Source organism: Candidatus Spyradosoma sp. SGI.093 (genome assembly GCF_050314555.1).
Lineage (GTDB): Bacteria > Verrucomicrobiota > Verrucomicrobiia > Opitutales > UBA953 > Spyradosoma.
Genome location: NZ_JBNPNH010000004.1, coordinates 57,672 through 115,342, shown reverse-complemented (window position 1 = coordinate 115,342; position 57,671 = coordinate 57,672). Strand labels below are relative to the sequence as shown.

The 57,671-nt window shown below is 63.6% G+C and carries 35 protein-coding genes (2 of these 35 cut by a window edge); 20 read left to right on the top strand and 15 right to left on the bottom strand.

Features of this window, described 5'->3' with window-relative positions:
* The 18 genes from ACQREB_RS05680 to ACQREB_RS05595 form a co-directional block, all read left to right on the top strand.
* Nucleotides 1-12,512, top strand: the 3' portion of a protein-coding gene (locus ACQREB_RS05680) for an autotransporter-associated beta strand repeat-containing protein (RefSeq protein WP_427766368.1). It extends 292 nt beyond the left edge of the window; 12,512 of the gene's 12,804 nt are visible here — the last part of the coding sequence; its start codon lies off the left edge, out of view; it ends in the stop codon at nt 12,510-12,512.
* 109 nt (nt 12,513-12,621) lie between these two features.
* Entirely contained in the window at nt 12,622-13,599 is a 978-nt protein-coding gene (ribF, locus tag ACQREB_RS05675) for a riboflavin biosynthesis protein RibF (RefSeq protein WP_427766365.1), read from the top strand.
* A 125-nt stretch (nt 13,600-13,724) separates the two neighbouring features.
* Entirely contained in the window at nt 13,725-14,471 is a 747-nt protein-coding gene (fabG, locus tag ACQREB_RS05670; RefSeq protein WP_427766364.1) for a 3-oxoacyl-[acyl-carrier-protein] reductase, read from the top strand.
* Between the two features lie 86 nt (nt 14,472-14,557).
* Nucleotides 14,558-14,815: an acyl carrier protein gene (gene acpP, locus ACQREB_RS05665; RefSeq protein ID WP_427766361.1), complete on the top strand. Its 258-nt coding sequence runs from the start codon at nt 14,558-14,560 to the stop codon at nt 14,813-14,815.
* A gap of 51 nt (nt 14,816-14,866) precedes the next feature.
* Nucleotides 14,867-16,117 carry a beta-ketoacyl-ACP synthase II gene (gene fabF / locus ACQREB_RS05660; RefSeq protein ID WP_427766358.1) on the top strand — a complete coding sequence of 417 codons (1,251 nt, stop codon included), beginning with the start codon at nt 14,867-14,869 and terminating at the stop codon, nt 16,115-16,117.
* 182 nt (nt 16,118-16,299) lie between these two features.
* Entirely contained in the window at nt 16,300-17,280 is a 981-nt protein-coding gene (gene nadA, locus ACQREB_RS05655) for a quinolinate synthase NadA (RefSeq protein ID WP_427766356.1), read from the top strand.
* A gap of 177 nt (nt 17,281-17,457) precedes the next feature.
* The gene (locus ACQREB_RS05650) at nt 17,458-18,321 is read left to right on the top strand and encodes an LpxI family protein (protein ID WP_427766354.1); all 864 of its coding nucleotides are present in this window, start codon (nt 17,458-17,460) and stop codon (nt 18,319-18,321) included.
* 87 nt (nt 18,322-18,408) lie between these two features.
* On the top strand, nt 18,409-19,287 hold the full coding sequence (gene lgt, locus ACQREB_RS05645; RefSeq protein ID WP_427766351.1) for a prolipoprotein diacylglyceryl transferase: 879 nt from the start codon (nt 18,409-18,411) through the stop codon (nt 19,285-19,287).
* A gap of 39 nt (nt 19,288-19,326) precedes the next feature.
* Nucleotides 19,327-20,394 (top strand): P-loop NTPase, encoded by a 1,068-nt coding sequence (locus ACQREB_RS05640; RefSeq protein ID WP_427766348.1) that lies wholly within the window; start codon nt 19,327-19,329, stop codon nt 20,392-20,394.
* 387 nt (nt 20,395-20,781) lie between these two features.
* Nucleotides 20,782-22,971 carry a glutamine synthetase III gene (locus ACQREB_RS05635; protein WP_427766344.1) on the top strand — a complete coding sequence of 730 codons (2,190 nt, stop codon included), beginning with the start codon at nt 20,782-20,784 and terminating at the stop codon, nt 22,969-22,971.
* A gap of 152 nt (nt 22,972-23,123) precedes the next feature.
* On the top strand, nt 23,124-23,567 hold the full coding sequence (gene tsaE, locus ACQREB_RS05630) for a tRNA (adenosine(37)-N6)-threonylcarbamoyltransferase complex ATPase subunit type 1 TsaE (protein ID WP_427766341.1): 444 nt from the start codon (nt 23,124-23,126) through the stop codon (nt 23,565-23,567).
* Between the two features lie 754 nt (nt 23,568-24,321).
* Nucleotides 24,322-28,365 (top strand): beta strand repeat-containing protein, encoded by a 4,044-nt coding sequence (locus ACQREB_RS05625; RefSeq protein ID WP_427766338.1) that lies wholly within the window; start codon nt 24,322-24,324, stop codon nt 28,363-28,365.
* A gap of 784 nt (nt 28,366-29,149) precedes the next feature.
* Nucleotides 29,150-30,388, top strand: a complete 1,239-nt coding sequence (gene nusA, locus ACQREB_RS05620; protein WP_427766335.1) for a transcription termination factor NusA — start codon at nt 29,150-29,152, stop codon at nt 30,386-30,388.
* A gap of 80 nt (nt 30,389-30,468) precedes the next feature.
* Nucleotides 30,469-33,078 (top strand): translation initiation factor IF-2, encoded by a 2,610-nt coding sequence (infB, locus tag ACQREB_RS05615; RefSeq protein ID WP_427766332.1) that lies wholly within the window; start codon nt 30,469-30,471, stop codon nt 33,076-33,078.
* Between the two features lie 82 nt (nt 33,079-33,160).
* The gene (gene mtaB, locus ACQREB_RS05610; RefSeq protein WP_427766329.1) at nt 33,161-34,495 is read left to right on the top strand and encodes a tRNA (N(6)-L-threonylcarbamoyladenosine(37)-C(2))-methylthiotransferase MtaB; all 1,335 of its coding nucleotides are present in this window, start codon (nt 33,161-33,163) and stop codon (nt 34,493-34,495) included.
* A 109-nt stretch (nt 34,496-34,604) separates the two neighbouring features.
* Nucleotides 34,605-34,931 carry a co-chaperone GroES gene (locus ACQREB_RS05605; protein WP_427766326.1) on the top strand — a complete coding sequence of 109 codons (327 nt, stop codon included), beginning with the start codon at nt 34,605-34,607 and terminating at the stop codon, nt 34,929-34,931.
* 32 nt (nt 34,932-34,963) lie between these two features.
* Nucleotides 34,964-36,595: a chaperonin GroEL gene (gene groL, locus ACQREB_RS05600; protein ID WP_427766323.1), complete on the top strand. Its 1,632-nt coding sequence runs from the start codon at nt 34,964-34,966 to the stop codon at nt 36,593-36,595.
* A 113-nt stretch (nt 36,596-36,708) separates the two neighbouring features.
* Complete coding sequence (locus tag ACQREB_RS05595; RefSeq protein ID WP_427766320.1) at nt 36,709-38,595, top strand: DUF3413 domain-containing protein; 1,887 nt, start codon at nt 36,709-36,711, stop codon at nt 38,593-38,595.
* 9 nt (nt 38,596-38,604) lie between these two features.
* On the opposite strand, the gene ACQREB_RS05590 is transcribed toward ACQREB_RS05595, so the two are convergent.
* Nucleotides 38,605-39,459, bottom strand: a complete 855-nt coding sequence (locus ACQREB_RS05590) for a polysaccharide deacetylase family protein (RefSeq protein ID WP_427766317.1) — start codon at nt 39,457-39,459, stop codon at nt 38,605-38,607.
* A gap of 124 nt (nt 39,460-39,583) precedes the next feature.
* Here ACQREB_RS05590 and ACQREB_RS05585 point away from each other — a divergent pair, with 124 nt between their 5' ends.
* Nucleotides 39,584-40,657 carry a glycosyltransferase family 4 protein gene (locus ACQREB_RS05585; protein ID WP_427766314.1) on the top strand — a complete coding sequence of 358 codons (1,074 nt, stop codon included), beginning with the start codon at nt 39,584-39,586 and terminating at the stop codon, nt 40,655-40,657.
* A gap of 34 nt (nt 40,658-40,691) precedes the next feature.
* A complete protein-coding gene (locus tag ACQREB_RS05580) occupies nt 40,692-42,863 on the top strand; it encodes a lipopolysaccharide kinase InaA family protein (protein WP_427766311.1) in 2,172 nt (723 codons plus the stop codon).
* On the opposite strand, the gene ACQREB_RS05575 is transcribed toward ACQREB_RS05580, so the two are convergent.
* The 14 genes from ACQREB_RS05575 to ACQREB_RS05510 all read right to left on the bottom strand — a co-directional run.
* Nucleotides 42,761-43,759 (bottom strand): hypothetical protein, encoded by a 999-nt coding sequence (locus tag ACQREB_RS05575; RefSeq protein WP_427766308.1) that lies wholly within the window; start codon nt 43,757-43,759, stop codon nt 42,761-42,763. The two genes, ACQREB_RS05580 and ACQREB_RS05575, sit on opposite strands and share 103 nt — an antisense overlap.
* Nucleotides 43,760-43,762: 3 nt before the next feature.
* On the bottom strand, nt 43,763-45,193 hold the full coding sequence (locus ACQREB_RS05570) for an MBOAT family O-acyltransferase (RefSeq protein WP_427766305.1): 1,431 nt from the start codon (nt 45,191-45,193) through the stop codon (nt 43,763-43,765).
* Between the two features lie 12 nt (nt 45,194-45,205).
* Nucleotides 45,206-46,003 carry a glycosyltransferase family 2 protein gene (locus tag ACQREB_RS05565; RefSeq protein ID WP_427766302.1) on the bottom strand — a complete coding sequence of 266 codons (798 nt, stop codon included), beginning with the start codon at nt 46,001-46,003 and terminating at the stop codon, nt 45,206-45,208.
* On the bottom strand, nt 46,000-46,791 hold the full coding sequence (locus ACQREB_RS05560) for a glycosyltransferase family 2 protein (RefSeq protein WP_427766299.1): 792 nt from the start codon (nt 46,789-46,791) through the stop codon (nt 46,000-46,002). The genes ACQREB_RS05565 and ACQREB_RS05560 overlap by 4 nt, the downstream gene beginning before the upstream one ends.
* Nucleotides 46,788-47,531 carry an acyltransferase gene (locus tag ACQREB_RS05555; protein ID WP_427766297.1) on the bottom strand — a complete coding sequence of 248 codons (744 nt, stop codon included), beginning with the start codon at nt 47,529-47,531 and terminating at the stop codon, nt 46,788-46,790. The genes ACQREB_RS05560 and ACQREB_RS05555 overlap by 4 nt, the downstream gene beginning before the upstream one ends.
* A complete protein-coding gene (locus tag ACQREB_RS05550) occupies nt 47,528-48,673 on the bottom strand; it encodes an adenylyltransferase/cytidyltransferase family protein (protein ID WP_427766294.1) in 1,146 nt (381 codons plus the stop codon). The genes ACQREB_RS05555 and ACQREB_RS05550 overlap by 4 nt, the downstream gene beginning before the upstream one ends.
* Nucleotides 48,674-48,692: 19 nt before the next feature.
* Nucleotides 48,693-49,397 (bottom strand): lipopolysaccharide core heptose(II) kinase RfaY, encoded by a 705-nt coding sequence (locus ACQREB_RS05545; protein ID WP_427766291.1) that lies wholly within the window; start codon nt 49,395-49,397, stop codon nt 48,693-48,695.
* Complete coding sequence (locus ACQREB_RS05540; RefSeq protein ID WP_427766288.1) at nt 49,394-51,364, bottom strand: LTA synthase family protein; 1,971 nt, start codon at nt 51,362-51,364, stop codon at nt 49,394-49,396. The genes ACQREB_RS05545 and ACQREB_RS05540 overlap by 4 nt, the downstream gene beginning before the upstream one ends.
* Nucleotides 51,361-52,161 (bottom strand): glycosyltransferase family 2 protein, encoded by an 801-nt coding sequence (locus ACQREB_RS05535; RefSeq protein WP_427766286.1) that lies wholly within the window; start codon nt 52,159-52,161, stop codon nt 51,361-51,363. The genes ACQREB_RS05540 and ACQREB_RS05535 overlap by 4 nt, the downstream gene beginning before the upstream one ends.
* Nucleotides 52,162-52,500: 339 nt before the next feature.
* Nucleotides 52,501-54,492, bottom strand: coding sequence for an ATP-dependent zinc metalloprotease FtsH (gene ftsH / locus ACQREB_RS05530; protein WP_427766283.1), 1,992 nt, complete (start codon nt 54,490-54,492; stop codon nt 52,501-52,503).
* 16 nt (nt 54,493-54,508) lie between these two features.
* Nucleotides 54,509-55,849 (bottom strand): tRNA lysidine(34) synthetase TilS, encoded by a 1,341-nt coding sequence (gene tilS, locus ACQREB_RS05525; protein ID WP_427766281.1) that lies wholly within the window; start codon nt 55,847-55,849, stop codon nt 54,509-54,511.
* 19 nt (nt 55,850-55,868) lie between these two features.
* On the bottom strand, nt 55,869-56,744 hold the full coding sequence (locus ACQREB_RS05520) for an alpha/beta fold hydrolase (RefSeq protein ID WP_427766278.1): 876 nt from the start codon (nt 56,742-56,744) through the stop codon (nt 55,869-55,871).
* Nucleotides 56,741-57,151: a SufE family protein gene (locus tag ACQREB_RS05515; protein WP_427766275.1), complete on the bottom strand. Its 411-nt coding sequence runs from the start codon at nt 57,149-57,151 to the stop codon at nt 56,741-56,743. The genes ACQREB_RS05520 and ACQREB_RS05515 overlap by 4 nt, the downstream gene beginning before the upstream one ends.
* Nucleotides 57,152-57,230: 79 nt before the next feature.
* Nucleotides 57,231-57,671, bottom strand: partial view of an O-acetylhomoserine aminocarboxypropyltransferase/cysteine synthase family protein gene (locus ACQREB_RS05510; RefSeq protein WP_427766273.1) — the final stretch only. The gene runs 822 nt beyond the window's last position; 441 of the gene's 1,263 nt are visible here — the last part of the coding sequence; its start codon lies off the right edge, out of view — the gene reads right to left on this strand; it ends in the stop codon at nt 57,231-57,233.

The following is a 57,671-nucleotide window of genomic DNA, read 5'->3' as shown; positions in this document are numbered from 1 at the left end:
TCTCCGGGGACGGAGATTTCTCCGTCAACGCGAACAACAATCCCGCCAAGGGGGAAGACTTCATCTTCACGGGCGATCTGACCGCGTTCACGGGAAATTTTTCGCGTCCCGTCGCGGGCTTCGCCGCGAATGACGTCAACGCCTACAACACCTTAACCGGCATTCTCCAGTTCGGCGGCGCGGTTTCGAACAACGCCGCCGGCGCGGGAACGGCTTACGCCGCTTCGGCGACCGCGGGCGCGGACGGCGTCGTGCACAACGTTTCCGGCTCGGGCAAAATCGTTTCGACCTCCGTCGTGCGCTACAACTACACGGGCAGCGCGAACGTGGGCGTTTCCGCTCTCGGTGTCGACAACTCGGAAATCAGCGCGCGCTACGTCGATTTCCGCGGCGGCGCGAGCTACGTGGTTTCCTCCGCTCTCGTCGGCAACAATTCCCTGATCGAAAACAACACGCTGTCGGTTTCCGCGGGAACGACGACGTTCATCGGCAGCATCGAAAACTTCGGGACGATCACCGTCGCTTCCGGCGCGACTGCGGACTTTTCGGGCGCGTCCTTCGGCTTCGAAAGCGTCGGCACGGATTCCGCCTCCACTTCGTTCGTCGGCGACGGCACGGTGACGCTCGGCGCGGGAACGATCTTCAGCTTCGAATCGCTTTCCAGCGCGAACGGGCTGAAGCTGCTCGGCGGCGTTTCGGACTTCGGCGACGTTTCGAGCCTCGATCTGAGCAATATCCGCGTCGGAGGAACCGAGCTGACGCGCGGGAGCGCCGCCTTCCGCGTCGTCAACGACACGCTCGTGCTCGACTTCGATTCGCAGCTCGCCTATCTCTCTTGGGCGGGCGGGGACGGCGTCTGGGAAATCCGCGGCGGCAATTGGATCAACCGCGAAACGCAGGAACCGGCGAACTATCTTTTCGGCGACTACGTGACGTTCTCTTCCGCCGGCGCGGAAATCACGCTCGTCGGAAACCTCGGCGCGGGGCAGATCGTCGTCGCCGAGAACACGACCTTCACGACGCGCGAAGGCGAAACCGTGAGGCTCGACGCGAAGAATGACGGCTGGCTCACGATCGACGAAGGCAAGACGCTCACGATCGGCGAAGGCGTGACCGTCGATTTCGGCGCGCGCACCTCGCTTTACGACTCCGGGACGACCAAACTCGCGGGAACGGGCACGGTGAAGATCGACGCGTCCGCCTCGGCGGGGCACGGCGTTTCCGCGCACGTCGGCTCGGGCTTCAACGGCACGCTCGACTGGACGGGCAACTTCAACTGGGGCGCCTACACGCTCGGCGACGGCGCGACCATCCGGCTTTCCACCGCGGCGGACCGCGAATCCTCGCTCTGGAACGGCAGCGCGGGAACGACCGGCGTCATCAAACAGAAAATCGAGCTCGCCACGAATTACGTCGTCAATCTGGGCGGCGCGTCGCTGACGATCAAGGGCGACGTCGCCGGCGCCGGGAAAACCCTTTCGATCATCAACGGCGGAACGGCGAAAGTGCTGACGCTCGACGGCGAAGCGGCTTTGGGATCCCTGCGGCAGACCGGCGGTACCTTGAACGTGAATTCCAAGGTGACGACGGGACAGTTCGTCGGCACTTCCGGCGGCGCCACCGCGGGAACGCTCAACATCGTGAGCGGCGCCGTGTTCACGGTCACCGGCTCCAGCAATTCTACAGGCGGGAACGAAGGTTCCTTCCAGGTCGCGCACTGGGGCGCGACGGAGACCGTGAACGTGAACGGCGTGCTGAATCTGCAGAACTGCTACATCACCAACAAGGACGGCACCACGGATCTCCTCGTCGGGAGCGGCGGCGAAGCGAATTTCAATAAGGGACTGAACGCCGCGGACTCCGGCGACAACGACGGCGCCGTCCGCGTCGCGCTCAACGGCGGGCGCATCAACGTCGGCGAAGGCGGCATTTCCGACACCGCGGTGATGACGCTGGCGCTGAACGGCGGCACGATCGGCTCGCTCGTCGACGAATGGACGAGCTCGCGCGATTTCGGGCTCAACGGCGACGTGACGTTCGACACGACCAAGATGGATTTCAACGCCGACGGCAGGGCGACGGCGACGGACGCGGGCTCGACGGTCACGCTTTCCGGAACGATTTCCTCTTCGCTGAACGGTCTCACGAAGACCGGCGCGGGAACGCTGAAGCTCACGGGCACGCAGTCGATGAAGTCGCTCTCGGTCAAGGGCGGCGCGCTCGAGCTTTCGGGAACGGCGCTTCTGAGCGGGACCCTCTCCGTCGAAAACGCGGATCTGAGCGTCTCGGGCACGTTCTCCGTGACCGAAGGCGTCACGCAGACGGGCGGGAACGTCGCGTTCTCGACCGCGCTGAACACGAAGACGCTTTACGTCTCGGGCGGCGCGTTCTCCAACTCGGCGGCGACGACGCTCTCGGATTCGCTCTCGGTTTCGGGCGCGGGAGCGCGCGCGGACTTCGCGGGAACGCTGAGCGCGCCGACGATTCACGTCTCTTCCGGCGCGGAGATTTCGATCGCGTCGCTCGCGCAGCGCACGTCCGCGTACACGATCGACGTGAACGACGCGACGCTCGTCTTCGGCGAAGACGCGACGGCGTCGCTGACGTCGCCGTTCAAGATTTCCCTCGACGGCGAAAACGGGAAGATCTCCAATCTGAATCTCACCGCCGCGGGCGCGGGAACGACGCTCGACGCGCGCGCGGGAACGCTCGACGGGCTGACGCTCGCGGGCACCTCCACGCTCGTGCTCTACGCGGAAGCGGGCGAAAACCCCGTGGAGGGCGAATCCCTCAACGGCGACGCCGCGAACGTCACGCTCTCCGGCGGCTTCTCCATCACCTCCGCCACGGGGCTCGATCTTTCCAATCTCGTCTTCGAAGAGGCGGGGCAGAGCTACGCGATCTTCAGACTTGACGGGCTTGACGGCGGTATCGTGACCAACATGCTCAACACTGCCGGTGCTGGAAATATCGGCGGCAGCTTCTCGCTCGCCGACGACGTGATTTACTTCACGGCGGACGAATCCATGCAGTTCGCGCTCGCGTGGGACGCGACGGCTACCGACAAGAGCTGGAGCAACGGCCGCTTCCAGGGACGGACGATCGAGAATCTCGACAGACGCGAAGTGCTCTTCGGCAGAATCGCCTCGTCCGCCGGCAACACGGCGGCGGTCAGCATCGGCACCGGCGCGACGGCGAAGCGCCTCACCGTGCGCGCGGGAACGAATCAGACTTACGTCGTCTCGCTCGCGCCGGAACTCACGACTTCGGACTTCGCGGTCGAAACGCTGCGCGTCGCGCGCGGCACGCTCCAGTTGGAGACGAAGCTGAGCGTCGGCTCCGTCGTCGTGGACGGCGGCGCGCTGCTCGCGAACGCCGCGGGCGCGCTGACGCTCTCCGGCCTGGAAAAAACGATCGACGTGAACGCGGGAAGACTGGCGCTGAACCACGCCGACGCGACGAACGCGGAGAAGATCGAGCTTTCCGGCGGCGCGCGCCTCGAATTCGTGGACGGTGCGCTTTCGAGCCTGATCCAGAACGGTCTCGTGCTCTCCGGCACCTCCGCGGACGCGCGCGCTGAAATCGTCTGGCTCGACGGTGCGACGGATTCAATCGCGGACAAGATTTCGAGCAACGAGGCGCCCTACGTCGATTTCGTCGTCACGAGCGGCACGGTCTCTTTGGGCGTGAGCACGCTTTCGTCCGCCAATGCGGACGTCCGCAAGCTCGGCGCGGGAACGCTTTATCTCGACCGGGCGGGCGCCTTCACCAACGGCAAGATGCGCGTCGAGGAAGGCGTGCTCCAGCTCGGCTCCGCGGACCAGGTGAGCCGCATTTTCTCGGGCGAGCTTTCGGTCGCCTCGGGCGCGGAACTTTATCTTTACGGCGGGAACGCCTTCGGCGCCGGCGACGGTTACGACGTGGTGAGCGTTTCTCTGGAAGACGGCGCGACGATGACGCTGCGCGGCTTTAACGCCGACGTGCAGACGCTGAACAAGGTTCAGCTTTCGCTCGGCGACGGGGCGAAGATCACCTCCGCCTCCGGCACCACCAACACGAACGGCCTCAAGCTCGGCGCGGGAACGACGATTTCCGTCGAAGACGGCGCGGCGGCTTCGATCAGCGTGCTCGTGCAGCTCGCGACGGACATGGACGTCACGGTCGGCGAGGGCGCGACGCTGACGATTTCCAAGGGCGTGCGCAATGAAATCGGGACTTCCGTCTCCGCCGGCATCGTGAAGCAGGGTGCGGGAACGCTGACGCTTTCCGGCGTCGCGACGGGAGGCGCCGTTTATTCCGGCGCGACGGACATCCGGGAAGGCACGCTGAAGCTCGCCGCCGCGACGATGGGCGCGGGCGCGGTGACGGTCGCCGACGGCGCGACCTTCGAAGTCGCGACCACGACGACGCTCGCGGGCGGCGTCACGGGCGACGGCTCGCTCGTCGTCTCCTCGGGAACGGCGACGTTCACGGGCGCGGTCGATATCGGCGACGCGACGGTCGCCTCGGGCGCGAAGCTCCACGTCGGCGACGGCATCGAATTTTCCGGCGACCTGGCGCTTTCCGGCGAGTTCGGCGGACACGGCTCCTTCAAGGACGGCGACGTCGTGCTCGGCGAAGGCGCGAAGCTTTACGCGGGAACGGCAGAAACCTTTGCCTTCAGCGCGAGCTCGCTTTCCGGCGAAACGGTGTTCGCGAAGACGGGCGCGGGCAGAGTGAATCTCGGTCTGGGCGTTTCCGTCGAAGGCTTCACGCTGACGCTCTCGGAAGGCGAACTCGCTTCGGCGGACAGTCAGAACGTCGAGGAACTCGTCTTCGACGGCGGCACGCTCATCGAGGTCGACCCCGGAGCCCCCGCGGCGTGGACGACGAACAAGATCACGGTCGGCGCGAAAGGCGGCGTCGTGGACGACGCGGTCAAGCTGAACACGACGCTCGGCGCCGCGGATCTCGCGCTCGCCGGCGATCTGGAGATCGGCGCGCGCGGCGAACTTTTCGTCGAAGAAACGCTGAACCTTTCTTCGACGGGCGGCGTCCTCACGATCGGCATGAGCACGGGCGCGGACACCGTCGAGGCGGGCGGCTCGCTCGAAGCGAAGACGCTGAACGTGGCGAAATCCGTGACCTCCATCAGAACGGGCGACACGATGGGGCTCGACATGCCTCCTCCCGGCGGCGGGGACATGATGGTGCCGGTCTACAGCGAAATCATCGCCGACAAGATCACCTTCTCGGGCGCGACGGCGATCACGGGCGCGGGCGGCGCGATCCGCGTCGGCTCTGAAATCAATTTCGAAAGCGGCGCGAACGTGACCTTCGACGGCACGCTCTTCACGATCGACTCCGAATACGACGACTACGACGTCGCCGCCGCCGCCGGCGCGAACCTTTCCGCGACCGTGAACGTCGAAGGCAAAAACACGACGGCGACGGTCGGCAAGCTCGTCGGCGACGTCGAAAAGACCGGCGCGGGCAAATTGGCGGTCAGAGAGTTCTCCTTCGAAACGTCCAAGAATCTTTCCGTGACCGAGGGCTCCCTGAACCTTTCCTATGCTGCGGACGAGGACGGTCTGGTGATCGGCGACGCGGACACGCTTGTCGACGGAAGTCTCGAAGTTTCCGGCGCCTCCGTGGAGGTTCCTCAGCTTTTCGCCGAGGCCGGCGCGTCGGTGACGCTGACGGACGGCGCGAAATTCGCGGGCAATCTTTTCCTCTCCGACGGTGCGGTCTTGACGATTGTCGATTCCCAGGCGGAATATCTTTACGTCTGGAGCGACGCGGACCTGACGGTCGGGAACGCGACGATCGGACGCTTGACGTTCGGGAGTGAAGAAGGGTGGCACATGAGCCTCACCGGTGCGTCGCCGGCGATCACCACGAAAAATCTTCACCTCACGCTGAATACGGCGACACGCCTCGCGGACGCCTTCGACGAAAGCAATTTCGATTTGGACTATTCGTCGATCGGCTCGGAGTTCGTCGTCATCGACGTCGGGACGGCGGGAACGTTTTCCGTCACGGCTCGTTCCCCCGAGGACGACGTTTACCGGGATTACGATTACACCCAGGAGCTGGTGAACGGGCGCGTCGGCTTTGGCGACGAATTCGTGGTGGCGAACGATTCGCGCAGCTACCAGTTCGTTTGGGACGAGGCTTCCAAGGCGGTCAAGGTGCTCGCCTACGGGACGAAGATCTGGAAGGGCGCTTCGGTCTGGAAGGAAGACGAGAGCATGACCGGCTGGGCGCAGACGACGCGCGACGGGCAGACCGAAGGCGTCTCCTTCTACAGCAACGACTACGCGGAATTCGCGTTCTCCGGCTCGGCGACGACCAACAAGATCGACGTCGAGGGCGCGGTGCGCGTGGGCGGCGTCGTCTTCAAGGGCTACGACTCGAACGCGTCCTTCACGGTGAATTTCGGCGACGGCGCCTCGATCGCGGACTATGTGGACGAGGCGACCGGCGCCGCGCGCGGCTCTTCGGTCTCGGTGCTTTCGGGGACGGTGGTCTTCACGGGATCCGAGAACGCGGGAACGATGTATTCCGGCGGGCTGACGATCGCCGCGGGCGCGGGCGTGCGCACGGATCACGTGAACGCGCTCGGCGCGGGAACGATCACGCTCGGCGGCACGCTCGCCTTCGACGCGGGAACGCATGATCTGACCAACGACGTCGTCGTGACCGGCACTTCCGCGGTGCTGAACACCGGTCTTTCGAGCGTGACGCTTTCCGGCGCGCTTTCGGGAACGGCGCTGAAGAAGACGGGCGCGGGCTCGCTCGCGATCGCCGGCGCGACGGAGCTGGACAAGCTGACGATCGCCGAGGGCGGCGTGCTCGTCGGCGAAGAAGGCGTTTCCGACGAGATCGACTTCGACGTCGGGCGCATCGAAATCACGAACACCGCCGCCGCCTCCGCGCTGACCTTCGAGGCGAACGCCGCGCTGACCGCGGACACGGAACTCGTCGTGGCGCAGAGCAAGCGCGTCACGTTCAAGGGCGATTCTTCGGCGCTGAATTTCGTCGAGTTCACCGGCAACAACGCGACGGTGGGCTTCGAGAACGGCGGCGACTTCAGCGCCGGCGGCTACGAGGAGGAGGTCGATGAAAACGACCAGCCGGTTTCGACGACGGCAATCGTCGCCGAATACACGATGGGCGAAGACGTCCTCGGCGTCTCGAAGATCGTGGGCGATCTGTCGCTGGTCGGGCACGCCGACACCGACGGGAACGTCGCGGGACTTTTTGTGACCGTCGCGGACAAGGATTCGACGCTGAAGATTGAAGGCGGAATCGTGGACGCCGGCGACATGGGCGATTTCGTGCTACGCAAGCTCGGCGCGGGAACGCTCGAGATCACGGGCACGGTCAATTCCGCCGCGGAACTGCAGCTGGCGGGCGGCGCGCTGAACGTCGGCGGCACGGCGAATCTGAGCGGCGACGTGGTCGTGAGCGCGGATTCGACGCTTTCGCTCGCGTCGGGCGGCTCGCTCGGCTCGCTCGACGGCGACGGCACGCTTCTCGCCGTCGTCGGCGAGGGAACGAAGCTTTCGCTGAAGAACTCGAACACGAGCGCGCTGGCGGTGAACTCGAAGCTCTCGGTCGCGGGAACGCTCGAGGTCTCCGGCAAGGGAATTTCCTTCAACGGCTCGGAGAACGCCTACAACAAGCTCAGCCTCGCCTCCAACGCGCAGGTGGCCGTGGGCGCGGACGTCTCGAGCTTCAAGGGCAACACGGTGACGCTCGCCAACGGCGCAACGCTCGTCGTGGACGCGACGCTCTCCGAATCGAGCGGCGTGCTGGAGATCAACGAATCCGGCGCGTCGGTCACGGCGACGGGCGACGATTCCCGCGTCGTCTTCTCGCGGATCGCGTTCGGCAACAACGTGAAGCTGGACCTGAAGGGCGAAGGCGAAGTGCGTCTCCTCGGCTCGGTCACGGAAAACGCCGAACTGGCTTTGGCGGGCGGCGTGACGCTGGCGTTCGAAACGGACGCGGGCGCGCAGACGAGCCGCCTTTCGGGCGCGGGTTCGCTCGAAAAGCTCGGCGCGGGAACGCTGAGCGTGAGGGCCGCGTCCACGCAGACCTTCACGGGAACGGCGACCGCGACGGAAGGCAAGATTCTCTTTACGGGCAGCGGCTCGCTCGGCCAGGCGAAGCTTTCGGTCGCCGAGGGCGCCGAAATCGTCGTGGCGCGCGCGGACGCGAAGATCGGCACGGCGATCGTCGTCAACGGGCGGAACGGTTACGTGGCGTCCGCGCTCGCGGGCGGCGAGGGCAAGCTCGTCGTCGAGGGCGCGGGCAATTCGCTGACGTTCACGGGCGCGGACGCGATTTCTTCCGCCTTCACGGGCATCATCGGCGCGCGCGACGGCGGCGTGCTGAACTACGACGCGAACGTCTCCGACGCGGATCGCCAGCTGCTTCTGGAAAACGGAACGCTGGCGGTCGCCGAAGGCGATTTCGTCGCGGACGCGCTGGAGCTTTCCGGCGCGGGCAACGTGATCGACGTCGCGGGAACGCTTGAAATCGGCGGCGCGGTGCTCGGCGACGTGAAGGGCACGACGGCGCTGACGGTCTCCGGCGCGGGAGCGCTGACGTTCGGCGGCGTGGGTCGCGTGGACGGCATCGACTCCGAACTGGACGTCTATACGGACGCGGACTTCGCGGGAACGCTGACGCTGAAATATCTCGCGGACGGCGTTTTCGGCGCCGAAGTCGCTTCGACGCAGCACCGGAACACTTTCATCAACGCGGGAACGGTCGTCGTCTCCGGCGACGCGCGCGCGGCGGGCTCGGGCAAGATTACGCTCGCGGGCGGAACCGCGACGCTGCGCTTCACGGGGCTCGCGGACCAGGAAATCGAGACGCCGATCGTCGGCGCGGGCACGATCGAGGGCGACTCGGGCGTGCTTTCCGACCTGAGCGAGAAATTCTCCGGCAAGGTCGTCGCGGCGGGCGCGGGAACGTTCACGGTGGACAAGTCCGGCGCGGAATCGCTTTCCTCCAGCGCGATCGCGTTCTCCGCGAAGGACGAGGCTTCCGTGCTCCTCATCAAGCTTTCGAACGCGACGCTCGACGACGTTTCCGAAGTGGACATGGGCGCGGCGACCTTCGCTGCCGGCGCGGGAACGCTCGAACTGGACATCGGCGACGGGCGCAGGCTCGACGTCGACACCGCAAGCTCCGATTTCGCGGGCAAGATTGAAGTCGCTTCCGGCACGCTCAAGCTGACGTCGGACGGCGACCTGGGCACGGCGGCGGTCACGGTCGCCGAGGGCGCGACGATGGAAGTCGCCTCCAAGATTTTCAAGGGCTCGGTCGAGGGCGACGGCCTGCTCGTCAAGAAATCGTCGGGCGTGAGCTTCGTCGGCGGAGAAATTTCGGCGGAGACGCGCGTCACCGCGGGAACGCTCGCGCTTTCGGACGTCGCCGCGGGAACGTCGATGTTCGTCTCCGACGGCACGCTGGAATTCGCGAAGACGCTCGACGCCTCGGGCGCGCTCGTCAGCCGCTCCGCCGGCGACGCGGCGACCTTCGACGCGGAATTCACGGGCGGCGCCGGTTCGATCGTGCGCTTCTCGCACGATTCGACGAAGGCGAGCACGATCATCGACGGCACGTTCGCATGGGACGGCGCGGCGGGCAAGCTGATGCTCCTCGGCGGCGGCGAAGGCTCGGTCTTCAATCCGCAGATTTCCGCGGGCGACGTCGTCAAGAGCGGTTCCGGCAAGTGGACGCTCTCGAACACGGCGTTCGACGCGACGTCGGCGGCGGGCTCGACCATCAAGGTCGATCCGAACGGCGGCACGCTGGCTCTCGAAAGCTACCGCGGCTTCGCCGGTCAGACGCTTTCCGTCGGCTCGGAAGGCGTGCTCGAAATCGCCGGGTTCAGCGGCGGCACGGAACGCACGATCCGAGGCAAGCTCTCGGGCGAAGGCACGCTCGCGGTTTCCGCGACCGGCGTGACGGAGCTGGAGCTCGATGACGCGGGCTGGACGGGCGCGTTGCAGATCCGCGCCGGCGCGACGGTGAAGTCCGACGGCTCCGAGCTGATTTCGAAGACGATCGAGCTGATCGCCGCTTCGGACGCTTCGACGAAGGGCGGCTCGCTCGACCTCGCGCTCACGCGCGACACGGCCCTCGACGGCATGAAGATTTCGGTTTACGGCACGAGCAAGGACGCCGGCGACCTGAGCAACGGCAGCCTGAAGGTTTCGGGCGGCGTGCTCGATCTCCGCGGCTCGACGCTGCGCCTCGGCGGCGTGCTCGACGTTGCGGGCGGCTCCACGGTGCAGGTGAAGACGATCGAAAGCGTCTCGCCGAAGTCGGGCGTCGTGCGGCTCGCCGCGGGCGCGGTTCTGGAGATCGGCGCCGCGGACGTGACGGACGGCAATCTCTCCGCGCTTTCCGGCACGGGCGAAGTGAGATTCGTCGCGGGAACGACTTACGTGAAGAACGTGAACGCCGCGCAGACGCAGGAAGACTTCAACCGGGATTTCCGCGGCGACGTGCGGATCGACGAGAACGCGACGGCGGTGCTCGGCAGCAACGCGAGCTTCGGCAACGCGAGAAGCGTGACGGTTTCCGGCACGCTGCGCGTCGCGCAGAACAACGCGGGAACGCTGAACGCGCTTTCCGGCGCGGGAACGCTTGAGATCGCGAACGCCTCCAAGGCGGTGCGCACGACTTACGCGGCCGGTCCGTTCAGTGGAACGATCGACGTGAAGGTCGGCCGTCTCGTGATGACGACGGCGACGTTCGACGCGACGCCCGCGCGCGAAATCCGCCTTTCCGGCAGCGCGGACGCGGGGCTCGCGCTGAGCAACGCGGCGGGCGCGACGACGGAACTTTCCGCGCTGAGCGAAAAGAACGTGACGGGCACGGGCTCGATTTATCTCGAAAACGGCGAATTCACGATCGCGAAGGACGCGGCGTTCGGCTATGCGCCGACGACGCTCGCCGTGACGTCGGGCACGACGCTCGCCGTGACGTCGGGCACGACGCTCGCGCTCGGCTCGGGCGCGACGGTGACGTCCGGCCTCCGCGTCGAAAAGGGCGCGACGCTCGACCTGACGCGCGAACTCGCGCCGATTTCCGCGCTGCGCGTCGCGGCGGCGGACGATCCCGCCGTTCCCGCGCAGGCGCCGCGCATGGTGCAGGGCGACCTGACGGTCGCGGGCAGACTGCTCGCGAACGTTCCCGCGGAGGGCTCTTCCGCGATTCACGCGACGGGCGACGCATTCGTGTTCGACACGGCGGAAGTGACGCTCGACGGCGATCTTTCCGGCAACATCGTCGTCGTTTCGGCGGACGGCTCGACGCGCATCGATAGGAACGCGAAGTTCCTCGACGCTTCGGGCGAGGAGCTCGCCGCCTGGGTCGGCGACGACGGCACGAGCATCTACGTTTCGGAAATGGCTCCGGCGTCGGAAATCGTCCCGAGCGGCATGGAGGAACTTTACGCGACGCTCGCGTCGAAGCCGGGCAGCGCCGTCTTCCGCGCGATCCGCGGCTCCGGCACGGACGCCGAGCAGACCGCGAAGCTGCGCAATTTCTCGCCGGTCTCCTTCGCGGGAATCCTCGAGCTTTCGACGGGACTGGTTCAGCTCGAAAACGACCTGCTGCGCCAGCGCCTCGAACAGCGCCGCTACGACCGCGCGTTCAACGAACCCGCGGGAACGGTCAAGCCCTTCGCGAACGCGATCGGCGGCACGTCCGACACTTCCGAGGGCAAGAACAAGCGCCCGAACTACGACCTGAGCCACTACGGCGCGGTCGCGGGCTTCGATTCGCTCGTCACGGAAGACTTCCTGCTCGGCGCCTCGCTCACGATCGACAAGGGCAAGGCGAAGGTGCACAACGGCGGCGGCAGGCACGAGACGGACGCGGCGCGTCTGAACTTCTACGGCATGGCGATGCTCGACGAAGTCTCCTACTTCGGCTTCGGCGCGGGCGTCGGCGTCGTCAGCGCGGACACGAAGCGCAGCAACGCGCTCGAATCGCTGACCGGCGAGGCTTCGGGAACGGACGTTTCGCTGACGGCGACGCTCGGCAGAATGTTCGTGCTCAACTCCGATCTCGGTCTCCACGTCTCGCCGTACGTCGGGCTGGACTACACGTATTCGAACTTCGGTTCGTTCTCGGAAACGGGCGGCGCGCAGAGCGCGCTCGACGTGGACAAGACGGACCGCAATTCGCTGCGCGGCACCGTCGGCGCGACGCTGAACTGGCTGCCCTCGGAGTCGTGGCGCTTCTCGCTCGAACTCGCGTACCACCACGAATTCCTCGACACGGACGCGGACGTCGACGCGAAATTCGTTTCCGGCGAATACCGCGGCATGAGCGCCTCTTCGACGGCGTACCTCGGCGGCGAGAATTCGCTGAGCGTCGGCCCGCGCGTCGAATACCGCATCAACGCGGAATGGAGCGTCTCCGCCGGCTACACGTTCGAGACGGACTTCGAGGACACGACGACGCACTCCGCCAACGTCGGCGTCCGCTGCAGGTTCTGACGCCGCTTCGGTCGGCGCGACGGTCGGCGCGCGCGGCGGGTTCCCTTCGCGGGAACGCGCCCGCCGCCGACTTTCGGCGTCCGCCCGAAACGTTCCCGCTCCGCGCCGCATGAAGATTTTTACCGCATTGTCCGAGCTCCCGCGCGAATTCGCCGACGCGCCCGCGTTTCTCTGCGTCGGGAATTTCGACGGCGCGCACCGCGGGCATCGGGCGCTTTTCCGCGCGGCGAAGGAAGCCGCGGCGGCGAGCGGCGGCGTCTGCGGCGCGCTCACGTTCGAGCCGCATCCCGAGATTTTTTTCCGCGGTCCCGACGCCGTGAAGCTGATTTACCCGCCGGCGACGAAGCGGGAACTGCTCGCGCGCGCGGGGCTGGACTTCGTCGTCTCGGCGCCCTTCACGGGGGAATTCGCCGCCGTCGCGGCGGAGGATTTCGCGGCGCGGCTGAAGCGCGCCCTGCCGTCGCTCGCGGGGCTTTTCGTCGGCGAAAATTTCCGCTTCGGCGCGCGGCGTCGCGGCGACGCGGCGCTGCTGCGCGAGAGCGCGGCGCGCGTCGGCGTGAAGGCGCACACGCTCGCGCCGGTGCTTTTCGGCGGCGAGAAGATTTCGTCGTCGCGGATCCGCGCCTGCCTCGCGGCGGGCGAGACGGCGGCGGCGAACGCGATGCTCGGCGAGCCGTATTTCGCGGCGGGAACGGTCGTTTCCGGCAACCGGCTCGGGCGCACGATCGGCTTTCCGACGCTGAATCTGGAATGGCGTCCGGCGCTGCTGCCGCGCTTCGGCGTCTATGCGGTGCGGCTGATCCGCGCGCGCGGCGACGGCGCGTCCGAGGTCTTCCGCGGCGTGGCGAACTACGGCGTCCGCCCGACCGTGGCGCGCGACGGCGTTCCCGCGCCGCTGCTCGAAACGCACGTCACGGACGTTCCCGCCGGCGTTCCCGTGCCGACCTACGGCGACTCGATCGTCGTCGAATGGCTGGATTTCCTGCGCGAGGAACGCCGCTTCGACTCCGTGGCGGCGCTGCGGGAACAGCTCGTTCGCGACGTCGCCGCCGCGCGGGAACGTGGAACCGCGAATTTCCGCGAATGATTTTTGGAGGGCAAGCGCCCCGCCCGCCGTCTCTTTCAACTATCCACTATTCACTATTCATTATCAACTATCCGTGCTCCGTTCCCGCGTTGACTTTTTCCGTGGCGTCCGCGAAAATTCCGCCCATGAAACTTGAACACTCCCCCAAAATCGCGGTCGTGACGGGCGCCGGCCGCGGCATCGGCAAGGCGATCGCCGAAAGTCTCGCGGCTTCCGGGCACACGGTCGTCTGCGTCTCCAAGAATCCGGCTTCGTGCGGCGGCGTCGCGGACGCCATCGTCGCGGCGGGCGGCAAGGCGGTCGCCAAGGCCGTGGACGTTTCCGACGGGAACGCGGTCGCGGCGGCCTGCGAGGAAATCATCAAGGAATTCGGCGGCGCCGACATTCTGGTGAACAACGCGGGCATCACGAAGGACGGGCTCGTCATGCGCATGAGCGACGCGGACTGGGCGGACGTGATTCAGACGAATCTTTCCAGCGCGTTCTACTGGGTCAAGGGGCTGCTGCGCCCGATGACGAAGAAGCGCTGGGGCCGCATCGTGAACATTTCCTCGGTGACGGGCGTGCAGGGCAACGCGGGGCAGGCGAACTACGCGGCGGCGAAGGCGGGCCTCATCGGCCTGACGAAGACGCTCGCGCGGGAATTCGCGACGCGCGCGATCACGGTGAACGCCGTGGCTCCGGGCTTCATCACGACGGACATGACGGCGGCGCTCCCCGAAGAAGTGCAGCAGAAGATTAAGGCCGCGATTCCGCTGGCGCGCTTCGGCGCCCCCGAAGACATCGCCGCGACGGTGAATTTCCTGTGTTCCGAGAACGCGGGCTACATCACCGGGCAGTGTTTTTCGGTTGACGGCGGCATGGCGATGTAGCAGGATAGCTCCCCGTCGTTCGGGGGCTTTCCGCGGACGGCGAACCGAAATCAAACCATTTTCCAACAATCAAATCCAAAAAAACTATGGCAGAAGAAACCATCGAACAACGCGTCAAAAAAATCATCGTTCAGCAGCTCAACGTGAACGAAGAACAGCTCACGCCGGAAGCGTCCTTCATGGGCGACCTGAGTGCCGACTCTCTCGACCTCGTCGAGTTGATCATGGCGTTCGAGGAAGAATTCAAGGACGAAATCAACGGCGAGATTCCGGAAGCGGACTCGCAGAAGCTCCAGACCGTCGGCCAGGTCATCGAATACATCACGGCCCGCGCCGGCAAATAATCCGACGTCCCTTTTTCGGACGTTTTCGTCAACCTTCAACTTTAGAACCGAGTGCAATCCGAATCCAATAGAAGAGTCGTCGTGACGGGGATCGGCATCGTTTCTCCGGTCGGCAACGGGAAGGACGCGTTCTGGTCCGCCCTCGTCGCCGGGAAAAACGGCATCTCCACGGTGACCCGTTTCAACCCTGAGGGGCTTTCGTGCACGGTCGCGGCCGAGGTCAAGGACCTCGACATGGACCGGTATATGGATCCGAAGGAGCAAAAACGGAACGACCGCTACACGCGTTACGCCGTCGCCGCCTCCAAGATGGCGATGGAAGACGCGGGTCTGAAAGTCGGCGACGTCGAGCCGAGCCGCATCGGCGTCATCATCGGCTCCGGAATCGGCGGCATGGAGACGATCGAATCGCAGTCCGCGGTTCTCGTCGAAAAGGGACCGCGGCGCATTTCGCCGTTTATGATCCCGATGCTGATTTCGAACATGGCCTCCGGCGTCGTCGCCATCGACATGAAGGCGCAGGCGGTCAACTACGGCATCGTTTCGGCGTGCGCTTCGGGCTCTCACGCGCTCGGCGAAGCGCTGCGGCACATCCGCAGCGGCCACGCCGACGTGATGATCGCGGGCGGCGCGGAAGCGGCGATCACCCGCCTCGGCTTCGCCGGGTTCTGCAACATGAAGGCGCTGACGACGAAATACAACGACGCTCCGGAAACGGCGTGCCGTCCGTTCGACGCCACGCGCGACGGCTTCATCATGGGTGAAGGCGCCGGCGTGCTCATTCTCGAAACCTACGAACGCGCGATGGCGCGCGGCGCGCGCATCTACGCGGAATTCGCGGGATACGGCGCTTCGTGCGACGCCTACCACATCACTTCGCCGGCTCCGGACGGTTCCGGTCTGGCGATCTGCATGGCGCAGGCGCTCACCGACGCGGGCGTGAACGCGAACGAGGTCGATTATATCAACGCGCACGGAACGTCCACGCCCTACAACGACAAGTTCGAAACCGCGGCGATCAAGCGCGTTTTCGGCGACCACGCCTACAAGCTGGCGGTCAGCTCGACGAAGTCGATGACGGGCCACCTGCTCGGCGCCGCCGGAGGCGTCGAAGCCGCCGCGACCGTGCTCGCGATCGCCAACGGCGTCGTGCCGCCGACGATCAACTACGTCAATCCGGACCCGGAATGCGATCTCGACATCGTCCCGAACAAGGCCCGCGAGATGAACGTGAACGTCGCCGTCAGCGACAATCTCGGGTTCGGCGGTCACAATGCCGCGCTCGTCTTCAAGAAGATCTGACGTCCGCGTTCCCGTCGGAAAAAGCGTTCCCGCCCGCGCGGGAACGCTTTTTTCGATTTTAGGGGAGAACGGAAAATTTTTCGTCGGTTTTCTTCGCGTTCCCGCGGTCGTTTTCTCACTTTCTTTTTGCTCCGCGCGCGGGAACGGCGTTTAATGGAGCGCACATAAATTCTCAACGAACGATGAACACGCCGTTTTCACTGAAAGTCTACGATTCCCTCAACGGGGCGCTCCCGCCGCTCACGCCGATTCAGGAAGAGATCCTGCGCCTGAAGAAGGAGCGCAACGCGATTCTGCTCGTGCACAATTACCAGAGCGCGGAGATTCAGCGCGTCGCGGACTACGTCGGCGATTCGCTCGGGCTCGCGTACCAGGCGGAGGAGGAAAAGAACGCCGACGTCATCGTCTTCTGCGGCGTGCATTTCATGGCGGAGACGGCGAAGATCGTGAATCCCGGCAAGAAGGTGCTGCTGCCCGTCGTCGAGGCCGGCTGCTCGCTCGCGGATTCGTGCGACGCGGCGGAGCTCGCCGCCGTCAAGGCCGCGAACCCGAATCTCTACGTCGTCGCCTACATCAACTGCAGCGCGGCGGTGAAGGCGCTCGCGGACGTCATCTGCACGAGCGGGAACGCGAAGAAGATCGTCGAGCACGTGCCCGCCGACCGCGAAATTCTCTTCGTGCCCGACCAGAATCTCGGCTCGTGGGTCGCGTCGCAGACGGGCCGCAAGATGCGCCTCTGGCCGGGCTCGTGCTACGCGCACGTGCTTTTCAGCGTGAACGAAATCCGCCGCGCGCGCGAGCAGTTCCCCGGCGCGCCCGTGCTCGTGCACCCGGAGTGCGTCGAGAGCGTGCGCGAAGCGGCGGACGTCGTCTGCAGCACGGAAAAAATGGTGAATTTCTGCCGGGAATCGTCGGCGGACACGTTCATCATCGTCACGGAAACGAACATGATTTCGCGCCTGCGCGCGGAGATTCCGGGCAAGAAATTCGTCGCGGGACCGACGGCGACCTGCGCCTGCAACGAATGCATGTTCATGAAGATGAACACGCCGGAAACGCTGCGCGACTGCCTCCGGAACATGTCGCCGGAAATCGTCATGGACGAGGATCTGCGTTCCCGCGCCTACGTGCCGCTGAAGCGCATGCTCGAATGGAGCAAGTGAGAGACCGAACAGTGAACAGCGGACAGTGAACAATGAATAACGCATTGCGTTCGGCTTCGCCGAAAGGATTTTTCAGAGCGTCTGGACGAAGCGCTTCGCTGTTCATCGTTCATTTCTCCGTTTTCCTCTGAGTTCTCCGTGTTCTCTGTGTCTGAATAAACCCGAAAAATTTCCGCCATGCACGCGCTTTCACGATTTCTTCCCGACGACTTCGATCCCGCCGCGGGGCTGACTCTGCTCTCCGGCAGAGGCGCCTATCCGCGCATTTTCGCCGAACGCGCGCGCGCCGCGGGAACGGACGTCTCGCTCATCGCGATCGAGGGCGACGTGGACGAGGACTTCGTCGCGACGTTCCCGCGCGACCGCGTGATCTTCGTCAAGCTCGGGCAGCTCGGCAAATTCCTTTCCTCGCTCGAAAAACTGCGTTCCCGCTATTTCGTGATGGCGGGCCAGGTCGCGCCGAAACGGCTTTTCGGCGGGCTCGTTCCCGACCTGAAAGCGGCGCTGATTCTCGCGCGGCTCAAGGAACGCAACGCGCACACGGTCTTCGGCGCCGTCGCCGACGAAGCCGCGAAGATCGGCGTCGCGCAGCTCGACGCGCGCGCGTTCATGGACGACCAGCTCGCCTCCGCGGGAACGCTCGTCGGCAAGGCGAAGCGCGTGGACGCGTTCGCGCTCGAGTACGGCGTGCGCATCGCCAAGGAATGCGCGCGGCTCGACATCGGTCAGGGCGTCGTCGTCTCCGGCGGCACGGTCACCGCCGTCGAAGCCTACGAGGGCACGGACGCCATGCTGCGCCGCTGCGCCGACATTCCGAAGAAGAATCCGCTCTACGTCAAGACCGTGAAGCCCGGGCACGACTACCGTTTCGACGTGCCGTGCTTCGGCATGCGCACGCTCGAAAGCATGGAGCTCGGCGGGATCGCCGCCGCCGCGCTCGAGGCGGACAACGTCGTCATTCTCGAAAAGGAGAAAGTCTTCGCCGAAGCCGACCGCAAGGGCATCACGCTTCTCGGCTGGAACCGGGAGGATTTTTCGTGACGAAGAAATATTTTCTGACGACGCTCCCGTATTTCGTCGCGGCGCCGAACGCGCTCCGCACCTTACACCTTACACTTTAAAACGTTCATGAGCACCGTTCCCGCGACGACTTCCGTTCCGAATCCCGATTTCTGGCTGCACGACCTCAGCCCGTTCCTCGTCCGTTTCCCCGAAGGATTTTTTCTCGAGGGCATCCGCTGGTACGGCGTCGCCTATCTCGCGGGCTTCGTCGTCGGCGCGTGGCTGCTGAACCTTTACTGGCGGCGCGGGCGTTCGCCGCTCGATCCGGAGGCGCAGACGAATTTTCTTCTCGCGCTGATCGTCGGCGTGCTCGTCGGCGGGCGGCTCGGCTACATGTTCTTTTACGCGCCGGAAATGCTCGTCGAGAATCCGCTTTCGGTCTTTCAGGTCTGGCGCGGCGGCATGGCGAGCCACGGCGGGATGATTGGCGTCGCGGTCGCGGCGTGGTGGACGGCGCGGCGCGCGCGCTGCGGATTTCTTCGGCTGGCGGACATCGTCGCGACGCTCGCGCCCGCGGGGCTGTTTTTCGGACGCGTCGCGAACTTCATCAACGGCGAGCTCTGGGGCAAGGAGACGGACGTGGCGTGGGCGGTCGTTTTCCCGTACCGCGTTTCGCTGTTCGGGAACGAAGTCGTCCGCTACCTGAATCCGCGCCACCCGTCGCAGCTTTACGAAGCCGCGATCGAGGGGCTGCTGCTGCTCGCGTGGACGCAGCTGCGCTTCTGGAAGAAGAAGCCGCTTCCGGCGGGGCAGCTCGCGGGCGAGACGGCGCTGCTCTACGCGGCGGGGCGCATCGTGTGCGAGGTCTTCCGCGAGCCCGACGCGGGCGTCTCCTTCATCTGCGGCATGGCGCGCGGACAGTTCTTCTCCGTGCTGCTCGCGCTCGCGGGCGTCGCGTTCATCGTTTCCTCCCGCGTCTTCGCGGCGAAGCGGGCCGCGGATTGACGCCGCCGCGGCATCGGTTTCCCTTTTTCCGTTTTTCCCATGACTAAAGACGACATTCTGAAGGCGCTCGGCTCGGTTCCGTATCCCGGGCTTTCGCGCGACATCGTTTCCTTCGGCCTCGTGAAGAAGGTCGAAATCGACGAACGCGGGAACGCGATCGTCGCGATGGCGGTCACGACCTCCAAGCCCGAAATTCCCGAGCTTCTCGAAAACGCCGTGCGCGCCGCGCTGCAGAAAATCGGCTGCGGCGAAGTGCGCGTGAACGTCGCCGTGAAGACGCCCGCCGCGCCCGGCGCGGGAACGCCGCCGCCGCCCGCGCGCATTCCCGGCGTGAAGCGCGTGATCGCCGTCGCCTCCGGCAAGGGCGGCGTCGGCAAGTCCACCGTTTCCGTGAATCTCGCCGCCGCGCTCGCGCAGGTGCTCGAAGAGGAGGGCGTCGCGCCCGCCGCGGGCTCCGTCGGCGTCTTCGACTGCGACATCTACGGGCCTTCCGTGCCGATGATGCTCGGCGTGAAGGACGCGCCCGAGCTCGTCGGATCCAAGATGCGGCCGCGGGAGGCGCACGGGATCAAGGTCATGTCCATGGGGCTTTTTCTCGACGCGGATACGCCCGTCGTGTGGCGCGGCCCGATGCTGCAGAAGGCGATCCGGCAGTTCGCGGACGACGTCGATTGGGGCGCGCTCGAGGCGATGGTCGTCGATCTGCCGCCGGGAACGGGCGACGCGCAGATCACGCTCGTGCAGACGCTCGCGCTCGACGGCGCGGTCGTCGTCACGACGCCGCAGGATCTCGCCGTTTCCGTCGCCCGGCGCGGCGCGCGCATGTTCGAAAAAGTGAAGGTGCCGCTGCTCGGCGTCGTCGAGAACATGAGCTATTTCGAAAATCCCGCGAACGGCGAGCGCAGCTACATTTTCGGGCAGGGCGGAGGCGTGAAGACGGCGTTCGCGCTCGGCACGGATTTTCTCGGCGAGCTGCCGCTCGACGCGGCGGTCCGCGAAGGCGGCGACTCGGGGACGCCGATCGTCGTCGCGCGTCCGGACAGCGTTCCCGCGCAGGTCTTCCGCGCCGCCGCGCGCATGATTCTCCGCAAGCTCGACGCCCGCTGACGCGCGGTCTCCGCGACGTCTCGGAAACGTTCTTCCCCGGCGCTCAGGCGTCCCCGCGGTGCGGTCCGCGGGGACGCTTTTTTTCGCGCGCGCCGCGTCGGTGCGGGTTCACGTATCCGGATTTCAATGACGAAAACGCCCGCGTTCCCGCGGAATCCGGGTTGTGAAAAATGAAATCGAAAAACTGCATTTTCGCCGAAACGGCTTCAAAAAACTTTCTTTTGGAAGAAAAATTTCGCCGTTTTCGTCAAAAACGCAAAAAAAAACTTCTTTTTGAAAGAAAAACCGCTTGACTCGCCTTCACGCGCGGGCGTATCGTCTGCGGCACGTTCGATGAACTTTCGGGCGTCAGATTCAAATTTCTTCAATCCGAACAAAACCAAAATTATGTCCAACATCAGATTCCACGCAGTCGAAACGGCCTCCAACCGCAAGGTCTCCGTCGCCACGCCTCCGCAGGCGAAAGTCTCGGAATATTTCGGCTGCAAAGTCTTCAACCGCAAGGCGATGTCGCAGTATCTCTCGAAGGAGACGTTCCGCGAAATCACGTCCGCCATCGACAACGGCAAGCCGGTTTCGCTCGAGCTCGCGGCGCACATCGCCCCGTCGATGCGCATGTGGGCGATGGAAAACGGCGCGACGCACTACACGCACTGGTTCCACCCGCTGACGGACGGCACCGCGGAAAAGCACGACGCGTTCGTCGAGCACGACGGCAAGGGCGGCATGATCGAGGAGTTCAGCGGGAAGATTCTCGCGCAGCAGGAACCGGACGCGTCGTCGTTCCCGAACGGCGGTCTGCGCTCGACCTTCGAGGCGCGCGGCTATTCCGCGTGGGATCCGTCTTCGCCGGCGTTCATCGTCGGGGACACGCTCTTCATTCCGACGATCTTCATCTCCTACGCGGGCGAGGCGCTCGACTACAAGGCGCCGCTGCTGAAGGCGCTCGACGCGGTGAACAAGGCGGCGGTCGGCGTCTGCAGGTATTTCAGCTCGGACGTCTCCCGCGTGCAGTCCTCGCTCGGCTGGGAACAGGAATACTTCCTCATCGACGAGGAACTCTTCAACGCGCGTCCGGACATCGTGCTGACGGGCCGCACGCTGATGGGCCACGAGTCCGCGAAGAATCAGCAGCTTGAAGACCACTACTTCGGGGCGATCCCGCGCCGCGTGCTCGCGTTCATGCAGGAACTCGAATACGAGGGCTGGAAGCTCGGCATTCCGCTGAAGACGCGCCACAACGAAGTCGCGCCCAATCAGTTCGAGCTCGCGCCGATTTACGAAGAATGCAATCTCGCAGTGGACCACAACCTGCTCGTGATGTCGCTGATGCGCGACGTCGCCCGCCGGCACAATTTCCGCGTGCTGCTGCACGAAAAGCCCTTCAAGGGCATCAACGGCTCCGGCAAGCACAACAACTGGTCGCTCGGCACGGACACCGGCGTCAACCTGTTCTCGCCGGGCAAGAACTCGATGGAGAACCTGCGCTTCGTCACCTTCATCGTGAACACGCTGATGGCGCTCTACAAGAACAACGCGCTCATCAAGGCGTCGATCGCCTCCGCGACGAACGCCCACCGTCTCGGCGCCAACGAAGCGCCGCCCGCGATCATCTCCTCCTTCCTCGGCAAGCAGGTGAGCGACATTCTCGACGCCTTCGAAAAGTCTTCCGTGGACGACGCGATCAAGGTGGACAGCAAGAAGCAGATCAAGCTCGGCGTCGGTCAGATTCCGGAACTTCTCGTGGACAACACGGACCGCAACCGCACGTCGCCGTTCGCGTTCACGGGCAACCGCTTCGAATTCCGCGCCGTCGGCTCCGTCGCCAACTGCGCTTCGGCGATGACGGCGCTCAACGCCGCGGTCGCCTACCAGCTCAAGGAATTCAAGACCGAAGTCGATTCCCTCATCGACGGCGGCATGTCCAAGAAGGAGGCGCTCTACTCCGTCCTCAAGAAATACATCAAGGCTTCCAAGCCCGTGCGTTTCGACGGGAACGGCTATTCCGAGGAATGGAAGAAGGAGGCCGCCAAGCGCGGGCTCGACTGCGAGACGAGCGTGCCGCTGATCTACGACGCCTACACCTCGGCGCAGTCCGTCAAGGTCTTCGCCAACGGCAACATCCACACCAAGAAGGAGCTGGAGACGCGCAACGAGGTCAAATGGGAAATCTACACCAAGAAGATCCAGATCGAGGCGCGCGTGCTCGGCGACCTTTCGCACAACCACATCATTCCGGTCGCAATCCGCTACCAGTCCCTTCTCCTCGACAACGTCGCCAAGCTCAAGGCCGTCTTCCCGGACGCGAAGTTCAAGTCGCTCGCCGGCGAACAGATGCGCCTGATCCAGAGCATCAACGACCACATCTCCGAGGTCACCAAGGACGTGGACAAGATGATCGACTGCCGCAAGAAGGCGAACAAGATCGAGGACGCCCGCGAAAAGGCGATCGCCTACCACGACACGGTGCTCCCGTATTTCGACACGATCCGCTACCACATCGACAAGCTCGAACTGCTGGTGGACAACGAAATGTGGCCGCTCCCGAAGTATCGCGAGCTCCTCTTCGTGCGCTGATTTTTTCTGAGTGAGGTATCCGCGGCCGCTTCCGGGAGCAATCCCGGGGGCGGTCTTTTCCTTGTCTCGGAGCCGGGAACGCGCCGCGCGCCGTTCCCGCCCGGAACTTTTTCGTGTTCACGGGCGAGGCTTCGTGCTTTCCTTGTCGGAAAATGAATTCGGAGATCTTCGAGAAATTCGGCGCCTGGCGCGTCTGCGAAAGCGCGGAGGCGACGCGCGCCGCCGCGCGGGAACTCGGCGCGATGCTGCCGGCGGACTGCACGCTCGCGCTTCACGGCGGACTCGGCGCGGGCAAGACGACCTTCGTCGGCGGGCTCGCCGAAGCCTTCGGCGTGCGCGAACCCGTGACGTCGCCGAGCTACAACATCTACGCGATTTACGAAGGGCGTTCCCGCCAGCTCGTCCACATGGACGCGTACCGCCTGCCTTCGCCGGAGGCGGCGGAGGCGCTCATGCTCGAGGAATTCATGCGCCCGCCGTGGTGCTGGGTCGTCGAATGGCCGGAAAAAATCGGCGACGCGCTCCCGCCCGACGCGCTCCATCTCGATTTCGAAATCCTCGCCTCCGGCGCGCACCGTTTCCGCGTCCGCGCGTGAGCGAAAAATAAGACGGGCGGCTCCTCTCGGAACCGCCCGCCCGCTTTCATCTCTAACTAACTCTAACTTCTCTATCTAACCCAAAAACATCCAAGAAGCGGCGCGCGGAAATTTTTTTGTCTGAATTTTAAAATTTTTTTTTCGCGCGGGAACGCAAAGGAGGGTAAGCGTCTCGCTTGCCCTCGAAATCTCCCCGCAGAAATTTTCCCGCCAAGACGCGAAGAATTTTAAATCCACGAATTGCACGAATTTCACGAATTTTCTCCCCGCGACGTCTCGCAAATTTTTTAGCCGCAGATGTCGCAGATGAGCGCAGATTTCGGGACGACGCCGGAAATCAGAAAAAGAAAACGCGTGAAGAGCGTGGAAACGTGAAGAACTTACTTGTCGCTTTTCGAAATCCGCCCGCTAAAACGCCCCTTCAAGCTTTCTTCCTTCCTCCGCCTTTCGCCGTCCCTCCGATTACGAATACCGAGGGGGAAACGCCTCCGAAGCCGCATAAACAAAAGAAACTGAACGACCGTTGAATATCGTTCAAAAGAGGGGAAAAATTCCCGACGCTCCCGCGAACATACTTTTAATCAATTTCGGCAAAGCGACAGGAATGTCGCTTCTCCCCTGCGTTCCCGCGAATCTTCGCCAAATGACAAGCTCTGTGCTTTTCCGTGGTTAAAACTTTCCGCTTGCCTCGGTATTCGTAACCGGGGTAGAATCTGCACAAAAATTCAACGAAAACCAAAAACAGATTCACACAATGAGAAATTCAAAATTCCTCCTCACCTCCCTCCTCGCCGCCGCGACGATGAGCGTCAGCGCGTATGCCGAGCTGACCACGGTCGCGAATATGAGCACGCTCGTCAACGCAGGAACTGTCGGCGCCGATGTCACGGACCTCAGTTCCAAATACGTCTCCGGAAACACGGTTTACGACTTCGGCGGCACGAACGGCATCACGGGCATCACCACGGAGGATCTGTCTTCACTGATGTCGCAGACCAGCGGCTATATCACCGTCGCCGCTTGGGTGCGTCACACGGACACGGCTCAGGACAGCTTTTTCTCTTATGGGGATCAGTCAGACGGGTTCAAGCTCGACATCAAAAACAACGCGTTGTCCGTGACGACGAAAGGCGTCGCCGACAAGGACGCTCTCGGCACGGTTTCCGTGGGCGAATGGACGCTCGTCGCGATTTCGCTTAATTTGAACACAAGCGGCGATTCCCGCTATCTCATCGGGGAAAGCGATTATTGGACGCGAAAGCTCGGTTCTTGGAACACGCCCTCCGAAACGAACCAAGTCTTCGGCATCGGCACCGGCAACGGTACCGGCGATCGTGAAGTCTTCACCGGGCAGATCGCGAATCTGACGATTTTCTCCTCCGACACACTCGCGACCAACGCGGAAATTACAGCGCTGATGGGTACTTCGGCGCCGATTCTTGATTGCCTTATTTGGAACGGAAACTCCGGAGAATGGAACACGAGCGCTATGTCTTGGACGAAGTCAAGCGACACAAGCGTTTCCGTGGCGTTCGCTTTGGGCGACAGCGTGAAGTTCGCCACCGCCGACGCGACGATTACGCTGGGCGAATCCGTCTCCGCCGATGAAATCTTAGTCGCGGAAAACACGACGTTTGTTTCCGCGAACGACAAGACGCTGAGCGCCGCCGTTTTGACCGTCGACGCCGGCAAAAAGCTGACGCTTGACGGCGGAATTTCGAATTACACGTTCTCCTCGTTGTCCGGAACGGGAGCGGTGCGCGTCACGGACGCTTCCGTGGACAGCGCAGGATTCGCGAAAGTCAGCGCGTTCACGGGAACGTTGGAATTCGCCGGTGCGGTCGATCTGGGAAGCGACGCGCTTTCTGTGGGCGCGACGCGCACATTTGAAGGCGGGCTGACGACGACCGGAAACGTCTCCGTCAGCTCTGCGGGCGTGCTGAATCTCGGCGGCACTTCGAATCTGGGCGCAATCAGGCAGACGGGCGGCGAAGTCAACGTGGACGGCGTGACGACGACGGTGCAGTTCGTCGGAACCTCCGAGGGCGCCACGGCGGGAACGCTCAACATCGGCGCGAGCGGTGTTCTGACGGTCACGGGCGATTCCAATTCCACGGGAGGAAATCAAGGTTCCTTCCAGCTCGCGCATTGGGGCGCCAAACAGACGGTCAACGTCAGCGGTGTGCTCAATCTGCAGAACTGCGGCATCTCCAACAAGGACGGCAACGGCGACATCAACATTCTCTCCGGCGGTGAAGTGAATTTCAACGCGGGATTCACGGTCGCCGACGCCAACAATAACGCCGGCGTCGTCCGCGTCACTTTGAACGAAGGCGGCCGCATCAACATCGGCGGCACGAGCGGCATCCCGAACAGCAACGTTCTTTCGTTGACGCTGAACGGCGGCAAGATCGGATCGCTCGTCGATTCCTGGTCGAGCGCCCAAGCGATGACGATCGGCGGCGCCGTGACCTTCGACACTGCGAAGAGGTCGTTCAATGCAACGGGCAAGGCGGCGGAGACTGCGGAAACTTCCGCGGTTACAATCGGCGCCATCAATTTCGCGGACGCGGGCTCGCTGGACGTGATCGGCGGCGGCTCGCTTACGCTCAACGGCGTAATCACCGGTGTCGCCGTGGATTCCGAGGCGAAAATCACGGTTTCGGGCGGTTCGCTCGTGCTCGGCAGCGGGCTTGTTTTCGCGCTGACGGGCGAAGACGACTCGATTATCGGCAAAACGCTGAACATCGCGACGCTCAGCGGCGGAACGATTTCGGGATCCCTTGCGGCGGGCAATTTCACCTGGAACGGATCCGCGCTTTCCGGACGAACGCAGGTCTCCTTGACCGACGGCATCGCGACGTTTTCCGGTGAGGCGTATAATCTCTTTTGGAAGAGCGGGGCGACGACGTGGAACGCTTCCACGGAGTTCGACAAGGACAGCGTCGGCAGCGGAACGACGGCGACGTTTGTTACCGGCGACAACGTGACTTTCGGGGCGGGCGATACCGCAACCGTGACGTTCTCCGACGCTTTGGTCGCCGGGCGTGTCTCGATCGAAGGCAATGTGACGCTGGCTTCGACGATTACGGGAACACTTACGGCGCAGGACGGCATCGTCGTCGCCGACGGTGGCACACTCATTGTCGCTAAAGGTAATGACGGATCGAGCGCAATCCGCGGTTCCCTAACGGTTCAGAGCGGAGGCACGGCGCGTTTCGACATAAAAGACGTCTGCGGTTGGAGCGCGGGAAGGCGTCTTGAAGCGCTTACGGTCGATTCCGGGGGCTCGTTGGTCATCAATCAGAACGGCAACGAAACGTTCTGCGGCACGCTGACGCTGAACGGCACGATGAGCCGAGGCGTCAGCGGCGGAGACTCGACGCGTTGGGATCTTTACGGCGGGAGCGCGAAAATCGTGACGACCGCCGCCGATGCGAAAATCGAAGAGGGCGTGAAGATTCAGCTCCGCCAAAATAATTCCGAAATCCAAGTGGCCGGCACGAACGCGACGTTGGAAATCGCTTCAACCGTTGGGAGTAGTGCTGAAGGCAATGGGCTTCTGCGTAAGACGGGCACGGGGACGCTCATTCTCTCCGGGGAGAATTCTTACACCGGGGGCACGAACATCGAGGCCGGTGCGCTCGTCGCGAAAAAGGCTTCCGCGCTCGGGAGCGGAGCCGGCAACGTCACGATTTCGAACAACGCGGAACTTCGAATCGACATCGGCGTCGACGCGACGATGACGCAGGGCGCGGGAACGATTTCTTCGGCTGAACAGAATCAGAGCGCCAAACTGACGATTGCTTCCGGCAAGCTCGTGCTTACGAGCGCGACGAACAATTTCCGCGGCACAGTGGATATTCTTTCCGGAGGTGTTTTGGAACTCGGCTCGACCGCCAAGTTGCTTACACAGTACTCGAATACGTCCAAAATTTTTATTCGGACCGGCGGCGAACTGCGCTTGGATAATTTCACGTACGATCAGCTCGGCGCTTCTCCGGACTACGCGGTTCATCGCCAAATCGACGGCGGACGTCTTTCGATCACGGGAGCGACTTCGGCGTCGGGACAGAGCTTCACGGTCACCGCGAACGGCGGTGAATTCCTGATGGAACAGGCCGGACAGACGCTGACGCTCAACGGGAACGCCAATTCCGAAATCATCGCTCTCGGCGGCGCGCTGAAACTCGGCGGCGCGGGCGATATCGTCATCAACAAGTATGGGACTCGAGCCGCAATCGTCGGCAGCGGGTCTCTCGAAAAGGTTGGCGAAGGAACGCTGACCATCAACAGCGCGGGGAACACTTACACGGGCGGAACGATTGTTTCCAAGGGCGTACTCGTCGTGGGTGCGGCAGACGCGCTCGGCACGAATTCCGTTCGGGTCGCGGGCGGTCAGCTGAAGGTCCGCAACGTGACGCTGAATCAGACGGCGATTACGGTCGTGCTCGGCGAGGCGTACAAGACGAACGGCGGTGTCGCGGCGCTCGTCGGCGAGAGCGGCAGCCTCGCGACGGGAACGACGGTGACGGTCGACGCGACGGATCTTGGCGCGCTCGGACTCGTCGCCGGCGTCGCGAACGAATACAGCATCTGGGATTCGACGCTGACGACCGACGCGACGCTTGCGCTTTCCGAGGAGTTCGAGAGGCTGCTCGCGGCGGATGGCTGGGAATATGCCGTTTTCGGCGGCGTGCTGACGATTTCGTCGATTCCGGAGCCGTCGGTGTTCGGGCTGTTGGCGGGTCTCGGGGCGCTCGCGCTCGCGGGAACGCGCCGTCGCCGCCGGAAATAAAGTTCAAAAGTGGAGGAGTTGAGGAGTTTAAAAGGTAATTACTTTTCAACTTTTTAAACTTTTCGACTCCTCGACTTTTCCCATTTTTCTTAGTGTGTGTTAGTTAGTGTGTGCGTCCCCGGGGAGAGATCCTCGGGGACGTTTTTTTGCCGCGGGAACGCGCGGCGATTTCGAGGTCCCGTCGTTTCGGCGCTTTTCCGTGGAGATTTCCGTGAGCTTCCGTGGTCCGGGAAAAAGGAGAGTTCGCGTCTGCGGAAATCCGCGGGAAAAAGTTTCTGTGGGAAGGATTTCAATAAAGCGGCAAGAATGCCGCTTCTCCCCTTTAAAACTTTCTTTAACTTCTTTTGACTTCGCGGTTTTTCTTTGCGCCTTGGCGTCCTGGCGGGAAATTTCTGCGGGAAGGATTTCAATAAAGCGGCAAGTAAGCGAAGCGTGGAGCCATGCCGCTTCTCCCCTTTAAAACTTTTCTTTTAACTTCTTTTGACTTCGCGGTTTTTCTTTGCGCCTTGGCGTCTTTGCGGGAAATTTCTGCGGGAAGGATTTTCGATGAAGCGACAAGAATGTCGCCTCTCCACTAAGACTTTTCTTTAACTTTCTTTGACTTCGCGGTTTTTTCTGTGAGCGCTGTGCGAAAAAAGTTTGCGTGGACGCGTTTCGTCGGTTGACAATTCGCGCGGAGCGCGGCATGATTGCGCACAATTCAATTTTGCTTTCAGAGGAAAGTGGGGCGCTCCCCGCTTTTTTTTGTCAGCAAAAACAACCGACAACGTCAACGAAACGAGCAATGAACAACGAAATCATCAGTGTTTTTGAGTACATGGAAAAAGAGAAGGGCATCAGCCGCCACGAGCTGATTCCCGTCATCTGCGACGCGATGAAGAACGCCTCCGAAAAGGGCGTGAACGCGGGGCAGAATCTCAAGATTCAGATCGATCCGAGGACGGGCGACATCCGCGCTTGGGCGCTGATGACGGTCGTGGATTCCGTTTCCGATCCGTTGACGGAGATTCACATCAAGAAGGCGGAGCTCTACGCGCCGTCGCCGAAGCTGGGCGACGTGATCGAGAAGGAGATCAATCCGGGCTCGCTCGGCCGCATCGCGGCGCAGATGGTGCAGCAGACTATCATGCAGTGGGTGCGCACCTTCGAGAAGGAGCGCCTCTACGAAGAGTACAAGAACCAGGTCGGGCAGATCGTCTCGGGAACGGTCCACCGCCGCGAGCGCGGGGACTTCATCGTCGATCTGGGCAAGGCGGAGGCGACGCTCCCGTCGCGGGAACGCCCCTACAACGAAGATTTCCAGGCGGGCGACCACGTGACGGCGCTGCTGCAGCGCATCGAGACGACGCCGCGCGGCCCTGAAATCGTGCTTTCGCGCTCCGATCCGAATTTCGTCCGCCGCATGCTCGAGCGCGAGGTGACGGAGATTTCCGACGGCTCGGTGCGCATCGTGGCGATCGCGCGCGACGCGGGCAACCGCACGAAGATCGCGGTGGACGCCGCGGATCCGAAGATCGATCCCGTCGGCGCCTGCGTCGGTTCCCGCGGGGCGCGCGTGCGCAATCTCGTGAAGGAGCTGAACAACGAAAAGATCGACATCATCCGCTACAGCCCGGATCCGGAGACGATGCTCCGCGAGGCGATCAAGCCGGCGGTTCCGCGCAACGTCGAGATCGACGAGGCGCGCCACAGCATCTATTTCGAAGTGACGTCGGAGGACATGTCCATTGCGCTCGGCCGCCGCGGTCAGAACGCGAAGCTGACGTCTAAGCTGCTCGGCTGGCGCCTGCAGATCGACAAGGTTTCGGAGCGCGCGCCGCATCTCGACGTGAAGCGCGAGGCGGCGGTCTCGGCGTTCGTGAACGCGGGCGTCACGCTCGAGCTCGCGGCGCGGCTCGTGGACGCGGGCTTCTCCGACCTGCAGATCTTCGACGAGGAAGGCATCGAGGCCGACCTCGAGGCGGCGGGCTTCGAGCCCGAAGAGGCGCGCTTCATCGTCACGACGATCGCCGCCGCGCGCTGAGCGGCGGGAACGGAGCAAGCGAACAAATTTTTTCTTTCTGAAACGGAAATATGGCAATACGCGTCAGTGAATTATCCAAAATGATCGGCGTTCCGAACAAGACGCTGGTGCTTTTCTTCGCGGAGAAGCATTCGGAGCTGGGAATCACCGATCCGAGCAAACATCACGGCAAGAGCTTCTCGTGGTTCCCGGCGGACGGGCACACGATGGAAGAGGAAATTCAGTCTGAGCTGGACGCCTTTTTCCATGAACATCCGGAGCTCGTCGAGAAGCCGAAGGCGAGGAAGGCGCCCGCGTCGAAGAAGGCCGCGGGCAAGAGCGCCGAAAAGCCCGCCGCGCACGCGGAAGCCGTCGAGGCGGCGAAGCCCGCTCCTGTTCCCGCGCCCGTGCCGCCTCCGCCGCCTCCCGCGCCGAAGCCGGTTCCTGCTCCGGTGCCGCCGGTGCCTCCGCCCGCGCCTCGGGCGCCGGTTCCGGTTCCGCCCGTTTCGCCGCCTCCGCCGCCGCGTCCTTCGATGGCTCCCGTGCCGCCGATTCCGGCTCCGCGCGCGTCGGTTCCTTTGAATCCGCCGCCGGTTCCGTCCGCGCCGAAGAGCGCTCCCGCGGTTCCGCCTCCGACTCCGCGCCCGGCTCCGATGCCGCCGCGCGTTCCCGCCGCGCCCGCTCCCCGGCCCGCCGCGGCTCCCGTTCCTCCGCCGCACGCCGCGCCGAAAGCGGCTCCGGTTCCGCCCGCGCCGACGGCGGGGCGCGCTCCCGCGGCTCCGGTTCCGCCGCCCGTCCCGGGCGTTCCGCGCGTTCCGGTCCCGGCTCCCGCGCCCGTGCCGCCCGTTCCCGCCGGGAACGCTTCGGCGGGCGACGCCGCAGTTCCGGCGAAGGACGAGCTCCGCAAGGTCACGATGCGCGCGCCCGTCGTCGTCCGCGATCTCGCGACGGCGCTCGACGTGCGCCCGTTCCAGCTGATTTCCGCGCTGATGAGCATGGGCGTCTTCGCCTCGCTCAATCAGGACCTGGGCGACGAAATCGCCGTCAAGGTCGCGGAGAAGTACGGCGTCGAGCTCGACATTCACCGCCGTGAAAAGGGCGCGCAGCAGGCGAAGCCCGTCGTCGTCGAAAAGCCGAAGCCGGTGGACGACGAAAAGGACAAGGCGCCGCGCCCGCCGGTCGTCTGCGTGCTCGGTCACGTGGACCACGGGAAGACGACTCTTCTGGACTTTTACCGCAAATCGAACGTCACCGCGGGCGAAGCGGGCGGCATCACGCAGCACGTCGCCGCGTATTCCGTGAAGCACGGCGACCAGACGATCACGTTCCTCGACACGCCCGGTCACGCGGCGTTCTCGAAGATGCGCGAACGCGGCGCGGCGCTCACGGACATCGCGGTGCTCGTCGTCGCCGCGGATGACGGCTTCATGCCGCAGACGGACGAGGCGCTCAAGTTCGCGCAGAAGAACGGCGTGCAGCTCGTCGTCGCCGTCAACAAGATCGACGCGAAGGGCGCGAACGTGGATCGCGTGAAGCAGCAGATGCAGAAGCGCGGCATCACGTCCGAAGACTGGGGCGGCACGATTCAGTGCGAGCCCGTCTCCGCGCTCAAGGGCACGAACATGGATTCGCTGCTCGACGCGATTCTGCTGCAGGCGGAAATGATGGAGCTCAAGGCGAACCCGAAATGCCCGGCGGAAGGCACCGTCGTCGAGGCGCAGATGGAGCAGGGGCGCGGTCCGACGGCGACCGTCATCATCCAGCGCGGCACGCTCAAGACGGGCGACGCGCTCGTGTGCGGCCCGCATTTCTGCCGCGTCCGCGCGATCATGGACGAATACGGCAAGCCGCTGAAGCAGATCGCGCCGGGCTGCCCCGGCCGCGTCATGGGCTGGTCGGGCGTTCCCTCCGCGGGAGCGGTCTTCTCCGCCGTCAAGAACGCGCGCGAGGCCGAAAAGATCGCCGAGGACAACCAGTACAAGCTCCGCAAGGCGATCGAGGAGGAAGAGGACAACAAGCGCCGCGCGGCGGCGGAGGAACAGCTCTCCGGGCTTTCCGACATCGAGCGCCTCAACCAGCTCCTCGCGGGAACGAGCGAGAAGGTCTTCAAGGTCGTGACGAAGGCGGACGTGGACGGCACGCTCGAGGCGCTGAACGCGTCGCTCGAGGCGATCAAGTCCTCCCGCGTGAAGCTCGAGATCGTCGGCGGTTCCGTCGGTCCGATCACGCCGAGCGACGTCAACACGGCGTCGGCGGCGGGCGCGACGATCGTCGCGTTCGACGTGAAGGCGGACAACGGCGTTCCCGCGCTGATGAAGCGCCAGAACGTCAGCCTGATCACGCACGACATCATTTACATGCTCCTCGACATGGTCAAGGAGGCGATGGCGGAGCTGCTCGATCCGGAGCTGAAAGAGAACAAGGTCGGCGTCGCCGAGGCGCGCGTGATCTACCCGTTCGGGAAAAACGCGTTCGTCGCGGGCTCGATGGTCACCGAAGGCAGCATCCGCCGCGACTTCAACGCGCGCGTCGTGCGCAAGGGCGAAGTGCTCCACACGGGGCGCATCGACACGCTCAAGCGCTTCAAGGACGACGTCACGGAGGTCAAGGCGGGCTACGAGTGCGGCATCCGCGTCACGGGCTTCGAAGAATACAAGGAGGGCGACCTCATCGAGTGCTTCGAGATCCTCAAGATCCGCCCGCCGCTGTAAGCGGCCGCGGGTCGGGTTTTCGGACGGCGTTTTCCGCGCCGTCCGAAATTTTTTTTCGGCGGAGCGGAAGGCGTTTTTTCAGATGTCCGAGGTGCATGACGATTTGCCCGTCCGGCGGCGCGCGTGTCTGTTCACGCTCGGCTGCCGGCTGAATCATTACGAGACGGAGGTGCTGCGCGACAAGCTCGCGGCGGCGGGCTACGCCGTCGTCGAATGGGGCGAGCCGGCGGACCTGGCGATAATAAACACGTGCACGGTGACGGGGCTCGCGGAGGCGAAATGCCGCCAGATCGTCCGCGGCTTCGTGAAGGCGAATCCCGAGGCGTTCTGCGCCGTCGTCGGCTGCTATTCGCAGACGGGCGCGTCCGCGGTCGCGGCGATTCCGGGCGTGGATCTCGTCGTCGGCAACCGCGCCAAGCTCGACGTGCTCGACTACGTCGGCGCGGGAACGAAGAACGCCGTTCCCGTCGTCGTCCGCGAGCGGATTTCGCGCGAGGACTTCAAGGTCTCCTTCGTCGGCGACGCGCCGTTCAACGAGCGCGCGAACCTGAAGATCCAGGACGGCTGCGACTTCATGTGCAGCTACTGCGTCATTCCGTTCGCGCGGGGGCGCGCGCGTTCCCGCGACTTCGCGGACCTGCTCGCCGAGGCGCGTTCGCTGGCGGCGCGCGGCGCGCGCGAGCTCGTGATCACCGGCGTGAACGTCGGAACGTATGCGAATTCCGGATACGACGTGCTCGGCGTGATCGACGCGCTCGCGGAAATTCCCGGCGTGGACAGAATCCGCATCGGCAGCATCGAGCCCAAGACGGTTCCCGACGGCGTCTTCGACCGCATGGCGGATCCCGCGCACCCGCTGACGCCTTTTCTGCACCTGCCGATTCAGTCCGGCTGCGGGCGCATCCTGCGCGACATGCGCCGCCGCTACACGCTGGGCGAATATCTCGAATTCGTCGAGGCGGCCGCCGCGCGCGTTCCCGAGATCTGCATCGGCACGGACATCATGGTCGGCTTTCCCGGCGAGACCGACGCGGAGTTCGACGAGACCTGCGCGACGTTCATGAACGGCCCGTTCGCCTACTGCCACGTTTTCACGTATTCCGAGCGCGCGGGAACGCCCGCCGCGCGCCGCACGGACCGCGTTCCCGTGCCCGTGCGCCAGCGCCGTTCCGCCGCCCTGCGCGCGCTTTCCGCGAAGAAGCGCCGCGCGTTCATGGAGCGCTTTCTCGGGCGCGAAGCCGAAGTGCTCTGCGAAAATCCCTCCGGCGGCGGCTTTCCCGCCTACACGCGCAATTATCTGCGCGCGTTCGTTCCCGCGGAGGCGTTCCCGGGGGAAATTCTCGCCAACGAGCTGCGCGTCGTCCGCCTCGCCGCGATCGTCGGCGACGCGTTTCTCGCGGAAAATCCGCGCCGCTGAGCGCGTCCGCGTTCCCGCGCGGGCGGATTGTCCCAATTGTTTTGGCACGCCTTTTGCAAAAGACTTCGGACAGTTCAAACTTTCAAATTCAATCCACATTCATTCAATCATGAGCAAGGACAAAAAAGAAAAATGCTGCTGCAAATGCGGCGTCAACGTGAAGCCTCTCGGCGACCGCGTGCTTCTGAAGCGCTGCGAAGCCGCGGAAGAAATCAAGGGCGGGATCATCATTCCCGACTCCGCGAAGGAAAAACCGATGGAGGCGAAAGTCATCGCGCTCGGCACGGGCAAGATCGAAGACGGCAAGAAGGTCGATTTCAACGTTGCCGTCGGCGACAAGGTTCTCATCGGCAAGTACACGGGAACGGAAGTCAAGATCGACGACGAGGCCTATCTGCTCGCCCGCGAAGACGAAATCCTCGCGATCATCGGATAAAAAAATTTCAACAACCGAAATTCTGAAACATCATGGCAAAAAAACAGATTCTTTTTGACGAAGCCGGACGCCGCAAGATTCTCGTCGGCGTTCAGACGCTCGCGAAGGCCGTCAAGATCACGCTCGGACCGAAGGGTCGCAACGTGATGATCGACAAGAAATACGGCGCGCCGAAAGTGACCAAGGACGGCGTTTCCGTCGCCAAGGAAATCGAACTTTCCGACGCCTTCGAAAACATGGGCGCGCAGATGGTGCGCGAAGTCGCGTCCCGCACGGCGGACAAGGCCGGCGACGGCACGACGACGGCGACCGTGCTCGCGGAAGCCATCTACACGGAAGGCCTCAAGAGCGTTTCCGCCGGCGCGAACCCGATCTTCGTCAAGCGCGGCATCGACGCCGCCTGCGAGACGATCACCAAGGAACTCGCCTCGATCTCCAAGAAGATCAAGAACTCCGACGAGATCAAGCAGGTCGCGACCGTTTCCGCCAACTGGGATTCCGGCATCGGCGAAATCATCGCCGAAGCGATGGAGAAGGTCGGCAAGGACGGCACGATCACCGTCGAAGAAGCCAAGACCATCGAAACGACGCTCGACGTCGTCGAAGGCATGCAGTTCGACAAGGGCTACCTTTCCCCCTACTTCTGCACGAACGCGGAAACGCTGGAATGCACGCTCGACGAGCCCTACATCCTGCTCTTCGAAAAGAAGATCTCCTCGATGAAGGACCTGCTCCCCGTGCTGCAGGAAGTCGCCAAGCAGGGCAAGCCGCTCCTCATCGTCGCCGAAGACATCGACGGCGAAGCGCTCGCGACCCTCGTCGTGAACAAGATCCGCGGCACGATCAACGTCTGCGCGGTCAAGGCGCCGGGCTTCGGCGACCGCCGCAAGGCGATGATGGAAGACATCGCCGTGCTCACGGGCGGCAAGTTCATCACTGAAGACCTCGGCATCAAGCTCGAAAGCGTCACGATCGCCGACCTCGGCAAGGCGAAACGCGTCGCCGTGGACAAGGACAACACGACGATCATCGAAGGCGCCGGCAAGTCCTCCGACATCCAGGGCCGCGTGAAGCTGATCCGCCGCCAGATCGAAGAGACGACCTCCGACTACGACCGCGAAAAGCTGCAGGAACGCCTCGCGAAGCTCGCGGGCGGCGTCGCCGTCATCCACGTCGGCGCGGCTTCCGAAGCCGAACTCAAGGAAAAGAAGGACCGCGTCGACGACGCGCTGCACGCCACGCGCGCGGCGGTCGAGGAAGGCATCGTTCCCGGCGGCGGCGTCGCGCTGCTGCGCACCGCGAAGGCCGTGGACAAGCTGATCGAAACTCTCGACGGCGACGCGAAGACGGGCGCGAAGATCGTCCGCCGCGCCATCGAACAGCCGCTGCGCACGCTCTGCGAAAACGCCGGCGTCGAAGGCTCGCTCATCGTCAAGGAAGTCCTCGCCGCCAAGGGCGGGAACGGCTACAACGTCGCGACCGACAAGTACGAGGATCTCGTCGCCGCGGGCGTCGTCGATCCGACCAAGGTCACGCGCACGGCGATTGTCTCCGCGACCTCCGTCGCCTCGATGCTGCTCACCACGGAATGCCTCATCACGGACGTTCCCGAAGAGCCCAAGGCGGCTCCCGCTCCGGGCGCCGGCATGGACGGCATGTACTGAGAAAAAAAGCTTAAAGTTTAAGGCTTAAAGCTTGAAGAAGAGCGTTCCCGCGGAAAATCCGCGGGAACGCTTTTTTCGTTTTTCGGAACGGGCGGACGCGATAAACTGCACGCATGAAGATTCGAGAATTTTTTGCGGCGCGGGCGCCGCGTTCCCGCGGGGAGGCGCTGCGGCACGGTGCGTGGTTTTTCGTTTTCGCGGCGGCGCTCGCCGCGCTGATTTCGCTGAATTATTTCCGTCAGCTCGACATCGATTTTTCCGGCGAGGGCGGCGTGTACGCGTTCTGCACGATGTTCGGGCATTTCGCGATGTGGGGCGCGGTCGCTTGGATCGCGTGCTGTCTGCCGTGGGCGCTGGCGTTCCCGCGGCGTCCGCTCGCGGCGTGCCTTTCCGTCGCGGCGGGAACGGCGGGGCTGATCGTCGTCGCGCTCGACACCTTCGTCTTCGGTCTGTATCGATTTCATGTATACAACAGCTTCGTGCTGGATCTGCTTTTCGGCGGCGGCGCGGCGGGAATCTTCACGTTCACGGCGGGGCAGATCGCGCTGATGGCGGGCGGGGCGCTCGCGCTCGTCGGGCTCGGTCTCGTCGCGTGGTCCGCGGCGCGGTTTTTCGCTTCGCGCACGGGCGGGAAGGCGCTCGGCGCGGTCGCGGGAACGCTCGCCGTCCTGCTCGTCGCCTCGCACATGATGCACGCGTATTATTCCGCGAACGGGAGCCGTTCCGTCTATCGCATCGCGGAGGTTTACCCGGGGCATTTCCCGCTGACGGCGAACCGTTTTCTGATCCGGCGCGGCTGGGTCGATCCCGAAAAGGTGCGCGAGAAGATCAAGCTCAACGCGGGCTCGTCGCTCGACTATCCGCGCGCGCCGCTCGTTCCCGCGGAGCCGCCGACGAAGAACGTGCTCGTCATCTTCGTCGATTCGTGGAATTTCCGCACCTTCGCGCCGGAAGTGATGCCGAACGTCTGCGCCTTCGCGAAGAACGCGCAGGTCTTCGCCGAGCACTACAGCGGCGACCACGGCACGCGCACGGGCGTGATGTCGTTTTTCCACGGGCTGCCGGGAATGTATTTCGGCGCGATCCGCGACGGCGGCGTCAGCTCGGCGTTCGTGGACGTGTTGTTGAAAAATAATTACGCGACCGCGGTTTACGCGACGGCGGGGCTCTCCAATCCGCCGTTCACGCGCACGATCTTCAGGAACGTTCCCGCCGAGTCGATCCGCGACTACCTTGCGGAGGGCGTTTCGACCGCCGAGGGCGACGAGCGGCTCGCGGACGCGTGGCTTGAGTTCACGAAAAATCACGTGAGCGTTCCCGCCGCCGAGCGCCGCCCGTTCTTCGGCTTCCTGTTCTTCGACGAACTGCACGCGATGACGCTTCCGAAGGACGCCGAGAAGAAATTCCCCACCGACTGGGAAAATCCGAAATACGAGCTGCTCGGCAAAAACACCGACCCGACCCCGTTCTTCAACCTCTACAAGAACGACGCGTTCTGGCTCGACCGCCAGCTCGGGCGCGTGTTCGACGACCTGCGGGAACGCGGGCTGCTCGAAAACACCATCGTCATTCTCACCGGCGACCACGGGCAGGAATTCAACGAGGACGGCAACAACACGTGGGGCCACGGCTCGCTGTTTTCGACGCACCAGCTCAAGGTGCCGTTCGTGCTCTTCGACGCCGCGCTGCCGCCCAAAACGCACACGCACTGGACGTCGCACTACGACGCGAGCGTCACGCTGCTGCAGAATTATCTGCACGTCGGGAACGCGCCGAGCGACTATTCCGTGGGCAAAAATCTTTTCGACGAGACGCCGCGCGAATGGCTGCTCGTCGGGCATCCGGAGCAGTGGGGCGTGATCGAGCGCGACCGCATCACGCACGTCCGCCTCGGCGACTACGAAATCTTCGACCGCGACTACCGCTACCTCCCCGACGCGAAGCTGAACGTCCCCGTCTTCCGCGCCGCCGTCGAGCAGAGCAAGGAGTTTTTCAGGTAGTCGCGGGACTCAGCTCTTGCGGAGTGTTTCCGTGTGCGCCAGAAGATCGTGGAGCTTCGTCAGCAGCGGGCGGCTGAAGATGAAGACGTTGCGCGTGAACTTTTCCCATTTCGCCGCGGCGTTCAGACGCGGGAGCACGTCGCGGGAATCGCCGAATCCGCAGGATCCTTTCGCGGTCGTGAACTGCGCATTGAAACCGAGCGATTTCGCGATTCGGACCGACTCGTCGGAATAGTGCCCCCAGGGCCAAAAAAGCATTTTCGGCGCGCGTCCTGTAATCGTCGTGATTTCGCGGATACAGTTTTCCAGATCCGCCCGAAGAAACTTTTCGAAATCCTTCGGCGAAACTCCGGTCGCGGGCGCGGCGACGGAGCTGATTCCGCGGTCGTTTTTCGCGTGGCGGGTGCCGTGAGCCTCGATGCTCCAGCAGCCGGAATCGTGCATCGCCTTCACTTCGGCGCGGGAAAGGTAACAGCGCGTGTCGCCCTTGAGCGCGATCTCTTCCGCGTCGAGATTGCGGCGTTCGACGATTTCGGCGGGGACGTCTTCGGGGCGTTCCCGCAGCGGCGCGTCGTGAAGGAACCCGGCGGAAAGCGCGAGCGCGGCCTTCAGCCCTCGCCGTTTCAGAATCGGCGTCGCGAAAAACCAGTTGTCCAGCCAGCCGTCGTCGAACGAGAGCATCGCGAAGCGCGTGTTCGCGGGAAATTTCCTCGTTCCCGCGATGTAGGCGAGCGCGTCGTCGGGCGTCAGAACGGAGAATTTTTTCTGAATGAAGTCCAGCTGGCGTTCGAACGTTTCCGCGTCGAGGGCGTCCGGATGCGGCTTGGGCTGGATTCTGTGATAGGTGAAGACGGTGAGCGGCATGGAGACGAAGAGTAAAATCGATGAGCGGACGGGTCAAATTTCAATTTGGCGAAAATCTCCCGGAGGAAGCGGGAAATATCGTTGCGGGCGCGCGGCGGAAGTGGGATTATTTCTCGCCTCGCCTATGCCAATCCCCGGAATCAATTTCATTTTTCACACAATCGCCCGCGCCGGAGGAATGGAGCGCGCCGTCGTCGACATGATATGCGGTTTCGCTCGGAAAGGCGTTCCCGTGCGCGGCGTGGCGATGCGGACGGACGCGTCCGTTTTCCCGGCGGAGCTGCGGGACCGCATCGAGCTGATCCGCGTTCCCGCGCGCTTCCCGTATCTTTTTTCGCAACGTCTGGCGAATTGGGATTTCGAAAACCGCGCGGCGACGTTCTGCCGCAAGGGCTGGAAAACAGTCAGCGCGTCCCGCGTTCCCGCGCCCGTGGACATGGCGATTTCGGGCGGGACGCATCTCGCTCACCTGCTCAAAAAAGGAAAAAGGAAACCTTCGTTCACGGACAGGCTCGTGATGGAGCACGAAGCGGCGCTCTATGCGCAGGCGAAGGTCTGCGTCGCGCATTCCCGCATGACGCGAAGCGAGATTCTCGACCTGAAGGTCGCCGCGCCGGAGAAGGTCGTCTGTCTGTTCCCGCCCGTGGACACCGCGAAGTTCAATCTTGCCGCGCGTTCGTTCCGAAAGGAGGTTCGGGCGGAGTGGGGCGTCTCCGAAGACAAGTTCGTGCTGCTTTTCCCGTCGAACAATCATGCGCTCAAGGGCGCGGATCTGATTCTCGCCGCGCTTGACGAACTGAACGATCCCGACGTCGTGCTCGCGGTGGCGTCGCGGCGACCGATCGAGCATCCGCGCGCGCTCAATCTCGGATTCCGCGCGGACGTCGAAAAATGCTACGCGGCGGCGGACGCGACGATTCTCGCCAGCAAATACGAGGCGTTCGGATTGGTCGCCGTCGAGTCGATTCTTTGCGGCACGCCCGCGCTGCTTTCCGAGTTCTGCGGAGCGACGGACGCGCTCGCTGAGCCGGGCTGCGTCAAGTTCCCGCGAAGCGTCGCGGGCGTTCGTGCCGCGATTGCCGCGGCGCGGGAACGCCATCGCGCGGGAACGCTCGCGCTCTCCGACCCCGAGGCGTCCGTGCGCTACCCGTATTCGCTCGAAAAGCACGTGGACGCGCTTTTGGAGCTGCTCGCCTGATTTCCCGATATTTCACCCCTGACGATTCTCCGCAATGAAACCGCCGCAGAACGACGATTCGATTTTCTCTTTTTTGCCCGAGGCGCGCGACCTGCGCGGCTGGAGCGCGCGCGTCGATCCCGATTGGGACTCCGACGATCTGCGGGAACTTCTGATTTCGTCGCGGGAACGCGAGGGCACCGTGCTGCTGCAGCAGGGGCGGGAACGCGTCGTGCGGACCCGATGCGAGGTCGGCGGCGTCTTGCGCGACGTCGTCGTGAAGACGTATCGCGCTCCCGGGAAACTCCGCGAATTTTTCGAGCGCGGGAACAAGGGCTCCAAAGCGCTTCGGGCATTCGCGGCGGCTTGGATTCTTCGGGAAAAACAGATCGGCACGCCCGAGCCTGTCGCCGTCGCCGAACGTCGGGACGCGAAAGGGCATCTGCTCGAAAGCCGCCTCGTCACGGCGTTCGTTCCCGCGCTGACGAATTTTCGTGACGAGCTTTACCGCATCTATTCCGAAAATCCGGACTGCGGAACGCTGATGTCGCTGATGCAGAAGGTCGCCGACGCCTGCCGCGCGATGCACGACGCCGGCATCGTGCACCGCGATCTGGGCAATCAGAACATCGCGCTGAGAAAGGTCAATGAAGAGGTGCAGGTTCTCTTCATCGACCTCGATCGCGTGCGGATTTTCCCCGCGGGAACGCTGACGGACGCGCAGCGCGGGCGCGATCTTGCGCGCCTGGATCTGCCGTCGGATCTGCGGCGGGTCTTTCACTCGATGTATTACATGGGCTACGGGCCGCCGGGCGAATTCGTCGTCGCCGAAGCGAAAGAACGCGGTGCTTTCGACCGGCATTCGGCGCTGCGTCCCTGGCGGCATCCGATCCGCGAATGGCGCGTTCGCCGGGAAGACCGCAGGGCGGCGCTTGCGGCGGCTCCCGGAAGCGCGGTGCCGCTCGGCAAAGAACTTTGGATTTGGGACGAACGTTCCGTCCAGGCGATTCCCGCCTACATGTCGCGGGAACGCCGAAAATTCCGCTCGGCGGACAATATTTTCCGAATCGCGAAGGAGTTTTTTCTGCGCGGGCGGCGCGTCTGGAAAAATTACGGAAAAATCGCCGAGAGCTCGTTCTCCGAGCCCGTCGATTTCGCGGGAACGCTCGGCATGAAGCTTGAAGCCACGGCGGAGACGAACTGGGAAACGCAGATTGCGTATTTGGCGGAACTCGAAGACTCTGCGCGCGCGAAGTTGCCGGTGCTGCTCCGTCTTTATCATCACAAGGGGTGCCCGCAGTGGAATTTCGCTCTGGAAAAGGCGCGGGAGCTCCGTGAGCGCGGGAACGCGGTCGCGTTCGCTCTCGTGCAGGACCGCGCGGCGGTCCGCGACGCGGGGAGCTGGCGGGAAATGGTGATGCTCGCCGTGGAAAAAACTCACGACTTCGCGGATTTTTACGAAATCGGACATGCGACGAACCGCGGAAAATGGGGCGTCTGGGATTTCGCGGATTACGACAAATTGCTCGCGCCCGCGATCGAAGCGAAACGCGCGTTCCCGAAAATCCGCCTCACGGGGCCGGCGTGCATCGACTTCGACCTGCACTCTCTGCCCGGACTGCTGTCGCGCGTTCCCGCGGGAACGTTTTCCGCGCTTTCTCAGCACCTTTACGTCGATCGTCGCGGCGCGCCGGAAAATTTTCAGGGGAAATTCGATCTCGTCGGCAAGTGCGCGATTCATCGCGCGTTCGCGGAGACTTACGGTTTCGAAGAATCGAAAATCGTCGTCTCGGAAACGAACTGGCCGCTTCTCGGCGCCGGCGTTTACGGACCGATCGACTCGCCGTTCGTGATGTTCGGTCCGTGGGAAACGCGGCCGGCAGACCCGTGGGCGACGGAGCCTCCGCGCGTTTCCGAAGAAGACTACGCGAAATTCATGTGCCGCTATCTGCTCCTGGCGATCGCGAGCGGACACGTTTCACGCGTGTATTGGTGGCGCCTCGTGCATCGAGGATTCGGGCTCGTGGATGATTCGAATCCGGGGAATCCGCGCCCGCGCCCGGCGTTCTTCGCGTTGAAAAATTTGCTCGCGCAACTTGCGGGAGCGCGTTTTGAACGTCGCGTTTACGACGTTCCCGCGGGAAGTTTCGCGTTGGAGTTTTCCCGCGCGGACGGTTCGTGCTTCACGCTTCGTTGGACGCGCAATTCCTTCCCGGAACTTGCCTGACGCGTTTCGTCCGTTGCGGCGATGCGCGCCGCAAGCAGCTTCGCGAAACGCTTCGCGCCGAACGCGTTGAGATGGTTCACGTCTTCGCGGCAGTCGTCGGGAACGTCGAGATTCATGTAGTCCCACAGCTCGATGTCCGAAAAGCGTTCCCGTAGCGTTTCGTAGTAATGAGAGACGTTCAGGTATTTCTCTGCGGAGTAAATCGGCGTGTTGAGGAAAATCAGTCTTATTCTCCGATTTTCACAAAGTGCGCGAATCTTTTCGAGATATGTCAGTTCCGCTTCACACCCCCAAAAGAGCGGTTTTTCGAGCGTTTCCGTCGCAGCGACTGCCTTCGCCAAAGAACGGTTTTCCCGAGGATTGAATCCGCCGAGCTTTTTGAAGTATTTTTTATTGCTCAGCTTGCTTGAGCGCAGGTAGGTCGAGGGCGAGAGAAAAACCGCGCGGAGAAAATCTTTCGGGGCGCGCTCGAGATAGAGCGTCCATTCGTCTTCGCCGAAATGCGGCAGATAATAAGGCACTTTCATGGCCACGAGCGACGGACGGAAGAGCGTCTCGTCCGAGCCGCGGGAAATCGAGTAGGGCGAGACGCCCAGAAACACCGTATCGATCTGCGGATTGTCCCGCAGCAGAAGCCGAAGGCGCAGATAAGCGCTCACGTAAGTGTCCGCGCTGACGGAGGAATTGAATGCGCCGGGAATTTCCGCGTCGTCCACGCCTTGCGCGATGTGAGAGTCGCCGACGAAGAGAATCTTCTTGTCAGGCGGCAAGGCGTACGAATAGGTGCGTATTCTCAGCGCGGCGAGCGCGGGAACAAGAGCCGCGACGATCGCGAAACACGCGAAAAATAAAAGCAGTTTCGCGAAAAATCGGTTTTTTGCGTCGATTTCGGACATGGTTCAGAATCTGAAATAGATGAAGTTTTCCTGCATTCCGTCATTTTGAAAAATGAAGAAGAGGAATAGTCCGTAAAGTGCCCAACGGACGGGGCGCGGGAACGGGAAAACTCGGTAAAGCGCGTGAGTTCCTCGGCGTTGGATCCATTCGACGACGAGCATCATTCCGATGAAAAGGAACGGCGTTCCGCAGAATCCGAAAGTCTCCGTTCCCGCGGGAACGACGCAGTTTCCGAGAAAGGCGAACGCGTCGCCGAGCGTCGGCGCTCTGAAGAATACCCAGCCGATCGTGACGGCGACGAACGTGGCGACGAGTCGCGCGAGCTCCGAGAGACTCGGCAGCGCCGCGTTTTCGGCGACGACAGCCGTGCTTTTCCGCTTTCGCCCGAAAAGCGTCCGCGGCACGAAAAGCAGCGCGTGAAAAAGCCCCCAGCAGACGAACGTCCAGTTCGCTCCGTGCCAAAGTCCGCTCAGACCGAAAACGACGAAGAGATTGCGCAGCGTCCGGAGCTTTCCCGCGCGGGAGCCGCCGAGCGGGATATAGACGAAGTCCCGAAACCAGGTGTTGAGCGAAATGTGCCAGCGGCGCCAGAATTCCTGCGGGTCGCGGCTGAAGTACGGGAACAGAAAATTGTCGCCGAGACGGACGCCGAAGAGCTTGGCGGTGCCGATCGCCATGTCGCTGTAGCCGCTGAAGTCGCCGTAAATCTGGAAGGAATAGAGCACGGCAGCGGCGACAAGCGTTCCCGGCGAGGCGTTCCCGGCGCCGCCCGCCCAGACGGCGTCGACGACGGCGGCGCAGTTGTCCGCCACGACGGTTTTTTTGAAAAGCCCCCAAAGAATCTGCCTCAGCCCGTCGGTCGCGAGCGCCGCGTCGAACGTCCGCCGCTCCGCGAACTGAGGCGAAAGATTGCCCGAGCGCCCGATGGGCCCCGCGAGCAGCTGCGGGAAAAAGCTGATGAACGTGAAATGCCGAAGGGGACTTTTTTCCGCGGGAACGCGACCGAGAAAGACGTCCGCGCAGTAGCCGATCGCCTGGAACGAATAGAACGAGACGCCGACCGGCAACGCGAGGTTCAGCAGCAGCCCGCCGTCGATTCCGCCGAGAAAGGCTTCCGAAAACGAGCGGACGAAGAAGTCGTAATATTTGAATAGCGCGAGCACGCCGAGATTCGTCAGCACGCCGAAGAGAAACCAACCTCGGCGCGCTCTCGTGTTTTCTTCGGAGTGCGCGACGCCGAGTCCTGCGGCGAACGACGTCGCGCCCGCGAGAATCAGCAGACCGAGAAAACGCCAGTCCCACCAGGCGTAGAAAAACCAGCTCGCCGCGAGCAGAAACGCGTTCTGCCGTCGTGCGCTCCCGCTGAACGCGTACCAGTGAAGCGTCAGCGCGGCGAGCCCGAAAACCAAAAATTCTGTCGAATTGAAGAGCATGTCGCCGTCTGTTCAGCTTTTCCGAGACGGAAATTTCTTTGCGAGACTGCGGCGGACGGCGTTTTCCAGGACGCGTCCCAGTCCGATTTTTTGCAACGGTTTTCGGAAAATTTTTTCGATGCGCGTGAGCGCGTTTTCGAGCGGGAGCGCGCCGAGGTTCTTCCGCAGGAGCGCTTTGCGCTCCCGCGAGAGGAGCCCGTTTCTGCCGGCTGCGCCCGAGGCTCCGCCTACCGTGAAGACTGCAATCGGAGCCTCGATTTTCGACGTCGTCGCGCCGTTCACGATGCAGCGCAGAATCCAGTCCCAGTCGGCGCAGATGCGGTAGCTCGTGTCGAACGCTCCGAAGCGCGCGAAAAGATCGCGTCTCGCGAAAATCGACTGGTGTGCAAACTGCCCGAAAAAAAGATGCGGGACGTCGAGCGCGTCCAGATTCTCCGCGGGTTTCAGCAAGCCGTCTTCAGCGTCGTATTGCGCTCCGAAGAGAAAATCCGCCTCGGGCGTTCCCGCCGCGTGCTCGAGCGCGCGGTCGTCATAAAAATAATCGTCCGCGTTGATGAAGATGACGTAGTCTCCCGTCGCGCGCGAAACGCCCTTGTTCATCGCGTCGTAAATCCCTTTGTCCGGCTCCGAGACGACGACGTCGATTTTATCCCGATATTTTTCGAGAATGGCGCGCGTGCCGTCTGAAGAGGCGCCGTCGATCACGACGAATTCCTTGTTCGGATACGTCTGCGCGATTACGGAGCGTATTGTGCGTTCGATTGTTTTTTCCGCGTTGCGGCAGACGGTGACGATTGAGAATTTTCTCATATGTCGAGCTCCTTCCTCAGTGCGCGGGAGAAGAAATGCTTGCAGAGTCGCATCTTCAAATCGGCGGGACGCATGATGAGATCATAGTCGCAGAGAATCTTTTCCAGCTTCAAGTCGCGGAAGACGCGGCGCAGTTCCGTTTCTTCCGCGCCTTCCGGGCGGGAACGCACGCCGGCGAGATCGAATTCCGCTACGGGAACGCGCGTGCGCGCGTAGCGCCCTCCGTCGAGAATCAGGCACTGAATCCAAAATTTGATGTCTCCGACGATTTTCAGCGTTTCGTCGTAGGGGAATCGGCGCAGCTTTTCCGTGCGGATGAAGGAAGATTGATGCTGCAGCGTCTTGTTGTAGAAAAAACCGAGCGAGACCGCCGCCGGCGCGTGACCGAATTCCCGCGTTCCCGCGACGGAATCGACGTAAATTGTCGAGCCGGTCACGACGTCCGCTTCGAAGCGCTTCCGCGCTTCTCCTTCGGCGAAGATTTTTTCGAAAACGTCTTCGGAGGCGAAGCGGTCTCCGGAATTCATGAAGATGCAGAAATCGCCTGTCGCGGCGGCGACGCCTTTGTTCATCGCGTGAAAAATGCCGCGGTCCGGTTCGGAGACGGAGTAGGCTATTTTTCCGGAAAAGCTTTTCAGCACATCGACGCTTCCGTCCGTGCTTCCGCCGTCGATGACGACAACCTCCGTTTCGACGCCTGCGGGAAGGCGCAGAGCCGTCTCCGAAGCGAGCGTCTTTTCAAGCCCCGGAGCGTCGTTGTAGTTGACGGTGATGATTGAGATTTTCATGACGGATCTTTCTGCCGAAGAAACATGTTCGCGGAGCGGTAATGCCACGACCGGTTTTGCTTTATTATTTTCGCGGGAACGCCTGCGATGACGCAGTTCTTTTCCGGAAACGCGCCGGTGACGACACTGCTCCAGCCGACGACGCACCCGTCGCCGATTTCCGTGTTTTTCCCGACCTTCACGTCCATGCCGAGCCAGACGTGATTTCCGATTTTCACGAATTTCCCGCAATTGCGGACGTTTTCGGTATTCGCCTCGCAAGGCAAGTCTTCCGAAGTCTCGAATATGGCATGAGAGTCCGTCGCCCACACGTAAACGCCCCAGGAGAAAAGGCAGTCTTCGCCGACTTCGATGAAGGAATCGTCCTCCATGGTCAAGAAATACACGTCGTTCACGTGCGTGTTTTTTCCGATGTGGATTTTCGCATTGTCGCAGGGATTGGAGTCTGTTCCGACGATGATGCGGCACAAAGATTCCGCGCGGAAACCTTCCTCGATGACGATTTCGTTCCCGTTTCCGACAATCGAAACGTCAAGCCGGAGCGGAATCTCTTTCGTTTTGACCACAAGGCGGTTGCCGCGTCCGTGGATGCCGATGTTGTTGGACGAGCGGACGGCTAGTTCGACGACGTTGCCGGGCTCGATTCGAAGTTTCCCGGATATGAGGCGCTCTTTCAGCTTTTTCCGAAGCTTCCTGCTCGGAATCAGCGAGGTGATCAATGATGCGGTGAATTTTTTCATTTCCGGCGGATTCGGATTTTCAGAGCGTTTTCAATCGGTGTTTCCGAGACGAGGATGAGGTAGCCTCCGCCGCCCGCGCCCGAGACCTTGTGCCCGAGAGAGACGGGCGCGTATTTCGCGATGATCTCGCGCACGTCCGCGGGCGCCATGTTCGGGAACATCGCGGTCTGCGCCTCGAAGACCGCGGTCGTCGCCGCGCCCCACGCCGAAGCGTCCTTCGCAAGAATCGCCTCCCACGCCGCGTCCGTCGCCGAAGCGAGCGCGCGCGCGTTTTCCTCCGTCACGCGCGTTCCCGCGAAGACGTCGTATTCCGCGCGACGTGGATACAGCGGCACGAGCCACAGACGCGCCTCGATCCACGCGAGCAGATCCGCGTCCGTGCGCGTCGTGATCTTCGTCGGCCAGTAGCCGCGGTCGTAGTCGAGCCGGTTCAGCCCGGGTATCACGATCCCGAGAGAATCCTGCGAGCCGCTCACGTAGCGGTTGCCCATCATCGGAGGGTTTTCGTAGCAGAACAGGATCTTCGCGAGCTTCTCGCGGTCGCTCGTTTCGGGAACGTCCGTCTGCCAAAGCTCCACCGCCTTCTTGCGCGAGCTCGTCGCCATGCCGCTGCGGTCGTTGAACTCGTAGTCCGGCTCGATCGAGACGGTCAGCACCGCGCCTGGCGCGAGCTCGTTCACGAAAGGCTGGTCGAGCCAGCCGCCCGCGAGATCGATGCGGTAGGGAATGCGGCATTCCTTGCGCAGCGCGGTCGTCGAGCGCGCCGGCAGATCGCCGTGCGGCACGCGCTTGGCGACGACGTATTCGATGCCGTGCTTGCGGCAGAAATCCTCCTTCGCGGGCGAGTGCCCGTCGGTGTTCACGTAAAAGATGTCGGGCTTGAGCGCGAGCACGTCTTCCTCGAAGTCCATGATGCCGCTCCCGCGGTTGATCCAGGCGTCCTTGACGCAGCGGAGCGCCTTGACCATGTAGAGCCGCTCGGCTTCGGGGTTGATGGTCTTGCGCGCCTTGAGAGCGCAGATCGTGGCGTCGCTGCCGATGCCGACGTAGAGCTCTCCGAGCTTGGAAGCCTCTTCGAAAAACGCCACGTGCCCGCTGTGGAGCATGTCGTAGCAACCGGAAACGAATACTTTTTTAGGCATAAGTCGTGATGTACGGTGTTCAATCTGCTATGGGAGTTCTGCCGCGGAGTCTGCGGCCGAGGTTGCGCAGCGCGTGCAGGGCGATGAAAATTCTTTCGGGAAGCCCGCGGGAACGGTTCGGGATGCCGAAGACGCGTTCGAGCTGGAGGCGGTCGCGCGCCTTCGCCAGACACGGGAAAACCTTTCCTCCGCGGAAATCGATGAGCTTCATGCCGTCCCGCGCGAGCAGAAAATTATCCGGGCAGACGTCGCCGGAGATGATTCCGCGCGCGTGGCACTCGCGCATCAGCGCGGCGATCGCGTCCTGCGTCTCGCGGGAACAGGGCGACGACGGAGATGCGCCGTCCAAAAATTCCGTCACGGAAATCGTTTCCCTCAGGACGCCGCGGGAGAATCTTTCGGCGACGAGAAATGTGCGCGGAATTCCCCGGAACCCGTCGGCGCGGGCGCGCTCGCTGAGGCAAAAAATGTTGCGCGCGTCGGAGCCGAAAAGAAACGCTTTCAGAGAGCGGTCGAAACGGAAGATGAAGTACTCGTGCTTGAGCACGACGGGAACGCCCGCGATTTTCGTTTTCAGGATGAGGCGCGCCCGAGTCGGGTGGTCCATGGCGTCGCGCAGGACTTCGCCGCGACGTTCCCGCAGCATCGAACGAATTTCGTCGAACGCCGCCGCGAATTCGGACGCGTTGCAGAAGATGCGGAACATGCTTTGTGAGTCGTTCATCGGGATTGCGGCGTCTCCGTTTTTTCGAAATAAGTCCAGGCGAGGGCGCGGAGCGCGTCGGCGTCCGCGGTCATTTCCGCCGCGAGCTCGGGCGGAACGGGTGCGCCGTAGCGCTCGTCCGGCGAGCCGTAAAGAAAGCCGCCGCCCGCGTGCAGGACGACGTTTTCTCCGAAGGCGCAGCGACGGGAACGCGCCGCCTCCGAAAACAGATTTTCGCCGAAGCTCGCGTATTCGAAGCCTTCCGGCGCGCACAGCGCGAGCAGCGTCGGCACGACGTCCGCGTGCGTGCCGAAGGGCAGTTTCGTTCCCGCGGGAACGCCGCCGCCGGCGACGACGAACGGCACCTGCTTGCGCTCCGCGAGCGTGGGATTTTTCCCGATGAAGCGGCGCGAAAAATGGTCGCCCGTGACGGCGAAGACCGCGTCCGGGTCGAAGCTCCCGACGGCTTCGACGAATTTCCCGAGCGCGCGGTCCGCGTAGCGGAAATGCCGCAGTTCGTTCGGCGTCGCGCGTCCGCCGCAGGCGTCCGCGAGCTCGGCGGGAACGACGACGGGCGGGCAGCCGAAATCGTCGAGCGGCAGATTGTAGGGCGGGTGGTAAGAGGCGCTCAGCACGAGCGTGAAGACGGGCGTCTCGCCGTCCGCGCGAGCGAGCTTCGCGAGGTGCTCGAACAGAAAACCGTCGGGCACGCCCCATTCGCCCTTGAGCGTTTCCGGGCAGTCGGCGACGTCGCTGCCGAGCACGACTTCGTCGAATCCCTGGTCGCGCGCGTAGGTTTCGACGTGCTGCCACATGCCGTAGCCGCAGTAGGCGAAGCGCGTCCTGTAGCCGAGTCGGGAAAAGATTTTCGCCGTCGCCGTCGCGAGCGCGCGACTGCCGTTCGGGCGGTAGTTCTGCGCGACGTCCACGTGCGGCACGCCCGACATGAGCGCCGAAAGCGAGAGCATCGTCCCCGAGGCGCCGGAGATGAAATTCTCGGACGAAGCGCCGCGTTCCCGCAGTTTCGCGACCGAGTCCGCGAGCCCGAGCGGCGCGTATTTTTCCGCGAGCGGCCAGGCGTCGTAGCTCTCCATCACGAAGAGATAGACGCGTTTCGGCGCGGGCGCGTTCGGGTTCAGTCTACGGTTCTTTTTGGTGACGAGCGCTTCGATTTCCGCCGGCGTCTCCGCGGGTGTCCCGAAGAGCCGCCGAGCCTGCTCGGGAACGTCGTGCACGAACGCCGGGCGCGCGCCGCCGTTGGAGATTTCCCGCATGTCGAGGAAGACGTGCTTCAGCAGAAACGCCGGATTGACGATGAGCCGGTTGAGCTTGTCCGTCGCGCAGACGGCGGCGTCGCGCAGCCCGAGCGGACGCCGCGCGAATCCTCCGCGGAAGCAGAACGCGGCGCAGACGAGCGTCGCGGCGAAAAGGACGAGCGTTCCCGCGACGCCGCGCGCGCGTCGCGCCGAAAAACGCAGCGCCGCGCGGTTCAGACGCGGAATCGCGAACGCGCAAAGCGCCGTTCCCGCGACGAAGGCGGCGAGGTAGCGTCCCCAATGATAATCCGCGAGCACGGTGCCGAAAATCGCGCCCGCGTCGTCGTTGAATACGCCGAGCGCCCACACGTTGAACTGGTCGCCGTATTCGCCGAAAAATCCGAAATCGGCGACCCACACGCCGACGAGCAGCAGATCAAGCGCGAGCGAAACGCCCAGGCCGCAGCGCAGCGCCGCGGAGCGTTTCCGCGGGAACGCCAGGGCGACGAGCCACGCCGACAGAATCGGGAGCGAGAGATACGCGCCCGTCATCAGGTCGAAGCGCGCGCCGACGCTCCACGCCTCGCCGGCTTCGGCGGAAAAAAGAGCGCCGTCCGCTTCCGCCGGGAAAATCCAAAGCGCGAGCCGCCCCAGCGCGGAAATCAGCGCGACGGCGGCGAGATTCGCCCACCACGCCGCGAGAAAAAATCGCGCCCGCGCGAAACGCCTCATCGACGCGCCTCGCTTTCCGCGCCGCGCGCGGCGTCGCGTTCCCGCTGCAGGAAGTAGAGGCGCACGTATTTCATTTCCGTGTAGAAGTAGTGATTCGCGGAGAGAATCCAGCCGATCTTCCCGTCGAGAAAGCCGCCCTGCAGCACGTACATCTTGAAGAACGCGAACGCCGGGCGCAGCACGACGTCGCGGAAAAACCGCGCGCGCTTGCCTTCGGCGAACGCCTTTTCCGCCGCGAGCCGCGTGTATTTTTCGAATTTGCCGAGATAGGCGCGCCACGTGTCGTAGGTGAAGTGAAGCAGCGGCGCGCGCAGCCGCGCGGGCGGGCAGTTGAAGATGATTTTCGGATGCACGAAGCCTTCGACGCGCGTTCCCGCGCGCGGCAGCAGGCGCGGCACCCAGTCCGGACGCAGCACGCCGTGATTCACGCGGACGCCCTTGAAATGATTGACGCGGCGGACGGCGTAGGCGCGTTTCTCGCCGCACGCGACGCGTTCGCGGATTTCCGCCGCGAGCTCGGGGGTGACGCGTTCGTCGCAGTCGAGAAGCAGAACCCACTCCTGCGTTGCCTGTTCTATGGCAAAAGTCTGTTGCGCGCCCCAATCGCCGTTCATCGCGCGGCGAAAGACTTTCGCGCCGCGTTCCCGCGCGATTTCCGCCGTGGCGTCCTCCGAAAAATCATCAACGACGACGATCTCCTCCGCGAACGCGAGACCGTCCAGAAATTCGCGCATGTTCTTTTCCTCGTTGCGGGCGACGACGACGACGGAGAGCGGGACTTTCGGCTGGGGAAACATCGCCCCGAAGCATACCGAATTTCCCATTCGGTGTGCAAGCCGCATTTCGGCAGGAGGTTTTGCACCGCGAAAGCCGTTTTTCACGCGCCTTCGGCGTCCGCGGAAGCACGAGGAAAAGCACGATTTTTCGGCGACCTTTTCCCGAGAGCGCCGCGACGGCGATTTTCCCCCGCCAAGGCGCAAAGACGCAAAGATTTTGACCGCGGAGTTAAAGGGAAGTTAAAGAAAGAAGTGCAACGTGTCTGCAGACCGCCGCAGACGATATTCTGACGAGAGAATCCGTGAAAATAAGGAAAATTTCGGCGAAGCCGCCGCCGCGCGTTCCCGCGGCGCGCGGGGTCAGGATTTGCGGGAGCGTTCTTCGCGGAGGGCGAGCTTTTCGTTTTCGGCTTTTTCCGCCGCCGCCTTTTCTTCGGCGGCCTTCTTTTCCGCGTCCTTCCGCTCGAAGGACTTGTAGCCGACTTCGGTGCGGATTTCGCCGAACTCGACGATCTCCTTCACGTGCACGCCGTCGAGCGTCTCGTATTCCAGCAGCGACTCGGCGATTTTCCGGTGCGCGTCCGCGTGGTCGGCGATCAGCTTTTCCGCGCGCGCGTACTGCTTCGAAACGATGCCGCGGATTTCGTCGTCGATGGCGCGCAGCGTCTCTTCGCTGACGTTCTGCGTGCGCGCGATTTCGCGGCCGAGGAAAAGATTCTGCTGGTTGTCCCCGTAAGAGACGGGGCCGAGGCGGTCGCTCATGCCCCATTCGCAGACCATGCGGCGCGCCATGCTCGTGGCGTTCTTGATGTCGCTCGACGCGCCGTTGGAGATGCTCCCCGAGAAGACTTTTTCGCCGACGCGCCCCGCCATCGCCGTGCAGATCATGTTCTCGAGCTGTGAGCGTTCGTAGCCGAGCACGTCCTTTTCGGGCATGAACATCGCCATGCCGAGCGCGCCCCCGCGCGGCACGATCGTCACTTTGTGCAGCGGCATCAGTCCGTCGTCGATGAGCACCTGGACGAGCGCGTGCCCGGCCTCGTGATAGGCGGTCTTCGCGCGGTCCTTCTGGTCCATGACGCGGCGGCGTTCCCGCCCGTAGGAAATCTTGTCGCGCGCCTCCTCGATCGAAAGCATGTCGATCTTTTCCTTGCCGGAGCGCACGGCGACGAGCGCCGCCTCGTTGAGCAGATTCGCGAGATCGGCGCCGGCGAATCCGGTCGTCGTCTTGGCGACGGCGTCGAGCTTCACCGCCTCGTCGATCTTGAATTTCTTCGCGTGCACGGCGAGGATGGCGGCGCGCCCCTTGACGTCGGGCAGATCGACGTAAACCTGGCGGTCGAAACGGCCCGGGCGCAGCAACGCGGCGTCGAGCACGTCCGGACGGTTCGTGGCGGCGATGACGATGATGCCGTCCTGCGGCTCGAAGCCGTCCATCTCGACGAGGAGCGAGTTCAGCGTCTGCTCGCGCTCGTCGTTCCCGCCGCCGAGCCCGCTTCCGCGCTGGCGCCCGACGGCGTCGATCTCGTCGATGAAGACGATGCAGGGCGAATTCTTGCGCGCCTGCTCGAAAGTGTCGCGCACGCGCGAGGCGCCGACGCCGACGAAGAGCTCGACGAAGTCCGATCCGGAAATGGAGAAGAACGGCACGTCCGCCTCGCCTGCGACCGCGCGCGCGAGCAGCGTCTTGCCGGTGCCGGGAGGCCCGACGAGCAGCACGCCCTTCGGAATGCGGCCGCCGATCGCGTTGAATTTTTTGGCGTCGCGGAGAAATTCGACGACTTCGGAGACTTCCTCCTTCGCCTCGTCGCAGCCGGCGACGTCCGCGAACGTGACCTTGGATTTTTCCTTGTCCATCAGGCGCGCGCGGGAACGCCCGAACGCCATCTGGTTCGCCTGGCTGCGCTTGATCGCGCGGAAGATGAAGAACGCGATCAGCGCGAAGAAGATCAGCGAGGGAATCGCGCTCATCATCGCCGCAGAGAAGAGCGTCTTCGCCGGCGGCTCCTTGAACGTGGGCACCTTGGCGCGCAACGCGGCGAATTCCTCGTCGGAAAGACGACCGGCGGAAGTGAACTTCTTGAGCTTTTCGCCCACCTTCAGCTCGCCCTGAATCTCGTAGTAGCGGTCGCCCGCGAGCGAGTCCTCCTTGAGCTCGACGCTCTCGACCTCGCCTTTTTCCGCGTAGTCGACGAGTTCGCGCACGGGCAGCTGCATCGCCGAGGCGCTCTCGCCCTCCGGCGTCTTCATGAGCAGAAACGCGATGACGCCGATGATCGCGATCCACATCGCGAGGATGCGGAAATCGACGCGCGATTCGTTTTTCTTCTCTTTCTTGTCCTTGTCTTCCATGAAAAATGTGAATGGTTTAAGTTAAAGAAGGCTTGCGGTAAGTCAACCGCAGAGCCGTCGTTCCCGCCGCGCGCACGCGGAAACGCTCGGCGGGAGGAAGTCCCGGAATCCATGCAATTCCCGTGCCGTCCGCGAAGACGGGCAGGGCGCTCCGTTCCGCGCGCGGGATTTTCCTGTCGGTGAAGAGGCGCGCGACGGATTTTCCCCCCGGCGCGCCGAGCGGGCGGTAGCGGTCGCCGGGCAGGCGCGCGCGCGCGAAGACCTCCGGCGCGCCCGCGAGAAAGACCGTCTCCGTCGGCGGGAACGCGCCCGCGCGGATCGCCTCGAAAAGCTCCGGCGTCACCGCGACGATTTCCTGTTCGAAGAAAAATTCCCTCGCGGCGCTTTCACCCGGTTTTTCGTCCGCGATTTCCAGGCGCTCGCCGTCCCAGACGACCGCGCGCGTTCCCGCGGAAAACTTCAGCGGCGTTCCCGCGCAGACCGCCGCGACGAGCGCGTCGAAATTCTTCGCGCCGGGCGAGATTTTTTTTTCGAGAAAAATCTTCCGGAGCTGTCGCCGCGCGATCGCGGGAAGGCGCGTTTCGCCGAGCCGCGAACGCGCCGCGAGCGCGTCGAGCGCGTCCGCGTCCTCTTCGGCGAGCGCGCGCGTCCGCGCGAAGTTCGTGAACGGCGCGGCGCCCTTCAGCGCGGGCAGGACCGCGCCGCGCACGCGGTTGCGGAAAAAATCCGGCGCGGCGTTGCTCGCGTCCTCGCGCCACGCGAGCGCGAGGCTCCGCGCCGCGCGCGCGAGTTCGTCCCTGGAGATCGTCAGCAGCGGGCGCGCGAAGACGCGTCCGTCCGCGAGCCGCGAAACGGGGCGCGGAGCGGCGAGCCCGTCCGTTCCCGCGCCGCGGCAGACGCGCATCAGCAGCGATTCCGCGACGTCGTCCGCCTGGTGCCCCTGCACGAGAAGCGTCGCGCCGCGTTCCCGCATCGCCCGCGCGAAGAAATCCAGCCGCGCCGCGCGCAGGGCGCCTTCGGAACGCGCGCGCGCCGCCGCGTCCGCCGCGAGCTTTTCGGAGACGAAGCCGACGCCGAGCTCGCGGCAGGCTTCGCCGACGAAACGCGCGTCCGCGTCCGCCTCCGCGCCGCGCTTCGCGTGGTTGAAGTGCAACGCGACGAGCCGCGCGCGCGCCTCCGGAAAATGCGCCCACGCGAGCAGCAGCGCCGCGAGCGAATCGAGCCCGCCCGAGCATGCGACCGCGACCGGCGCGCCGCCCGCCGCCTCGCGCGCGATTTCCGCGAGCGCGCGCGCTTCGAGCCGTTCCCGCGGAAACGCTTCCGCGAGCGCGGCGGCCTTTTCTCGAAGCGTCTTCATGCGGGAACGCGGCGCGCCGTCACGCCTCCAGAAAATCGGCGACGGCGGGAACGATCTCCTCGCCGGCGTCTTCGAGCAGGTAGTGCCCGGCGTCGGCGCGGTAGAGAGTCTTCGCCTCGGGGAAGCGCCGCCGCCATTCGGCGTAGAACGCGTCGTCGAAGCAGAAGTCGCGCCCGCCCCAGGCGACGAGTATGGGCTTGCCGCGGAGCTTTTCCAGCCCGGCTTCGACGTCGCGCAGCGTCGCGTAGGACGGATGACTCGGCCCGAGCGGAATGTCGCGCACGAAATTCGCCACCGCGGAGCGTTCCCGCGGCGAGCCGTAGGGCAGGAGAAAACCCGCCTTGACGGCGGCGGGCATTTTTTTCGTCACCGCCATGAACGTCGCCGGCAGCGCGAACGCGTTGAAGCGCTCGACGAGAAACGGTCCGAGCCCCGCGACCTTGCACAGCGCGATGCGCAGCGGAATGCGGCGGGAACGGAACGCCGCCGTGTTCGTGATCACGAGCTTTTCGACGCGTTCCGGCGCTCGCCCCGCGACGCCGCAGCCGATTGCGCCGCCCCAGTCGTGCACGCAGAGCGAAAATTTTTCGACGCCGAGATGCGCGAGCAGCGCCTCGACATGCGCGATGCGGTCCGCGAGGCGCAGGAATTTCCGCGGCTTGTCGGAAAGCCCCATGCCCACGTGGTCGGGCGCGACGCAGCGGAATCCGCGCGCGGCGAGCGCCTTCACGAGATCTCGCCACAGAAACGACCACGACGGGTTGCCGTGCAGCAGCACGACCGTGCCGCGCGTTCCTGCGCCCGTATCCAGAAAATGCATGCGCCCGGCGTCGGTCTCGAAGAAACGGGACGGGAACGGATAGAGCGCGGCGACTTCTTCGGGGAGCGGCTTCATCGGTGCGCGGCGGCGAAGGCGTGGATCTTCGCGACGAGCCCGGCGAGCCCGTTGCGGCGGTTCGGCGAAAGATGCTGGTCGATGCCGACGGAGGCGAGGAAGTCCGCGTCGTCGGCGAGAATTTCATCGGGCGCGGCGCCGTCGAAGTAATTGCAGATCAGCAGCGCGATTCCCTTGGCGATGACGGCGTCGGCGTCCGCGCGGAAGCGGCACGCGCCGTTTTCGAACGAGCAGATCAGCCACAGGTTCGACGTGCAGCCTTCGACGAGAAATTCGTCGCGGCGCAGCTCGTCCGGGAACGCCGGCGCGGCCTTCGCGCAGTCGATGATGTACTGGAAGCGGTCCTGCGGGTCTTCGAAGGGCTCGAGCTCCGCGAGGATTTCCGCGTGTTTTTCTTTGAGCGTCATGATGCTGAAATTTTTCGGAATGCCGCGCCGCGCGCGTTCCCGCGCGACGGAGGCGGGAGCGCGCGCGGCGCGGAAACGGTCATTTTTCCAGAGCCTGCGCGAGGTCGGCGATCACGTCGTCGGCGTTTTCGAGCCCGACGGAGATGCGGACAAGCCCCTGCGGAATGCCGGCGGCGGCGAGCTGCGCGTCCGTCAGCTGGCGGTGCGTCGAGCTCGCCGGGTGCAGCGCGCAGGTGCGGATGTCGGCGACGTGCACGCACTGCGTCGCGAGCCGGAGCGAGTCGAGGAACTTCGCCGCGCCCTCGCGCCCGCCCTTGACGACGACGCTCATCACGCCCGCGCAGCCGTTCGGCAGGTACTTTTTCGCGAGCGCGTGGTACTTGTCGCCGGACAGACCCGGATAGGAAATCGATTCGATCTTCGGATGCGCCGAAAGGAATTCGGCGACCTTCTGCGCGTTGCGGCAGTACTGCGGCATGCGCACGGCGAGCGTCTCCAGTCCGACGTTGAGCAGGAACGC

Excerpts from the sequence above, each read along its gene's own strand:
- mtaB (WP_427766329.1), top strand. The coding sequence starts at position 33,161 with ATGTCCGAGGTGCATGACGATTTGCCCGTCCGGCGGCGCGCGTGTCTG.
- ACQREB_RS05535 (WP_427766286.1), bottom strand. The coding sequence starts at position 52,161 with ATGTTTCCCCAGCCGAAAGTCCCGCTCTCCGTCGTCGTCGTCGCCCGC.
- ACQREB_RS05570 (WP_427766305.1), bottom strand. The coding sequence starts at position 45,193 with ATGCTCTTCAATTCGACAGAATTTTTGGTTTTCGGGCTCGCCGCGCTG.
- ACQREB_RS05650 (WP_427766354.1), top strand. The coding sequence starts at position 17,458 with ATGCACGCGCTTTCACGATTTCTTCCCGACGACTTCGATCCCGCCGCG.
- ACQREB_RS05590 (WP_427766317.1), bottom strand. The coding sequence starts at position 39,459 with ATGCCGCTCACCGTCTTCACCTATCACAGAATCCAGCCCAAGCCGCAT.
- fabG (WP_427766364.1), top strand. The coding sequence starts at position 13,725 with ATGAAACTTGAACACTCCCCCAAAATCGCGGTCGTGACGGGCGCCGGC.
- ACQREB_RS05515 (WP_427766275.1), bottom strand. The coding sequence starts at position 57,151 with ATGACGCTCAAAGAAAAACACGCGGAAATCCTCGCGGAGCTCGAGCCC.
- ACQREB_RS05540 (WP_427766288.1), bottom strand. The coding sequence starts at position 51,364 with ATGAGGCGTTTCGCGCGGGCGCGATTTTTTCTCGCGGCGTGGTGGGCG.
- lgt (WP_427766351.1), top strand. The coding sequence starts at position 18,409 with ATGAGCACCGTTCCCGCGACGACTTCCGTTCCGAATCCCGATTTCTGG.
- nusA (WP_427766335.1), top strand. The coding sequence starts at position 29,150 with ATGAACAACGAAATCATCAGTGTTTTTGAGTACATGGAAAAAGAGAAG.
- ACQREB_RS05520 (WP_427766278.1), bottom strand. The coding sequence starts at position 56,744 with ATGAAGCCGCTCCCCGAAGAAGTCGCCGCGCTCTATCCGTTCCCGTCC.
- ACQREB_RS05640 (WP_427766348.1), top strand. The coding sequence starts at position 19,327 with ATGACTAAAGACGACATTCTGAAGGCGCTCGGCTCGGTTCCGTATCCC.
- tsaE (WP_427766341.1), top strand. The coding sequence starts at position 23,124 with ATGAATTCGGAGATCTTCGAGAAATTCGGCGCCTGGCGCGTCTGCGAA.
- tilS (WP_427766281.1), bottom strand. The coding sequence starts at position 55,849 with ATGAAGACGCTTCGAGAAAAGGCCGCCGCGCTCGCGGAAGCGTTTCCG.
- ACQREB_RS05555 (WP_427766297.1), bottom strand. The coding sequence starts at position 47,531 with ATGAAAAAATTCACCGCATCATTGATCACCTCGCTGATTCCGAGCAGG.
- ACQREB_RS05550 (WP_427766294.1), bottom strand. The coding sequence starts at position 48,673 with ATGCCTAAAAAAGTATTCGTTTCCGGTTGCTACGACATGCTCCACAGC.
- ACQREB_RS05625 (WP_427766338.1), top strand. The coding sequence starts at position 24,322 with ATGAGAAATTCAAAATTCCTCCTCACCTCCCTCCTCGCCGCCGCGACG.
- ftsH (WP_427766283.1), bottom strand. The coding sequence starts at position 54,492 with ATGGAAGACAAGGACAAGAAAGAGAAGAAAAACGAATCGCGCGTCGAT.
- ribF (WP_427766365.1), top strand. The coding sequence starts at position 12,622 with ATGAAGATTTTTACCGCATTGTCCGAGCTCCCGCGCGAATTCGCCGAC.
- nadA (WP_427766356.1), top strand. The coding sequence starts at position 16,300 with ATGAACACGCCGTTTTCACTGAAAGTCTACGATTCCCTCAACGGGGCG.
- acpP (WP_427766361.1), top strand. The coding sequence starts at position 14,558 with ATGGCAGAAGAAACCATCGAACAACGCGTCAAAAAAATCATCGTTCAG.
- ACQREB_RS05545 (WP_427766291.1), bottom strand. The coding sequence starts at position 49,397 with ATGAACGACTCACAAAGCATGTTCCGCATCTTCTGCAACGCGTCCGAA.
- ACQREB_RS05575 (WP_427766308.1), bottom strand. The coding sequence starts at position 43,759 with ATGTCCGAAATCGACGCAAAAAACCGATTTTTCGCGAAACTGCTTTTA.
- ACQREB_RS05565 (WP_427766302.1), bottom strand. The coding sequence starts at position 46,003 with ATGAGAAAATTCTCAATCGTCACCGTCTGCCGCAACGCGGAAAAAACA.
- ACQREB_RS05605 (WP_427766326.1), top strand. The coding sequence starts at position 34,605 with ATGAGCAAGGACAAAAAAGAAAAATGCTGCTGCAAATGCGGCGTCAAC.
- ACQREB_RS05595 (WP_427766320.1), top strand. The coding sequence starts at position 36,709 with ATGAAGATTCGAGAATTTTTTGCGGCGCGGGCGCCGCGTTCCCGCGGG.
- ACQREB_RS05585 (WP_427766314.1), top strand. The coding sequence starts at position 39,584 with ATGCCAATCCCCGGAATCAATTTCATTTTTCACACAATCGCCCGCGCC.
- ACQREB_RS05580 (WP_427766311.1), top strand. The coding sequence starts at position 40,692 with ATGAAACCGCCGCAGAACGACGATTCGATTTTCTCTTTTTTGCCCGAG.
- ACQREB_RS05635 (WP_427766344.1), top strand. The coding sequence starts at position 20,782 with ATGTCCAACATCAGATTCCACGCAGTCGAAACGGCCTCCAACCGCAAG.
- ACQREB_RS05560 (WP_427766299.1), bottom strand. The coding sequence starts at position 46,791 with ATGAAAATCTCAATCATCACCGTCAACTACAACGACGCTCCGGGGCTT.
- infB (WP_427766332.1), top strand. The coding sequence starts at position 30,469 with ATGATCGGCGTTCCGAACAAGACGCTGGTGCTTTTCTTCGCGGAGAAG.
- groL (WP_427766323.1), top strand. The coding sequence starts at position 34,964 with ATGGCAAAAAAACAGATTCTTTTTGACGAAGCCGGACGCCGCAAGATT.